Genomic DNA, 57671 nt, shown 5'->3' with positions numbered 1-57671 from the left:
CATTTTCATCACACACCTCGATTGCAGCAAAACGATAAAGCGTGCCAAAACCTATGCCTATCCCAAGTAAGAACGTGGCGAAACAAAACAAATAGAAATGTTGTTGAGACAGTGCGTAGGTGGCAAAACTAGCTCCTGTAATGCCAACCACATTACCAATGCTAAATCCTCGCTTTCTCCCTAACTTGCCTGAAATTAAAGATGCTGGAATAGTGGCTGCCATTAAACCCAAAAACTGCAGTGCAACCGGCAAGGTGATCATGCTGACACTAGGCGCTATCTGCTTACCGATCAAACCAATCACAGAGATCAGTAATATGTTACCCGTCATCAACAAGGCCTGACACAGTGAAAGCAGCCAAACATTTCTATTCATCTTCGTTCCTAAATATGAGCACAGTTGGTCAATAGACCAAAAATTCAACAAAGTCGCAACACTTTGTTACTCATAGCAACTCTACAAAGCGGCCAATAGACCAATATAAAGTGTTACCACCACATGACTTTGATTAGCGTTACTTAAGACGCTAGAGTTGAAATTATCATTACTTAAGATAATAATAATTTTCTGTTATTTATTGGCTTTGTTATTTACAAGCGCTGTTATTTATAGGCTTTAGCATTTGAAGGTGAGTATGATTAATCCACTTTGGCTCAATACGTTTAAGACTCTGGTTGAAGTTGGTCATTTCACCCAAACGGCCGAAAAGTTGTACATGACACAACCTGGAGTCAGCCAACACATCAAGAAGCTTGAACAAGCTTGTAATTGTGACCTGCTCTCTCGAGAAAATAAGAGCTTCGAGCTGACCGAACAAGGTCGAATTATGTATCGCTATGCGCTCAAGCTAGAGAAAGACCAAGAAGATCTTTTTGAGTCTCTGAGTTTTGATAATCCTTATGCTGGGCAATGTCACCTGTCTTGCTCTGGTTCACTCTCTTTACGTCTGTATCCCAAGCTTCTTGAACTTCAGCAGCAACACCAAGATCTGAGCATTAACTTAGAAGCAGCTCCAAACAAAAAGATATTGAATGACCTAAGTGAAAGCACTACCGATATCGGTATTGTTAGACATTCCCCGAACGACAGCTACTACCAAAGCCAAGTCATCGGCAAAGAAGCACTGTGTCTTATTGTTCACCACAGCCTTGCTGATTTAGAGATAACGCCGCAAGTATTGAATGACATTGGCCTGATTGCCCACCCAGATTCTGCACACTATCTATCTTTGTATTTCGACCTATGCGGAGATAAAGACTTAGCGAACATCAACGTTAATGAGATCCCAAGATCTGGCTACGTCAATCAGCTTCACCAGATCTTGCTACCCGTATCAAAAGGGTTAGGTTTTACCGTGTTACCGGCTGGTGCGGTTGAACACTTCCCAGATAGAGACAAGCTACACGTTGTGCCGCCAAAAGTAGAAGTTGAGGAAACGCTGTATTTGGTTCAAAAACGAAACCGAAAACTGCCGCACCGATACGATACGGTCGTTGAGCTAATCAAACAGAACGTTAGTGGTTAGTTCGGTATAACTAGATTTAAAGCCTTTAGCTAGCGCGTTATTTCGCTGTAAGAGCTAAAGGCTTTAATGTTGAAGTGATATTTATAAAAAACAGCTACTCAGAAGCGCCGAGCCCCTCTTTGGCTCGTTCAAAGTCATAATTATCTAACGCACTTTGAACATCTTTGAGAACAACAGAATGTGGATACTGTGCCAGTAACTCAGTCACATATTGAGTTGCATCGTTATCATACGCATCCAGCAGTGATAGCAACTGAGCATGCTGTTCTGACGTGATGCTCGGTGAATCAGAGGTATCAGCAAGACTCGCATCGGCTTCTTCAGTACTTGTCGTATTGAATCCCTCAACACCAGACACATCAAAGCTGATCTCAACTGCTTTAATCAGTTCGATTAACCCAAGTTCGCCTTGCTTAAGATCTGCTTCATCACACGCCTTGTTATGCGCTTTGCTTTCTAAATCACTGAGTAGCTCGGCTAATCGCAACCCACCAATCGAAGCTGCCATGCTTTTTAAGGTATGCAGATTGCGCTCTAACGTCTCCCAGTCGCCTTGTACTAAGTTATCAAAAGCATCCGACATAATGTCTGGCGATCCTTGGCAGAACCTATCAAGCATTTTGGCTTGCAGTTTCACATCATGATAAGTCAGTTGCTCAAACCTCGACTGAGAGAAAACAGGCGGCTCTGTTTGAGTATCGGAGTGTAATTCCGCACTCTCATCAGAATCACCGGCCAGTATCGTAACTGAAGGCGTGTCTGATGGCGCTCTACCTTCAACTAATACCTCAGGAACAATGTATCGAGTAATCAGAGACATCGCTTTATCAATAACAATTGGCTTATCCAAGAAGTCCGTGACACCCGACGCCCTCGCTCGTTGTTTCGCATCAGCAAAAACATTGGCCGACATTGCAATAATCGGTACATCTGTATTGAATTCACGAATCAAACGAGTAGCTTCAAAGCCGTCCATAACCGGCATTTGAAGATCCATGAAGATTATTTCGTAGTCGTTGTTTTTAGCTAACTCCAGCGCTTCCTTTCCGTTTTCAGCAAGATCGGCATTTAATTTAGAGCGACTGAAAAATGCTAAGGCTAGATCTTGGTTCAGCTCATTGTCTTCAACCAATAGCACTCTTTGGCCTTTGAACTCTATCTGATAATCCAACTGCAACTCTTGGGCTTTGAATTCGGCTAACGCATCCGAGCTTGAGCGTGGCAATGTCAGCACAAAGGAGAACTCACTGCCTTGCCCGTAAACACTCTCCACCGTAATTTGACTGCCCATCGCATGCACTAATTTCTGGCTAATGTTGAGCCCAAGCCCTGTACCGCCAAACCGACGTGTCGTAGTGGTATCCGCTTGGCTAAAGGCTTCAAACAGCTTGTGACGGTTCTCATCCGAGATGCCTATCCCGGTATCCATCACACCCACCTTCATGGTTAGGCTGCTATCGTTCGAGTCAACATGCTCCACCGTTAACGCTACGCTGCCTTTTTCCGTAAACTTAATCGCGTTGCCCACAAGGTTGAGTATGACTTGGAACAACCTCAAGGGATCGCCTTGCAGTGGCGTGTCTAACTCTGGGTCGATGACCATCGACAAATTGAGTTGCTTCTCAGCTGCTTTCGACTCCATCAGTTCAATCACATCTTTAAAGGTCGTTACGGGATCAAACGGGACGTTATCAATAACAAGTTGCCCTGCTTCTATCTTTGAGAAATCAAGGATGTCATTGATGATACCGAGTAACGAATGGCCAGAACGGTGCACTTTCTCAATATAATTTCGAGCGACAGGATTAGATATTTCGCCAATCGCCAGATAAGACAAGCCAATAATGGCATTCATTGGGGTTCTTATCTCATGGCTCATATTGGCTAAGAATTCCGATTTAGCTTGGCTCGCCAAATCGGCTCTCTGTTTTTCTTCTTCCAATTGTTCGTTAAGGCGCTTCATTTCTGAAATATCGAATGCCCAAAATAGTGTGGCGACTTCCCCATCAATCTCAAAAAGATAGTAACTGACCAAAGCAACAAATCGGGTTCCATCAGACTTTCTAAGAACCAACTCCCTATTTTCAACTTTACCGTTAAGGTCGAGCTCTTTATGCACGCCATCACGAACGCTCAGCGAGTCATGGATAGCAGCGACGTCGATAGAAGACAACGCCTGATCTTCCACGCCAAACAAACGTTTCGCCGTATCATTCGCGTAACGAACCTCTTCTTCAAATACCACACTGGCTGCAATTGGAGAGCTATTTAGCATGTTGTAAAGTTGGTTCTGCGCCTTTTCCAGAGCTTCGGTCGCTTCCTTAGCAATACTGATCTGCTTCGCTAATTTACGATTCCAGAAAATAATAAGAAGAAGGATCACCAGAGAAAAAACCGAAATGGTGTAAACCAATTGATAATCAACTCTTTCTATCGCTTTGGGCGCCGCCCACTTTGCTGAGATCTTCTGGTGTTCTTCAGCCGAGATACTGCCTATCGCTTTGTTCACAATAGACAACAGCAAAGGTTCAGATTTGATGACATGCAGAGTTGGCGACAGGAAGAAGTCTAACCGGCCGATGATACCAACCCCTCGATAGCCAAATGAGTCGATTAAGTAATTTAAGACATCAACGGTATCAATCATCGCATCAAACTCACCCGATTCGACGAGCTCTAAGCCATCATTCGTCGATGACACCATCGACCAGTTGATCTCAGGGTAACTATCCACGATAGCTTCTGTGTTGGCTCCCCCTTCTAAAATACCTATTTTCCAACCGGCAGCTTCTTCTAAGACAAGACTGTTCACATCTCGTCTTGAGGCAATGGCCAAACGACTAGAAAATAACGGCTTACCCGCCTTCACGCCCTCGCTAAGTGAACGATTCTCCACAGCAGCCGACACAAGGTGCACTTTTCTATGGTCAACGAGTCGTCGAGTCTCCTGCCAACTGCCGACATCAACATGTTCCAAGCGTAAACCTGTTTTCTGCTCGATCAGCTTTAGGTAATCATCGATCATGCCGATGTATTCCCCTTTGCTCGATACGGCTTCATAAGGCAAAGAGTTAGGATCAATACCGATTTTCAATACTGGATGAGATTTTATCCACTGACGTTCGTTTTGACTAAGATTAAGGAGTTCACCAGCTAAACTGTTTGATTGATAAATATCTGAAATATAGCGTTTTGCACCATCTCCGAATGAATTGAACTGCTCAATGGCTGGGAAATAAACATAGCTCCCTTCCACGGAATCCACATCGAAATAGAACGTCATAAACCCAGCATTGGTGCTGCCCGTCTTCGTTTTATAACCAGCGCCTTTCGTCACGGATGACAATTTAGAGGTGTTTTTCTTGTCCAATGATGACGTTGATACATCTCCTAGGAACCAAGATTCAAGCGGTCGCTTATTATTATCAGCCAGTGCCGAAATCACCATGAAGGTATTATCTGCATCAAATATGTCAAAAATCTTAGGCAATTCGTCAAAGCGATCATTAACAATAAAGTACGCTGAGATTTGAGCAATAATATCGGCCTTCTTCAGAACCGGAGTCAGGTCGTTCTTAATTTGTCTTCTAAGAATTGGCTCAAATTCCCCGTCTTCCCTTTTCAGGTTTGCCAATGCGGCATTGAAGCGGTCTCTTAATTCCGCCCCCCTGAAATCCACGTAGATGGGATAACTGACTTTATAATCTTCATGGAGCTGAATCTCGCGCATTTCAATAAACCGGGTATTGGTTACAAACCAGGTTAATACGCGCCTTTCTACCATCAGGAGATCAACATTCTGAGCTCTCAGCTGAGAGAACGCCGACTCTAAGCTGTCGAGATCTTCTATCCGATCAATGCTCAATGGGCTTTCCAAGACTTCTACGGAATTTTTAATCGGCGATGTTTCATCGAACAGCAAAGCACCCAATGACAAATTTTTTGCCGACTTCAAATCCAGCTTACGCCTCTTTAATGACACTGGTACAAAATCAACATCCATCACCTTGTCACTGACAAAGTGCAATGAAGAGTCATTAAGTTGAACGCCAGAGACAAATGATATTGAGTTGTTGTTATCGATAGCTTGACGAGCTGCAGTACGAGGCAAAGTGACAACGTCACCTAACCGATACCCCATATCGTTCAAAGCTCTTTGCATAATGTCATGCTCTAAGCCGACAGAAGTACTGTCTGGATACATGTAAGGCGGGTTGCCGAATCCAAATACACCTTTAATGGGAGAGCGATAAGGCGAGTCATCTAACCATTTAGATAAAATGCGGTTCTTTTTACTGATATCAAATGTTGCAATCTGTTGATTCAATAAGTTAAGCAGCTCATTGTCGTTTGAACGAATAACCATGGCTGCTTTGATGTTCTTCCAGCGATCAAGTACATGGTTGACCGCTAAATTCTCTACTCCGCTTTTATGAGCAAGATCCATGGTGGTTACAGGTTCAGCCAGCAAACCATCAACCGAGCCGTCTTCTAATGCGCGAATAGCATCAATGGCCGTATCGAACTCAACCGCCTCAATAGAGCTAAGCTGCACACCAGATCCCTTTAGGTCGATGCTTTCTCGCACCATGGCAATTCGCCTTTTGGCCTCTTGCTCTATTTTCTTATTGAGATGATCTTCGGTAGGAAGAATGACGGCAATTTGGTACGAGATATAAGGATCAGTTTGAAGGAAACGTCCTCCTTCGCTGGGATCAAACTGTTGAAACGGAAACACATCGCCTTTCCCGTCTAACAAAGCTTGCTTTGCTTCAGCATGAGAATCTACGCTGATGAAGTTGGTTTTTACGTTGAAACGCTCTTCAAGATCGTAAGCCCAATCTCGAATAATCCCGTCGACTTTTCCGTCATCACCAATAAATGAGTAAGGATAATGACTGGATAGTGCAACAAACGTGATTTCACGATCAGGATCTTGCCATAGGTTTGGTTGTTGATCCGGAGCAGCCTCAGCGTTAACGCTAGCAGCACGAACAACGAATACAACAAACAAAATTATGGCGATGACATAACGCTTACCCCACTTACCCCACATCTGCCAGAGGTCACTCATCTTTGAACTTCTCTTTAATCTCTAGAATCTCTGGCAATTTAATGAAAAACAGATCAACGATAGTCGGGTCAAAATGCTTACCTTTCTGCTCAGTGATTAAAGCCAAAGCATCTTCGACACTCCAAGCTTTTTTATAAGGGCGTTCTGCCGTTAGAGCATCAAACACATCAGCCACAGCAGCAATTCTGCCAACCAGTGGGATATCTTCCCCTGCCACTTGACTCGGGTAACCGGAACCGTCCCATTTCTCATGGTGATACTGCGCTACTTGGATCGCCATTCTCATCAGTTTTGAATCACTTTGCTGGCCTAAAATCTCCACACCATACTCGACGTGCTTCTGCATGATCGCCCACTCTTCCGCATCGAGTTTTCCGGGCTTAAGTAACACGTTATCTGGGATACCTATCTTACCAATATCGTGCATTGGCGCCGCGTCACGGAGCGTTTCGGCATCTTCGTCAGTCATGCCCAACGCCTTGCCCAACACCTCACAGTAGTGGCTCATGCGCTTAACGTGCATACCCGTTTCGTTGTCTTTAAATTCCGCTGCTCGACCTAAGATATTGAGTGTCTCAAGTTTACCTAGATTGATCTCGACGGTTTTGTCTTTCACTTGATGGAACAGTGCTCGTTGTTGGTCATACAAAGCGATGTGGGTTTTGACACGCTGGAGCGCGATTTCAGGCGTAATCGGTTTCGTTAGGTAATCGACAGCACCTAAAGATAGTCCCTTCACTTCGGCTTCTGGACCAATTGTGGCGGTCACGAAAATGATAGGAATGTGAGCCGTATTCGGCTGAGCTTTAAGTTGGCGGCACACCTCGTAACCATCGATGTCAGGCATCATGATATCAAGGAGGATAAGGTCTGGCTGCGGCACCATCTTCGCGATCTTGATACCAATTGTGCCGTTAATCGCTACTTTCACTTGATAGGTATCTTTGAGTATTGCCGTTAACACATCCAAGTTACTTGGGGTGTCATCCACGACTAACACTATAGGTTTCCGACTCATTGATACCTCGTATACAAATCAAACAGTTATAACCATAGTGTAGATGGGTTTTCGCACGTCTCAATATCAAAATGACAAATGTTTGTTAAAAATTAAGGATAGATCTTCGAGTGACATCAAAATAACACCTTGAACGGGTAAGATGTCAAAAACTCGACGGGAATTAGCTTATAAAACAATGGACTACATACGCATCTATTATCACATCATCTAAACTGTCCCCGAGAAATTGATTATTACGGCCTACTGGTAGTCGCTCTTTCACGAGCAAAACTTGAAATGAATAATCAATGGTTGAACATGATGACAGCTCGCCGAACTGGAGCGCATTAACAGATGCAAAAATGATCAACACAACCAACCAATGGTCTGGTTCACTTCAAATTTAGTCTGTTTCACATCGTAAAGAACAACGGAATCAGCCCCAATTCTGTGAAGTTTTCTTATCAGAATAAACCCATTCAGATAAACCTTTTCTATTTATATCGATTTAAAAATCACTTTAATAAAAGTGAAATATTCAATTCATAACCTCCCCTTCGACAACTTAATAAGTCTAGTCATATTTTACTGAGCTTGAATAATCACAATGTTTTACTTGAACACTAAAACCCCTTATTCAAACACCGACATTATTCGAATGAATAATAGATTAACTGGAGATATACCGTGAAATTGATTAAATCTACACTATTGTCGTCTTTATTGGTTGCGGCAACTTTTAACGTTTCTGCGAACACGACGATCAATGGTGCAGGTGCCACCTTTCCTCATCCAATCTACGCAAAGTGGGCTGAGCAATACCAACAAGCAACTGGTATTCAAATCAACTACCAAGCGATTGGTTCGGGCGGCGGCATTCGTCAAATCACAGCTAAAACCGTTGATTTCGGTGCAACAGATGCACCACTAACAATTGATGAACTCAACAAGGAAGAGATGATTCAATTCCCAATGGTGATGGGCGCAATCGTACCGGTTGTAAACATCCCTGGCATTGAAGCAGGTGAAATGAAACTAACAGGTGAAGTCCTTGCGGATATTTACCTAGGCAAAATTGACAATTGGAATAATGAGCAAATCGTTGCGTTAAACAGCGACCTTACTATTCCTTCTCAACCGATTTACGTTGTCCACCGTTCAGATGGTTCTGGCACAACTTTCAACTTTACTGAGTACCTTGCTCAAGTAAACGATGATTGGAAAAACCAAGTTGGTGTTGGTAAAGACATCACTTGGCCACGTCAGGCAACAACCATCGGCGGCAATGGTAATGCTGGTGTAGCTAACTTCGTGAGCCGCACTCGTGGCGCGATCGGCTACGTAGAGTACGCATTCGCGAAGCAAAATGACCTAACTCATACGCAAATGGACAGTGCAGAAGGTAAATTCTTGCAGCCAACGATGGAGACGTTCCAATCGGCAGCAGCAAATGGTGACTGGGCAAGCGCTCCTGGCTACCACCTTCTACTGAACAACCAACCAGGTGCTGACTCTTGGCCAATGACGGCGGCAACTTTTATCTTGATGCATAAAGATCAAAAAGACGCAGCCAAGGCTCAAGAGATCATTAACTTCTTCAATTGGAGTTATGAGAATGGCGCTGATGCCGCTGAAGAGTTGGATTACATTCCAATGCCTAAAGCGGTCACTAAGATGGTAAATGACACTTGGTCACAAGAGCTAACTACCGATGGCAAAGCCATTCTTAATTAATCGATGAATTCGTTCATTGAAACTAATATCAACTTTTAATTGAGACCCAATACCGCTAGTTGTGATTTTTATTGAATATATCTTCTTTGGAATAGCTTCTTTTGAATAGCTACTAGCGGTATTTATCTTACCTATGAATAAAACAATGACTATTAAAAGATTAGATGGTGATTCAATTTTTGAAAAATTGAGTTTCACTTCTTCTATTCTTATTTTTATTGCACTAACTGGCATTATCATTTCTTTAATTGATGGCGGTTGGAAAGCATTTTCTGAATTTGGCCCTGGCTTTGTTTTCAACAATGTCTGGGATCCGATTAATAGTAACTTCGGTGCAGCCTCTGCTATTTACGGCACACTGGTTACTTCCTTCATCGCGATATGTATAGCGGTTCCAGTTGCCTTAGGCACTGCAATCTTTTTAGCAGAATTAGCACCCAAGTGGATCAGCAGCCCTGTGAGCAAGGCTATTGAACTACTCGCTGCAATTCCGAGCATCATTTACGGCATGTGGGGCTTGTTTGTCTTCGCACCTTGGTTCTCTGAAGGCTTCCAGATGTGGGCTCTAACGAACTTATCTGGCATCCCGATTCTTGGTACTTGGTTTAGCGGCCCGCCAATCGGTATCGGCCTACTGAGTGCAGGCATCATCTTGTCATTCATGATCTTACCTATCATGACGGCGCTAACCCGTGATGCACTTCGCTCAATACCAGATGTTCTACGTGAAGCCGCATACGGTGTCGGTGCTACGCCATTCGAAGTCATCACTAAAGTGTTACTTCCTAAAGTAAAAAGCGCAGTAGCAAGCGCAGGTATCTTAGGTTTAGGACGCGCATTGGGTGAAACCATGGCGGTGGCATTTGTTATTGGTGGTGCAAACCGCATTGAAACCTCACTGTTTATGCCTGCAAGTTCTATTTCATCTACGATTGCTCAGCAATTTAATGAAGCGACAAATGAAGTTCACATCTCTTCGCTAATCGCGCTAGGCCTTGTGTTATTTGCAATCACTTTCATTGTTATGGGCGCTGCCCGTTTCCTTTTGAAAAGAGGTAGAGCATGAATCTAAGAAAGTTTAAAAATGGCCTATTCTATGCGTTCTGCATTGCTGCAACCGCAACGGGTCTTATCGTACTCTCGAGCATTCTTTACACCCTAATCGGAGAAGGCATCAAGGGGCTGAAATGGAGCTTGTTTACTGAACTTACTCCTGCGCCGGGCAGCGAAGGCGGCTTGAAAAATGCGATTTATGGCAGCTTGATTCTAACTGGTATGGGCATCGCGATTGCAGCTCCGCTTGGTGTGTTGGCTGGCACTTGGCTATCTGAAGCACCTAAAGAGAACAAAACAGCTGAAACACTACGCTTTCTTAACGGTATGTTAGTGAGCGCACCTTCTATTTTGGTTGGCTTGTTCATCTACGCGGTGATTGTGGTTCCAATGGGTTCTTACTCAGCATGGGCTGGAGCAATCGCGTTAGCTATTTTGGCTTTGCCTGTGATCATCTCTTCAACAGAAGAAATGTTAAGACTGGTGCCACCAACGCTAAAAGAGGCAGGCAGTGGTTTGGGCGCTCCAAAATGGCGTGTGATTACCAAGCTCAGCTACCGCGCTGCAGGCCCAGGCATTGTAACGGCTATCTTGTTGTCGGTTGCTCGAATCTCAGGTGAGACGGCTCCCCTGCTATTCACAGCATTAAACAGCAGCTTCATGACCACAGACATGGGTGCGCCAATGGCGAACCTACCAGTGACCATTTATCAATTTGCGATGAGTCCTTATTCATCGTGGCAAGAATTAGCGTGGGCAGGAGCCCTACTGATTACTTCATTCATTCTATTTATCAACATCCTAGCGACAAGCTTGCCTAAATACCTGAAAGCGAGAAAAGCATAATGACTGCAATGACTAACTCATTAGTAAACGACAACTCTTTCTCAAAAGGTCTTGATACCCTGTCTACTGAGGCAACCAATGACCAAGCAATGACTTGTCGCATGCAAATTGAAGACCTGAGCTTCTTCTACAATAAGAATCTGACAGCGTCGTTAAAGAACATCACCATGCCGATTTACAACAACAAGGTGACGGCACTGATCGGCCCTTCGGGTTGTGGTAAATCAACGCTATTGAGAACCATGAATCGCATCTACGATTTGTACCGCACTCAATATGCAGAAGGCGATATCCTGCTTGATGACGAAAGTATTCTGGGTTCGATTGACCTCAATGAACTTCGCTCAAAAGTCGGAATGGTTTTCCAAAAGCCTACCCCGTTCCCAATGTCTATCTACGAGAACATGGCCTTTGGTCTGAAACTTAAAGGTGGCTTTAGCAAGGATGAAATCGATACTCAAATCGAGAAAGCACTTAAGCGTGCGCACCTATGGGAAGAAGTGAAAGACAAGATGAACGCGGATGCAATGGGCTTGTCGGGTGGACAACAGCAGCGCTTGTGTATCGCACGTACTATCGCTTTGCAACCTGAGGTGATCCTAATGGATGAACCGACGTCTGCACTCGACCCGATTGCGACTGCTGCGATTGAGGAGCTGATTACCGAGCTTCGTGAGAAGTACACCATCGTTATCGTGACTCACAACATGCAGCAAGCGATGCGTATTTCTGACCACACCGGCTTTATGTATCTTGGCGAGTTAATCGAGTTTGGTGAAACCGAGCAGATATTCAAAGCGCCAAAGCATGACCGTACTCAGCGTTATATTTCTGGTGATTTCGGTTAACTGAGTCTTCAGTAACTAAAGCACTAGCAAAAGAACCAATAGCGAAAAACAAAAAGAGCTCCTCATATGGGAGCTCTTTTCATTCAACGGTTAGAAAACAAAACAACCGAGTTATTCAGTAATCTAACGACCAGAGTAATACATACAGATTCGCACACCATCGAACTCGCGAATCTCAAATGGGATCTCGTAGATAGATTCCATTACTGATTTTTCAACCACTTCCGAAACCTTACCCGACTTAACCACCTTGCCTTTCTTCATCGCGACAATGTTATCTGAGTAGCAAGAGGCGAAGTTGATGTCGTGAATCACGATAACCACCGCTTTATTGAACTCATGCGCCAAACGACGAAGCGTCTGCATGATTTCAACAGAGTGTTTAATATCAAGGTTATTCAGAGGCTCATCTAAGAACACATAATCCGTATCTTGTGCCACAACCATCGCGATAAACGCCATTTGACGCTGACCGCCACTCAATTCATCAAGGTATTTATTTTGGATGTCGGTAATGCCAAGGTGCTCCAATGCTGTGTCGACGATCTTATGATCTTCGTCTTTCAAGCGACCTTGAGAGTGTGGGAAGCGACCAAAACAGACCAACTCACGAATTGTAAATCGCATATTGATGTTATTTGATTGTCTTAACACGGCAAGGTGCTTCGCTAGCTCTTTAGTATCCCACTCAGCCAGTAACTTATCACCAATGACCACTTCACCTGCGTCACTGTCGGTTAAGCGGCTCGCCATTGAAAGCAGTGTACTTTTACCCGCACCATTTGGGCCAATGATAGAAGTCACTTCACCTTTCGGGAACATAGCACTGGCATCATCAACCACGAGTGACTTGCCATACTTCTTACTTAAACCTGTTAATTTAATCACTACTTACTACCTTTACTGAATTCTGGTGCGTAACAACAAGAACATAAAATACAAACCGCCGACCAAGTTAATGATCACACTCACTGTGGTTTCAAACGCCATCACTTTTTCGATAAACCATTGGCCAGAAACCAATAGCACGATCGCTAACAAGCTACTTGCGATGATAAGCACACGATGCTGATAAGATCGGAATATCTGACGAGCTAAGCTCACTGTAATCAAGCCAAAGAACAGCACAGGGCCAACCAGAGCTGTCGACACCGCGACCATCACTGACACAATCACCAAGGTAATCTGAGTCAGTCGTTTGGTGTTCACGCCCAAGCTTGTTGCGTTATCTACGCCAAGCCAAAGTACGTCAAGCTTAGGCGCCAACAACCACAGGCCAAGTAAGCTCAAACCCAATGGAATAAGGCTGAGGTAAACCAGTTCGCCTTTCACGTTATTAAAGCTTGCGAACATCACATTTTGCAGCACCGCGAATTCATTGGGATCAATCAACATCGCAAGGAAATTCGCTAAACTCGAGAATACGCTGCCACACACGATGCCTATCAACAGCAGTGTGAATACGTTGTTTCGCTTGCTCTTAAAGTAGAAATGGAACAGAGCAAACGAGAACAAGATCATCACAGTCACAGACATCGAAAAGTTTGCGATTGAGTCAATCACCCAGAAGCTCGCACTGCCAAACACAAACAGAAGCACCGTTTGAACCAGCATATACAAGCTGTCAAAGCCCAAGATGGATGGGGTTAGAATTCGGTTATTGGTGATGGTTTGGAAAACCAGTGACGACGCAGAGATCGCCACCGCCGCTAACACAATCGACAGCAGTTTTGGTAGTCGCAGAGACAAGAAGAACTCATAGTTATCCCAAGTAAGCCCCTGCCCGATGAATAACGCTGTCATACCCAAAGACGCGATAGCCAGAATCGCAATTTTTACTGAATCACGCATTCGACTTGTCTCTCATGATTAGGTAGATAAAAATCAAGCCACCAAAGATGCTGATTACCATAGAGATTGGAATCTCATAAGGGAAGATGACGATTCGAGCTAGCAGGTCACAAGCCAACACCAAGATTACGCCCCAGTAGGCCGTCCAAGGCAGAATCTTCTTCATGTTATCGCCCATCATCAGCGACACGATATTCGGCACGATAAGGCCAAGGAATGGTATAACACCAACGATCATCACCACAGAAGAGGCGCAGATAGCGACCAATGCAACACCAATGAAGACGATCTTCTGATAATTCAAACCGATGTTTTTCGCGAAGCTCTCACCGATGCTCGCCGCACTGAACTGGCTCGCAAAGTAGTAAGCCAGCACACAAGCAGGCACCGCGAGATAAAGGATTTCATAGCTGCCCTGCAACACGCTCGCAAAGTTCGCCATCGTCCATGCAGACATAGTTTGTACTAAGTCGTGTTTGTAGGCGATAAATGTGGTCAACGCTGAGACCACGTTGCCGTACATGATGCCAATCAAAGGCACCAATACCGCGTTCTTAAACTTGAGGTGTTGTAGGAAGCGAACCAATAGCATGGTGCCAAACACCGCAAATGCGAAGATAAAGCCTAAGTAGCTCCATTGCGCAGCATTGCCTAGCACGAGAATACCGACTATGTAACCCAACATCGCACAGTCAATGGTGCCCATCGTCGAAGGCGCGGCAAACTTGTTCTGTACGATTTGCTGCATGATCAAGCCAGAAACACTCAATCCCGCTCCGGCAAGCACGATCGCAAGTAGTCGAGGAATCCGACTAACAATATAAATAGAGTTGGCGTGTTGGTTGCCATTGAAGAAGTCACTAAAACTGATTTCAGCGACTCCAATCATCAATGACGCAACGCATAACACAACAAGAAATACAGCAGCTGCAATGGGTTTCAACATAGAAATAATACTAAAGGTAGGTCTCGGGTAGCCCGTACAAAAAAGTGAAAAAGGGCTTATAAGAACACTCTTATAAGCCCGAAAATCTGATGGTTAGTAACTATTGAATTGTACGTTCAATGTCACCAAGCATTCTGTGAATCGCTGTCACACCGCCACCAGCCAGATACCAAGCACTTGAATCAAGGTAAACGATGTTGCCGTGCTGCGCTGCAGGTGTTGCCGCAACCAGTGGGTTATCAAATAGTTGTTGAGCGCGACCTTCTGATTTGCCAATCGCTTTTTCGCGGTCAAGTACGTAAAGCACTTCCGGTTTTGCGTCAGCAATGTATTCAAAAGAGATTAGGTTGCCATGTGTTCCTTTAATCGGAGCCACGGTTGCACTCTTTGATTCCACGAAACCAAAGTCATCAAAGATGATTGAGAAACGGCTGCCTTTGTTGAACATCGCAATGTTGTTGCCGTTGTTCATTAGCATCATTGCTGAAGTTTCGTCAGACGCTACTTTGTCGTTTACCGCAGTAATAGAAGCTTGAGTCTCTTTAATGATCGCTTCAACTTCAGCTTGCTTACCAAAGATATCGCCTAGCGCGCGCCAGTTTTGCTGAGCATCAGCCCAGTACTTGTCGCCTTCAATAGAGAACATGATAGTAGGAGCGATTTGTGCCAATTTGTCGTAAACCTTAAGCATGCGGTTTTCCGCGATGATGATATCAGGTTTCAACATGTAGATAGCTTCAAAATCAGGTTCGCTTAAAGAGCCTGTATTTGCCGTCGTATCTTTGTACGAAGCTAGGTAATCAGGCAGTAAGCTATGAGGCGCGCCAACTGGCTGCACACCAATTTTATCAAGCACGTCTAAGCTACCGTGGCCAAGAACCACCACTCGCTGTGGTACTTCAGTAAACTGCGCTGTGCCTTTCACATGCTCAATGGTGACGGTTTCCGCATGCGCGGTCATCATGAATGATGATGCTAGAACGATGGCAAGCCCGCTTAATAACTGGCGAACTGAATTGATTGTTTTCTTCATGTTTCTTCCTTTGCCATTGAGACAAACCACCACTCATGACAATGAAAGTCACATTACTCATAGACGAGCATGGGGCGTACACAACTGCTAAATAACGATAATTTAAAGTCTGTCATTGGATTGACAACAAACTTGTAACGCAAGTGAGAACTATTATCAATTATATTTGCACTAAATTGGCGACACAACAACTTTATTATTCAGAAACGTAAAAGTGAGTATTCATATTTTGTTAGGCTGCTAACAATGGCAGGTATGAATGCACAAAAACGGCGATATAACGAGGATATGGAGTGGATAAGTCAAGAAGATAATAGACCAATGGCCCACGATATTCTTTGCGTGAACCATAAAAACGGCTGGTGAAATTTTAGATATTAATTAGCTAAATCAATTAGATATAAAAAGTAGCAACACTTACTTTAGCATGCTCGAGTGCACTTCTTTTCCGCGACGAGTCAGGGAGTAAATACGGCTTTCTCCTTTTTTCACCAGTCCACTATTTACCAACTGCCTTAGGTGGAAATTGAACTTGGTATGGTCTTCAATCCCCACCACGCGGCATAAATCCATGAATTTTAACTTCTGATGAATACTCAAGTGATTCAACACCGCGCGACGAATTGGGTTAGCTAACGCACTAAACACCTGGTCGTTACTGCGCTCTTCTACAGGAGTCTGCGGAGATCGTTCTGCATAAACCCTTCTAAGCGTTACCGACAGTGCCGCCAAATTAAAGGGTTTGGTTAAGAACTCGTCCGCCCCTTTTTTCATTGCATCAACGGCAACATCCACAGTCGCGAACGCGGTGGTGATCACAATCCCGATTTTAGGTTGCAATCGGCGCAAGTTAGATAAAGCTTCAACACCTGTCATGCCACCCATCACCACATCAAACAAGGCAAGATCAAACGTCTCCTCCCCTGCTGCATCCAACGCGTCTTCTGCATTATCAAACGCAACAACGTCAAACTCTTCGAGTGCCAGCGCTTCGACCAACACTTCTCTTAATTGCTCATCATCTTCTGCAAGCAATAGCTTTAATTTCATTGGGTTGCCTTAGGTAGTTGTAGTCGCACCATGAGTCCGTTCTCAATATTATGCAACGTAAGTTCACCATGATGTTGTGTCATGATTTGTCGGCAGATAGCCAGCCCCATTCCAGTCCCTTTTCCTACCGGCTTAGTGGTAAAGAAAGGTTGCATCACTTTATCAATCACATCTTCTGGAATGGCAGGACCACGATTAGTGAGCTCTATGATCACGTTAGAACCCAGTGGATACGCAGAGATAGAAATACTTTTAGTATGCTCGCTCGCATCAACGGCATTAACCAGTATATTGACGAGCACTTCTTCTAGATGAATCGCGTCGCCATGCACTTGCAGCTTCTTACTAACATCCAATTCGATATCAAAGCCTGACAGTCGGTATTCCACCAGCGAAAGCGACGATTGACATAAACCTCGCACACCAACCGCTTTGAATGACACCTTTCGATGATGGGCATAATTCAACACTTCTTGACTGATATGGGCGGCGCGCTCGATACCACTGCGGATCCTCACCAATTGCCTAGCCACATTCTCATCATCAGGCAGCCTTTTCTCGAGTAAATCACAACTCATCATTGCGCTGCTCAGCGGTGTTTTCACTTCATGAGCAACAGCTGAAGTCAGCTCGCCTAATTCCTTAAGCTTTTCATCTTGAAACGATCGGTGCACCATGGCTTCAATTTGCAGTTCTCTTTCTCTATCGAATACTCGCAGCGCTTTCCACAAGAAATGAAGCGTTGCCAAAGCACACATTGTTCTTAAAAAGATAACCCAGATGCCGTATTCAGAGCTCAAAATGCCCGAAGTAATACCATAGAAGATCAACGCAGCGCCGGTATAAACAAAAGGAGACGCAGCTTGGTGCTCAACATCATAAAACTGTTTGCCGTAAATGATCATGGTGACACCAGCCAACAGACCGGAGCCTAAGCCGAACAACACTCGGATGTGGCTATTACTGATGTTGATATAGTCGGTAAATGCTTGTTCATCAAAGCGATTAACTAAGCTCAAAGTAAACGCGACCAGCAACAGTCCAATGAAGATCTTGCCCCACTTCACCCAACGCCAGTCAAACAGATCCAGCATTTTCCACCCAAAAGCGCCTAAGGCGAGGTAAGAAAAGAGTAACTTGAAAACCTTGAAGAGTTCGATCGACTGAGAACGTTGAAATTGGTCTTGATAGAGAATCAAATAAAGCTCAGACCATTCATGAACACCATGAACAAAGCCAAAGATGGCAAGGATCGGGAGAAGTTTGGAGATACTGATCTGGCTGTTTTTATAGTTTCTAAAGACAACAGAAAAACCGATGGCGAAGAAAGCCAAACCGTAGATCAGATAAAGGGTAAATACGACTAATATATTCATAAGCATTAAGTGTAAACAAAGCCCCCAAGCCCTGCAATCACAACACTTGACCCAAAAGTTACGATTTGTAATTTACAATGTAAAGATGATATATAACAGCCACTTAAGATTGATTGATTTTGCCATTTAATTTAAATAACTAATTATACTGAAGACGGACAAATGAAAAACCAAACCTCAGTCTGATATCATGGTAAATCCGCCGACCTTCGCTCATTTAACCTTCAGTAAGCGATGACAAATCACCCAAAAATATTTTTGAATTTAATTGAAAATAGGGTTGTAATTTTAAAAACTAGGCGTATAGTTCGCCACCTGGCTCTAATCTATAGAGCTGTTAATGCTAAAGTAAGTCCAAGTTCCACATAGACAGTTCTCGATTCCCTCGTTACACCATCTCTGCGTCAGCTTTCACCCAGATAGTCATTCAATAGCTTTTAAATTCGATCCTACTACCGATCTCTCGTCATTCGCTCTTTTATCAGCGAAGTCAGAATAGATCGATCACTTAAATACAAATGTAATAAACACAAGGCACAGTTATGTCACGCAGAACAACACGACAAACCCATTGGTACCAACTATCACGCGAAAAAACAGTCAATAAACTAAAAGGTAATAAATGCTCAAGATTAAAATAGACTTACACAAAGAAGAGATTTCATGGGTCACCGAGATTCGACAGCTCAATAGCGATATACTCCACCGCCACATATTGCCCAAGCTACAACATCACAGTTATCTCATCGACTTTGAATTTAATGAACGAGAAAGCATCGGAACTATCGTTTCAGGCAACGGAAACACCCTAGGACATTTCACACTCCTATAGCATTTCCCAAAGGCTACAAAAGAAACACCATCTAGTCCCAAAGATGTAAAAATGTCACCCTCAATTCGCTCTAGCAGAACAAAATAGAGTAGAAGTAAAACAGATCAGAAACCTAGCCCTTTTTGCATTTCACACGCGGCTAACGCTAGCTAGGTTATCGTACTTCTATCGAAACCAACTTATATCGAACTCTGAATCACCACTGAGTCATTATCAGTGCATTCATGGACTAATAAGTTAACGGCATCGACCTTAACTTCTGATCAAGAGTATATAAGTGTTCTGCAGCTTGCATGTGTTGAGGGTAATCACTGAATTTCTCACGATTCTCCTCATTCATCTTACATGTCTCATCCACCAGCATTAGCTTCCAATACAGCTTCGTTGTATGCAGCATCGCCAGTAACGGTTTGAACACCTCTTTCTCATAAGCTTGAATCAACTCTTCAATCAACTCGTCACGTTCGTCTTCACTTGCGATTGAACCCTCGGTTGCCGACAACACTTTTTGATACTTCAGGTTTTGTTGCAGCTTATCCATAACCGTTTGGTTTTCTTCCGCTAACTCAACAAGCTTCGACTTAATGATGTTTACCCAATTCGCTTGGCTCAGTACTGTGTCATCAACGCTGGTAAAGTCTTCTCGTATTTGTCGTTCAACGTCTTTTTGAGCTTTCTTTAAAACCGCACGCACCTTTTGGAAAGGCAGCTGATACTCCTTACTTAGCTCGATAATCAGTTTATGAAAACCACCGTTTGGAAGGTGTAAGTTTTCCTTAAACGTCGCCATTGCAGCTTCTTGCTGTTCGGTAAGGTGAGCCATTCTGTTTCCTATTCTTTATCACTTATGGTGCTGAGCCCGCGATCATACCACTATTACCCTCGTTTTTTCGGTAACTTGATCAGTTACACCTCGCTATGCCGTTAAATTCTCCCAGCCCTTTCTCTTTTGGCTAGTTATTAATCTATATGGCATGAAATGGTAAATCTCCACCGGCGAAAATTCGTACATTACGCGCTCAGGGTATATCGCCAGACAGGAGTCGTTACTTACATATGAAAGACAACCGCGAGAAATGAGAAAACAGATGACCTATTCAGAATACAAAGAATCCGATTTGCATAAGTGCGTAAGCATTGGTGCTGAAGCAATGGTATCCATTGCCAAGTTTGCCTTTAAAGCCACTACCCTTTTATTTCGATTTTTCCGCTGGCTTGTCGTATCGGCTTATACCTACGTGATGAAGTAATTCTATATTGGAGTCGTTGTTTTCATTACGACTTATCTAAATACCCCCAAGCGCGCCCTATTAGGTCGCGCTTTTTTTGTGCCCAGTTTTATACCTCACTTTATACCTAGCTTTATGCCAAAAGTCCGAGTGCATTTTATATCGTCAGTGGCGCTAAATGGTAAAACTGACCATCGAATAAAAACCATACTACACCTGTTCCAACGAAACAGACTTCTAACTTATACAGGTACTAAAATGAAAAAGATTGCACTTAAAATTGTAGGACTAACGGTTTTGGCTTCTGCGCTAACTGGTTGTATCGGCAGTAACGCCGTAACAGGGAAAGTGATGAAATTTAACGTTGAAGTTGTCGATAACCGCTACGCTCGTGCAGGTGTAAACTTCTTATTAGCGCCTGTATACGGTATTACAACCGCAGCAGACTATGTGGTATTCAACTCACTTGAATTCTGGACAGGTAAAAACCCTATCAGCGGTTCACCACACGTATTTGATACAAAAACAGACACTCACTTCAAAGTGAACGATGAGCTAGACCCAAGCCTGAAAGAAGCCCCTGTCGGCCCAATTTCAAATAATCGCACCATTGAAACGGGTGAAATGATTAAGATCGACGAAAACACGATTCAAATGGACATCGTCTATACATCTGGTGAAACAGCGACTCTAACGGGTATCAAAGACGGTCAAAACGTTACCTATTACATGGACGGTCAGCTTGTATCGCAAACGACTATCGCTGAATTAGAGAAGATTCAAGGCACTGAAGCTTAAGGTTCATCGCCCACACAACGTTCAAACTTAAACAGACTTTGAAGCTCATAAAATAGAAGAAGCCCGGCGATTGCCGGGCTTCTTCGTATGTGCTCGATTATGTGTATACGCTCTATTGGGATTGAGACTGTGCAAGTCGAATGCTCACCAAACTCGCCACCATGATGGCCAAGTAAAAGCTGCCGATAATGGATTCCATAAACACGAAAAACTGAGCAATAGGCAGTGCTGGTGAAATGTCGCCGTAACCAACCGTGGTCAAGGTGATAAAGCTAAAGTACATCGCATTGAACAAGTTTGTCAGCCAGACTTGCTCTTCTAACCCGTTAAAGGCATTCGGAAAGATTTCTAAAATCAACAAGTAGATGGTCGACCAAGCAAACCCTAACAACAAGTAGATACAGATTGAGCCGATGATGTGATTAGGCGTCACCGTTTTTGCTTTCATCACCTGCTTTAACGCAGAGTAAATATGTGAAAACAAAAACACAGCCAGCGCCGATAGCGTCACTATCGACAGGTTATAACCTTCCAAAAATGAAAACACACCAGACACGAGCGCCGTAATCAATAACAACCCATACCAAGAGCGATACAAGGCTCGCTCTTTATGAATACCAACAATTGAACTCGCCAGAGTAATGATGATGAGAAATAGGATTGTTTTTTGGCCTTGCGGATAAAACTGCTGCATCACTGCGCAACCAAAAAACAACACCAACAGTGCATAGAATAAGAAGTAGAAGTTGTCGTCTTTAGAGACTGGCTTCATCTATTTTTCCTCTACCTCTGCGGTTTTTTTCTCAGTTTCTTGTTGGTTTTTCTCTTCAAGTCCAAGCCACGCCATCATCAACTCATAGCTTAAACTCAGTATCACAGCACCAACAAACAGACCGACGATGCCTGACATCGCCATTCCGCCCAACGCACCAAGCAAAATAACCAACATTGGAATGTGAGAACCACGGCTCAGCAGCACTGGCTTCAAGATAGCATCACTGCCGCTCACCAAAATACACCACACTAAGAACAAGCTCGCCGCCAGTGTCGATTCAACGCTGAACATGTAGATGATCGCAGGTAATAGAGCAAGAATCGGTGGAAGTTGAATTATCGCAATGAGCAGCACAGCTAGCGCCCAAAATGCAGCCGCAGGAACGCCTGCAATCACTAAACCAATTGCCGACATCATGGATTGAATCACAGCAACACCAATCACACCTTGCACAACGCTTCGCACGGTCGATTTAGAAAGCTCTACCAATTCTTCACCTTTACCGCCCGTCAAACGCGCCACTAAGTGAGTCACGCCGGTTTTGCATTTATCGGCATTACTCATGAATGCCCCAGCAATGATGGTGGAGATAATGAACTGAATAAAGCCGCCACCTAGCGAGCCAAGAACAGAAGCCGCTTTCGTCGCAAACTGTTTAAGTTCGTCCGCATACTTTATGAAAGTGCCTTCAATATTGTTGGAGGCGGCAACCAAGGTTGAATAAACCTTCTCACCTATGAATGGAATATCTTGTAAGGACTCTTTCGGTTTAGGCAATGACAATGTGCCATCTTGAAGCCCTGTCATCAGGTCAGTCGCGCTGGTGTAGATACCAGAAGAAAGCGCCGCCAAAGGAATAAATAGAAGAATCACACCAATAAAGCTCAGCAATGCACTGGCTTTACCTTTCGACATCCCGGTTTTATTTGAAATTGCGACCGCCACTGGATACAACGCAGTCGCAATGATCGCACCCCATATCACCAAAAGAATGAATGGGCGCAAAATCGAAAAACACCAATACACGAGCATGGCAATCGCTGCGATCTTGATGGCAGCGTCTATCGCCTGTTTTGAAAAATCATCGGTTAACTTCATGAGACGTCCTTGTTAGACAAAATTAAGGCTGATTTTGTAGGAACTTCCAATTCCGTGTTTCTAGGAATAGAGAAGCCAAAATCATATATATGCCAATTAACACTAATTGGAATATGCGTATAAGGGTGTTGCTATCGATATCACCGGAGCTCATCAATGTGCTACCAACCAGTACGAGCAACGTACTAAATGCAGTGGCGAAAATAGGTGCTTTTTCGGGAACCGTGTAGATCTTGGTAGCCATAAGAATGGCAATAAGTCCTATAAACAAAGAATAGAAGACAATATTGGGTACTATAGAAAGAATTGAAAAAGCAGCAATCGCCAGCAATCCCCCGATACCATTACTTATCACCAGAAAAGCGCTCAACTTTATCGACTTCTCTGACGTAATCATCAACGATAACAACGCAATGAACATCATTGTCAGTAAAGCTTCAGATATTTGAAAAATAAAGAAAAAACAAACCACTGGATAGGAGATGATCATCGCCCTAAAGGCCGCATACCAACGCTGTTTCTTTTCGAGTGGCGCAGCAGCGAAGCCTGAGAACGCCGATTTAGGCTCAGGGAAAAACACATGTACTAACGCAAAAAGCATTACTGAAACCACACCAGAGGTCGCTAAGCCAGAGGCCAACATTACTGAAACGCCAGGGTTATCAATCGCCATGAATGGCAACATCAAGACCGCAATCAACAGTATGGTAGCGAACAGGTTCCATTTTGGGTCGACAAACAAGTAGTAACCCCAAAGCATCATTAGCCCCACTAAAATCAGCAATGGGATTGGATAATGGGTAATTCCTCGCGACAGCAATAAACCTAACCCCATTGTCACCACAACGGCCAAGAGCAATTCGTAGACCGTTTCCTTATGGAGATTTGGTTTATCAATTAAAAACTTAGCTGTGAACACTGGTGCCACAAACGCAAGTGGCCAGTTTATCCACGCCGCCAAGAAAACAGCCAACGTGACCCCGACCGTAAATCGCAGGATCCGTTGCTGTGTTTGTTGGTCAGGAATCGGCTTATCGGACATAAGACAATACGCTAATCAAACGAATCCATACCTTGCCTATCGCGTTGAACACAAAGTTATCGCCGCTATAAACAATCACATCCGCTTGGCCACCCACTCGGAGCATGCCTGTCACTTCTTCATTATCAAATTCGATGGTGATAGGAAGCATCTGTGTTTGGCGCAACCAACCCGTTTGTTGGCTAGCTTGTGCAAGCTTACCTGCTTGATCATTTTGCCCCCAATCAACACCCCAATCGATACTGCTTACGTGCCCTTTTACCACTTTGCCCGGTGCGAAATCTAACGCCACTTCAACTTCATCACCAACGGTAACGTTACCTAGGCTGTTCTCACGATAATAAGCTTCAATCCAAATATCTTCGGTTGAAACAAAGGTCATGATTGCTTGCCCTGCTGATGCATAGAAACCTTCAGACAAACTAAAGTTAGAAACACCACCTTGTGTCGGTGCGGTAATCACGGTGCGTTCTAGATTCAATTGAGCTTGTTCAAGTGCCAACAACGCCGCTTTCACTTGGCTATTTTCTTGGCCTTCTTTACCCATTTGTTTCTTAGCACGGTCAAGGTCAGCTTCTGCATTCACAACCGCCGCTCGAGAGGTCGCTAATGCTGCTCGTGCTTTATCTGCATCTGATTTAGAAACGACACCTTTATCGGCCATCTCTAAAACACGCTTAGCTTGCAGTTTGGTGTTTTGTCTTTCAACAATCGCTGAAGTGAGTTTCGCTTGGGCTGAAGCAATGCTCGCGGTTTGAGCGCCGACATTTTGGCCAGCGATCTCTAAATTTTGCTCGGCTTGTTGGACGGCTATTTGGTAATCAGACTCATCTAAAATGGCTAACTTGTCGCCCTGATTAACGAGTTGGTTAGGTTGAACCAGAATATCGAGTACTTTACCCGACACCTCTGGCTTGATTGGAACGATATAACCTTTTACACGAGCATTATCAGTAATAGGGATGATGCGGTCTGAAATGATACTGAAGATCAACATGAACGCCACGAACAACAATAAGTAGTTGGTGACCTTTCTTACTTTGTCTTTTCCATTTTCTTGCTGGCCAACTTCTTCCTTGGCTTCTTGCGTATTCCCGTTGACTTCTGACATGGGACTCCCTTCTAGATAACTAACATCAACAAAATTAATACTTTAAAAATAAACCCGGCGATGGAAAACTCAAGTAAATAGGGTTAGATTTAGTAAACAAAACGTTGCAAATGATATGCACGTCTAATAATGCAACTATATACAAGGATTGTATGCTCATGACCTCCAGTCACTACCAAGTCCCAGTAATTCAAACGAACTACGCCAAGATTCTGGTTCAGGTGTTTTCTGACTATGGTCTCGATTTACACCTGTTGCTCAAAGATTCAGGTTTACCGCCCGACCTCATTGAATCAGAAAGCGATTTTGTGCCATCGGAATCAATTAAACGTCTGATTTATCTGACATCTGCCCAACTTGGTGTTTCTCGGTTCACCGATATTCTCGGACTCGCATTTCGACGTCGAATCATCCCAAATGTCTTGCATCAATTTACCGAATTCGAAACCATTGGTGATGCACTAAAACAGATCAATTCAATCTTTGCCTATGATTCACCAGGCAGTAGAGTCGAGTTTATTCAAGAACACGGTCAGAGTTGGTTTTGCCGTACGTCCCCTGAAGATAATTCCCCTATGTTTCAATGGGGTGAAGCTTTCGCTGTTATTTATATCATTGAATTAATAACCATTTTATCTCAGTCGCCATGGTTACCGACTAAAGTTCGCTTGCAAGGTAATGACATCGATGTCGTCAAAACACTGGTATCAAGTAACTGCCAACTGTTTGTTGATCATTCGTCGACTGCTGTGCTTATTCCTGAAGAGATCTTACAACTCCCAATCCGTCTTACGTCTAAAGAACTCAGTGCAAAACCGACGCTTATTGAGTGGCATACCAGCTTTACCGATAGTATTTATGAGCTTCTAAAACCGTACATGAAAGAGCAAGACCTCTCTCTTGAAGAGGCGGCAGAGCTGCTCAACTTTTCAGTGCGAACGTTCCAACGCAAACTCAAGAATGAAAATACTACTTATCGAAAGATCAAAGAGAACCTGATGTTTTCGGTGGCTTGCGAACTGATGGAAGAAGGCCATACACTGACCTACATTTCTAGCCAGCTCGGTTACACCAACATCTCGCATTTTTCTCGTGCGTTTAAGCGTGTGTCTGGCCTTACTCCGAAGATTTACCAACGCTCAATCTCGGCTTAGATACCACTCTCACCGATTAGCTAAGTGCGACCATTAACCAAGGGCAATAGGTGTCGCGCAGCCTGAACTAGAGCTACACACTCTATTTCGCCCGTTACCTTTCGCGCGGTAAAGTGCCTTATCTGCACTGCGATAGGTCGCTTCGGCTTGCGCCTGTATTTCAGACACACCACTGCTCACGGTCAGATTTAATGTAGTCCCTTTGGTAATCACTTCTTTCAATCGATACATCGCCTCAAACGCTTCTGCTAAATTGGTTTCAGGCATCAAGATAGCGAACTCTTCTCCGCCTACTCGCGCGACGATGTCAGTGTCTCGGCTGTTGTTTCTCAACAGTTCAGCGACCTCTTTCAGCGCTGAATCACCTTGGTCATGACCGTGATTATCATTAATAGCCTTGAAGTGATCTAAATCGATCAACGCCAAACAGGAATGCGTGTAACCATAACGCTCTGCCAGGTTTGAATAGTGTTTTAAGTCGTTGTCAAAGCGGCGTCGATTCCAGCACCCTGTCAGTGAATCCGTTTCCACCAGCATTCTTAATCGACGCTCCAATATCTTGCGTCGGCTAATATCCGTAAAGGTCACCACGTACTTATTATTGTGTGGCAGGATTTCGGTTAGTTTTTCCACTACAACGTTAACGGTAAACTGCTCACCAAGTCGACTTACGCCACTCAACTCACCTTTCCATCTCTGGTTTTCCTTCAGTGAGCGAGTAATGGTCGATATTAGGCTGCTGTTATTCATAAAACAGAGATCAGAAATCGGACGAGATTCGACTTGGTCAAAGGCATAACCTGAAACCCGAGAGAACTGTTGATTGACTTGTATGACCCTCAATTGACTATCAAGGACGATAAAACCTGCGACACCATCAATGATCGCTTCCGACAAGTTATTCTTGCTTTGAGCCATTTCATGTCGATAAAGGCGTGCGGTAATCAGAGTGCTAAGTAAAAACAACGTACACACCGAAAAAACCATGGCTGGCGTAGAAGCAATACTCAGTAACCACAAGCTAAATGCCATATTGAGGACAAGTGCAGACACCACGTATAGCGGCATTTTTCGGTCATAACTTAACTTGTTCATAGTTTGCTCTGGTGATGGGCGAATGACTATGATGGCTAAGTTTTGATTAAGATATTTACCATTTTACGACACATACAAATTCAAATTATATGAGTACTTTGAAGATCAACAACTTATGCTAATTATTGAGTAAGAAGAGCAAACTACCACCACTGAGTGAACTGCCATAATTGAAGTTAATGCCGATGCCAAAGTTATCAAAAAAGTAAGAGTCATAAGGGACATCGAACACCAACCCAGCGCCAAATTCATAGTAATAGTGTGTATCTAAAGGATCCGTTAAATCCCCCGCTATATCGATTCTTCTAAAGTTATAGTGGACCTGAGGGTTGTTTAACGACCAAGCATCGAGCGCGACATTTTGCCTAAACTCTAGTTCATTAATAAATCGCATCCCTTCAGGGTTACCGATATCACCATCGTTCGCTTCACCCCATCCAGTCCCATAGAAATAACGCACTCGAGAAGAGACATTCCAGCTTCCCCACTCTTGCTGCTTTAAATACTTGAGTTTGACCGACGGCTCACCAATCAATGCCCACGCTGAGGTATTTAGCGCGTAGCCGTCTAGCTGAGACTGAAATGCTTGAGAGTAGCTGTTGTTGTATTCGTATTTATTGCGGTAATAGAGCAAGTGAGTGCCTAAGCCATACGCGATAGACCAACGTTGGGTTAAATGGTTTTGAACCCCGAAAAAGCCATACAGGCCTAATACTGAGTCTTTATTCGGATTCACACGACGATCAGAGGTCACTTCCGGTGAGATTTCAATATCCTGTTCAGAAAGCGCATAAGACCCTCGCACAGACCAAATAAGGTCAAGATCAGGGTCATCGGTGTTAATCACCGAAGAATAAGGAATGGAGCCCACACTCACTTGGCTTCGAGTATCGATGGTTTTATCGGAGCCAAAACCATTGTCGTTCAAATTGATAAATGAATTAGGATCAAAATCAACAAAGCCAATAGAAACCGCATCACTGTCAGTCAACGCAATAGAAGCCGCGAAGATCTTCTCTAAACGATTTTGAATCGCTTCATTTGAGGCATAGGCCGAGGATGAAAAAAGGCCAGTTAAGATCAGAACAATAGAAGAGGAATACAGCGATTGGGGTGAAAGCATTAAGTTGACTCCATTCAAACTTATGCTTCAAGTGTAATTGGTAACTTAACTATTTCAATCAGAGAGTTAACGGTGTGGTTGATACTGCTCTCAGTTCCAACTGCAAGAGCGTTGCCAAATCGATGGATCCCCAAAGCTCTTCTACGTCTTGGATTCTAAAATGAATAATCATATGCGCCTCTGTCTAAATTGGAGTCTTATCTTGGATCATTCTTAAAACCCTTACTTACCATAATGCGCCAAGCCGACTTTAAGACCTGTTTCGCATATAAAACAATAAGCGTTTGAAAATTATAAGATTAACTCCTAAGTTTTTTATAACCCTTTACTCAGGAAGAAGTAGATGAGCAATATAGAAAAAGTATATGGATTTAATACGCCCCAACGACTCTTTGTCGGATACACGCTTGCGGTACTCGTCGATTTAACGGTTCTTAATTTTTTTGATGAATACTGGGACTTCGTCAATATCGAATCATTCACCATCTCATTTGCAGCTGCGATTCTGCTTCAACTCCTACTCAAACTGTCTATCGGTTTAGAGCATAAGCTGGCTGATTACTTCAAATCTAAACCGGGGACTGCGCCTAAGATTTATCGCGGTTTATCCAGTTACGTGATTCTGGTGGGCTCTAAGTTTGTGATGTTGGAAGCCATCAATATCTTGTTTGGAGACAAGGTAGATTTCACAGGCCCTTGGAATGGTGTTGTGGCGTTCTTCGCTGTGGTATTCACTATTTTGGTCGCAGAGATTGTTGTTTCAAAAATCTACTTCGCACTCGATGACACGCCCAAAGCCGAAAAAGCATAGTCGCTTTTGATACAGACCTAAAACAAAAAAGTGAGCCTATCAAGGCTCACTTTTTACGTTTCAGAGATTAACAAGCAGAGAAGTTAGATAAAGACTCTCGCTCGAATACCAAACACCCAAGCGCTGCTTTCATTGGAGAATGCAGGATCCTTTATGTACTGGATGTCAGGCGTTACTTGGAAATGGTCACCAAACTGCATGTTGTAGTAGATCTCAGCAGTCCATTGCTCTGTGCTACCGCTTATTGCTTTCGCATCAGCTGCAAAAGAGTCACCATTCACTTCTGCCCAGTTTAGCGCTACACCAAGGTTGTTGGTCGGTTTTCCTAATCCAAAGTAACCCATACCAACAGAAATCGACTTATCGTAAAGGGCAACATCCCCTTCAGAGAAGCCACCACGTACAAACGGCATCACTTGATCAGTCATGAACTGACTCCATGAAAAGTTAACGCCCGAGCCACCTTCCGCAGCAAGGCTATTACTGTGGCGCGTATCGTCACCAAAATCCCAGAAAGTCACATGGAAGTTATCGGTGTAGATCTGCTCTTGCGAAGCCGTCCAACCTAATTCCAGTGTGGTAAAGTAAGAGGCATCGCTGCCAAAAGCGGTATCAAAGCCATCAAAAATATCATCTGACTGACCATTTGCATCCGCGATACCACCGACGACATAAAAATTCTCGCCCAACATATGACCAGCCGAAAGCGCAAGTACACCATCATCAGGTAAGCCCATCGCACCAGAGCCTGTCGAGAATGCCAAATTAGTAAAACCAGACCATGGGCTTGCTAAGGCGTAAACATCTGCATAGTTCGTTACATCCTGCCAACCGACAACAATAGTGCCTTTGCCATCGTTGATTTTTTGCTTCCAATTTAAGTCCGTAACACGAAACCCTTGGTCACTGTATGCAGGGCCAATTGAACCGACATAGCCAAGTGGGCCGAATGAATAGTCTTTTGGCGCAGTATCACCATAAGCATGCCTATGTTCCACCTTCCAAACCAGGCTACCTGAGTTCTGTGTGTCCTTTCCGAATAGATGCCATGAACCGTATAATCGTGCCACACCCGACGATGCATCAACGCTATCGCCGCCAACTCCATCCCCTGAGGTCAGCCCCAAAGCAAAGTAATCTGCACCAAATGTAAAACCATCTTCAGCTAATGACTCCCTCCAAGATTTCTTTTGTGCTTTCTGCTCTGCAATTGTATTTTCAACAGAATCTGGGCCTTCGAAGTTAGCGCCGTAAACAACGCCGCTCATTGGGCTAGCCGCCATCACAATAGCCATACTTATTTTAGAGAATCTTGAGTTCATCATGTCACCAGTGCTTTTTAAGTTAGTTTTATTTTAGTTATTACTCACATTGAAAATTGTCATTTGATGACAACCATTAATTTTCTTTTTCATAATAGTCTTCGATCATCGAAGCTTTCATTTCATAACCCATAGTGAGGTTACTTTTGCCATCGACTAGGAAGACCTCTTCAGTCACTTTGTTCGAGCTAAAGTCACCTTCTACCCACACTGGGTACTGAACGTTCTGTACCTGAAAGCCTTCAGGGAAAGACACGCGCACAATCTGGTTTGCAGGTGGTGGCGGCATGTGGATACACGCACCCGCCACTGGCACTAACAAAAACTCTGTTGCAGTCATGCCCTCGGAGAACTCCAATGGAACGATGAAACCGGGAACTCGTACTTTCTTGCCATCAAACTCTGTCGTGATGGCTTCGGCGTTTGCTTTCATGGTTTGCATGTATTCGTCACGCAGCGCGATCATTTCGTCGGCTTCTACACCCTGCTCTTTTAGCGTTTGTTTGAATAATAAAACCTGTTGTTGAACTTGCTCTTCCTCTGATGCACTCATTGCTATCACACCTTGTAATAGACGCATTTGTTGATCGGTGAGATCCGGCATTTCTACTTTCATTTCGTGAGACTCTGAGTTCAGATCTTGCCACTCAAGATTCATCGCTGTTTCAGCAAAAGTAGGTAAAGCAACGGCCGCAAGTGATGCCACCGACAGGATAAGAGAAAGCATTTTTTGCATAAGGAACACCTTGAAGAGAGGTGACCTACCCAAATAGGTCACCCATTAAAGCTTAATTTTTAACTAAGTTGTCGAACTGAGTTACAGCGTATTTTTGTAGACTTTGCCATCTTTCATGATGACTTTAATGGTGTCGATTTCAGGACTGCGCGGCTCTGCATCAAACCATTTTTCGTTTGCCCCAATCACTGACAAGTCTTCAAGTGGGTTGCCTTCAACAATAATAATATCGGCGTATGCACCCGCTTCAATCACGCCTAACTTACCCTCTGGGTATGGGTCCATCACGCCAGATAACTTAACGATCTCACCGTTTACCGATGTCATGCCTTTCAAAGTGAAGAAGTTGCCTAATTCCTTACCCGCTAGGAAGATCGTGTGGTCGGTTTGTTTGATACAAGAAACCACGTCACCGACACAGTCTGTGTGGAAACCCCATTTCGGTTGGTACTTGTTTACATTCGAGATGTAGTCTTTGAATGCTTTGGTTGCCGACTCCGCTTTACGCTTAGAGGCTGGATTCGAGTTGATCGCTTCGATCTGCGTCAGGTAAGGTGAAAACGCGGTCATGTTAGTTGTGATGTAAGCATCTTTGTCTTCCATCTTGTCGGCGATATCGCCATCGAACATGAAACCGTGCTCGATCGTTTTAACACCCGCATCCAAGTTACGCATGATCGCTTTTTTGCTGTAAGCGTGAGACATCACGTAAGAGCCATACGCATCTGCAATTTCAACGGCGGCTTCAATTTCTTCCGCAGACATCGCATTCAGCTGCCAAGGGTCAAATGATGATGCAACACCACCCGATGACATGATCTTAATTTGCGTATTACCTTGCTTGAAGTTTTGGCGAGCAGCCGCTTTGATTTCGGTAATACCGTCGGCATTAAAGCTCACGCTATTTCGAGCCATACTGGTCGATGAACCAAAGAAGTGTTGGTTAGCCGTTGTTAGGTTACTGAAATCGGCGTGTGAACCAGTCGGGCCAATAAACGCACCTGATGTGTAAAGTCGTGGCCCCGGCAACATGCCTGAATCGATAGTCTTACGTAAACCAGTATTCAAGCCACCAGCATCACGCCACGTAGTGAAACCCGATTGAAACGCAGCGTTCGCGTTCACTGTCGCTCGCGCGGCTAACTCTTCGATCGTTCGGTTGTTCTCGTGATCGCTTAGGTTACCGCCGTTCAGCAGTAAGTGTCCGTGGCCTTCGATTAATCCCGGCATTAGCGTTTTGCCTTCGCCGTCGATCACTACAGCATCACCAGCCTCTATCGGGCTCGCAGAGATTTGTTTGATAAGATTGTCTTCGACTAATACATGATGGTCTTCGTACAATTTGTTTTCAGTACCATTGAACACATCGACGTTAGTAAATAGCGTTGATGCTGCATTTGCAGAAAGAGCAAATGAACACGAAAGAGCAACAACAGAGAGCTTTAAGCCTGCATTTTTCATTTTTACACCTTGATTCCGTTTGTTAGTGGCGTCCACTTCCCATAACGATTCCGTAACTACTAATGAGTGTCATGAGGTTTCAAAGGTGTTTTTATTGGTTGCGACACTCGCTAAAAAAAATAAAAACAACTCATCCACATTCAATAACTTAGTAGTGATATTGCCAGTATTCAAGGTTGATAAATGGCCATTTGGTGACAATAAATAATTCTGCGTTCAGGCTCCGGTTTTTACTTACTGTTTTTAGCTGTGCTCTTTTCGGTACTGTCTTGGCGTCATGTTCATCTGTCGTTTGAACGCTCGGGTAAAGTGGGAAGAATCGGAATACCCCATCTTCGCGCCCACTTGCGTGATCGATAGATCGGACTGCTCTAGCAATTCCAAGACCTGCTCAAGAACCATCTCTTCAATCAAAGTTTTGTAGACCACGCCTTCACTTTCCAACCGACGCTGGATCGTCCTGACATGAATATTCAGAATCTCAGATGCCAAGCTAATTGGCAGTTTCCCCATTGTGAGGTAGGGTTTTATAACAAGCTTAAAAGCGCTCAGAAATGAGCTAGGTAAAGGCCTAGTGAGATCTGTTACTTGAGCAATTTTGGGTAAAACAATCGGCGCAAGCATGATTTCTTCTGGAATTTCAAAGGCAGTAACGGGTCTCTGTGTATAAAACTGAGCAGTGCCCATTTGTGGAAGAGATTGAAAACATTCGAGATCGCCACTTTGAATGCCAACCTCAGACGGCTTCCAACGCCCTTGCGTTAATACTGAAAGCAGCTCGTTGATGAAAATAACAGAGAACAATTCAGCAAACTTAAACCAAGGCGCGTTAGTAAACGGCTTCTCACGAACAAACCACCACTTGCCTCCAGATTGCTTGGTATAGACATTCGCACCATTGGATATGAGCTTCAACTGCTCACCAAATTGGGCTAGCGTATTTTTCAATGAATCCTGCTGGCTTAGCTTAGCCACAAACCTTGGTACATAGGTTTGTTTGCAAAAGCTCCACATAAACAACGAAAACTCTTCTCTCGACGCCGACTCCCCCATAATCTTGACCACATTTTTTATGGTGGTCTCTGGGAGATAATCGTAATGGTCATTGCTGGTGAGAATGTCATTGGGGATTTTGGCACTGCGTAACAAGGTGTAGATTTCACCATCGATATGTGTGAACAGTTCCGCAAACAGCTCGACTTCCTTCTTATCTACCACTGTCATTATCTGAGAGGTATCTGGCATCCTTTCCTCTTAATCTGTTATTTCAAGAACTCAAATTATCACCTTATTTAAGATAGCAGAACAAACGATGGGCTACCTAGGCCTACTAACCGAATATCTCCGTCAAAATAACGAATAAACAAACGGTTAGTGGCCAAAATAGTGTTTACTGACTTGGTAGATTACTGAACGGCTAGCTCCCCTCTGCGTACCCAGAATGCTCGAACATGGTCATAAATCAGATTAAACACAAACGCGTAAATGGTAATAAAAATGGTCACGCCGATGTCCATCAAAAATGCCTGCCATAACCCAACGTTAAGTAAGTATGCCATCACAGGGATCGTCGCGATCAACAAGCCAGCCTCAAATAGCACGACGTGAAAAACACGTAACTTAAGCGAACGCTTTGATTTTTCACCCGTGAAATAACGATCAAAAATACGGTTAAAACAGTAGTTCCAAATCATTGCGATAGTCGCAACAACTATCATGGTTCCTGATAGTGCATTCACATCGTGATCAGTAAATATCGCTAAACCTATAATTGACAGTGTGACGGCCAATACTTCAAACAATACCGAGTGGAAAACTCTCTCTAACGTACTCATACATTCCTATAGCTATTTATTACATGGTGGGTTAGCCGAAATTATGTCACCGAAAACAATAAGAGAAAGTTAACAGCCATCACGATTAGTGATAGCTTAAGTGTATGTACCACATTTTGAATTGACCGAGAAATAACATGTACAGTTTTGAGCAACTAAAAGTCTTCGTCACTGTGTGTGAAAGTGGCTCTTTCTCTGCCGCCGCACGTAAACTGAAACGCGCTCAATCCGGCGTCAGCCAGTCGATCGCCAATCTCGAAATTGCCATTGACCAAGAGCTGTTTAATCGAGAGAAAAACATCCCCGTTTTAACCAGCAAAGGTAAAGCGTTATTGCCTGTGGCTAAGTCGATTCTCGACCAACAAAAGTACTTCGACCAAAAAGTTGAATCGCTCACACAAGAAGATGAGCACGAACTGATCATTGCGGTTGATGAAAGCATCATAGATAAGAACTTCATTAAGATAATCAGCTCACTCGCCGATCAATTTCCGATCACACACTTCGATATCATTACCACCTCAACCTTCGATGTTGAAGACCTAGTAAGACGTGGCAAAGCGCAGATTGGCATCATTTACGCGGATGGCGAACTGAAGGTCGATATGGATTTCTTCTTGCTGGGCCAAGCGCGTTTCCTAACCGTTAGCTCTGCCACTCATGAACTCAGCCAAATGTCGGTCGTACAAGACTCAGACCTCAAGCGCTATCGCCAATGTGTGCATCGCAGCTCAAAGCAACGCGAACTGTGGTTCACCTACGGTATTAGCTCGATGCTTTGGTATGCCAACAACCACAAGACCATTGTTGATCTCGTTGAACAGAACGTGGGTTGGGCAAATGTGCCCGAGATGATGGTGATGGAAGGCATTCAAAAAGGCGATCTTGTGGCGTTACCTGTCTCACACGAGCATGGGGGTTGGATTACTCCAGTGGGATGTTTGGTGTCACGCAGCCACATCAACGGCCCAGTACTCACCAGCCTTATTGAGAAGCTTAAGGGACACTCACTGCAATACAATCAATGGCAAGCCAACTAAGCTCCCCTGTTCTTCACTCATCGTCAATTCAGAGATTCAATATCGGCATGGAACCCACCACCGCTACCTCATTTCTGCTTATCTTGCCGATAAATATCTTTGTCGTGTGGATAAAACACCCTAGTTGATGTCCCAAAGTGACATAACTACTATGCGATCCCAACGGGTTTGTCTTTTCAAACGAATATAAACAGGCCCAAATCGCTCTTTAACACAACTGACCCAACTTCAAATCTCCCAGATAAGCGCTCAGCCTTGCAGTCGCTTATATCGGTTTCAAATAGATCACTTTTTGAATATTAATTCGCACCCAGTTTATGAGCGCTCTTTGAGTGCTTTTTTATATCTAAATGAACCTTTTGGAAAATTTGTCGTGAACGTTTTAAGAAATATTTGCCCTGAGAAAATGGGTAAAGAGCGTAACAAACGAGAGTATGATTTACGCGTACTTAATTGTGTCAGTGAAAGCGAATATGAATCGCGTATGGCGGTTTGGAATAGCCTAGCGTTAACAGCTACTCCATCTGCTTCGGAAACAAAGGGCTTCATCGATGAGTCTTTCAACAAGCTTCAACAAGACCTGAAAGAAGCTAGCCGTGAGTTATCGATTAACTACACGGACTTCATCGCAATGGCGCATGAAGAGATCAACTACATTAAGGTGTTTGTTGCTGATAAAACTGCACAATACGGTTGGTACGCGGCGATCGTTCTTATGGTCATCGGCACGGTTGCTCTTTGCATTCAATAGACCAAACGATGTGTTAGATAGAGCACCTTAAATACTCTATCGGTAAACACATCTAGCACGACTCCGTGCTTGTGCTTTCACTAGAAAACAGATGACCAACGTCATTTGTTTTCTAGTATCTACTCCCTTTCACTCTCCCATTAGAGATAGCAGATCCTGCGTCGCTTGTTTTGGGCTTTCTGCGTGACATATCGCTGATACCAAGGCCAATCCATGAATACCTGTCTTAACCAACTGCGGAATGTTCGACTCGTTGATTCCACCGATACCCACAATCGGCAACTTCGTTGTTTCCAAAGCCATTTGAATGCCTTCATAACCCCAATGTTTCTTTAGATTCGTCTTGGTTGGTGTGGCAAAAAGCGCACTGAGGCCAATGTAATCAATCGGTAAACTATCGGCTTGTTGTAGCTGTTGTTCAGTTTCAATTGATAACCCAAGAATCTTATCTGGACCTATCAACTGGCGTGCTAACTCGGCAGGCATATCCGATTGCCCCAAATGCAAACCATCAGCATCAACGGCCAATGCCACATCAACTCGATCATTAATGATCAAAGGTACACCCGTTCCAGCTAAAACCGATTTAACGGCTTCTGCACGCTCAATGAACGCTCTTACGTCCCCATGTTTTTCTCTTACTTGGACCATAGTAACGCCACCCGCAACCGCTTGTTCAACCACGAACTTAAGCGTTTCTAAATCTTGTTGGTCATCCGTTACTAAATAGAGCTTATAAGGGTTCATTTCGTACCTTTGGAGTCGATGTCTAAAATTGGCGTTGCACCATTTTACCGACAAATCGCATCATGTGCATGGAAGTTAATACTAAATTAGCTCAATGACATACGCGCCATCAAATACGCAACTCGTTGAAAGCATGCCGAAAAACCTGAATTTTTTAACTAAAGCGTTACTTATTACACAAAGAATTCACTTCAAGCATGCCCAGAACGCTGTTTTATGAAATACTCCACAGTGAAGGAATCAGGTAAATATAGGGATAGTTATGCGCCACCTTTCTATAGCGCTCAAGATCAAGCTGGGTTATGCCATCTGCTTGCTCTTTTTCGTCATTTCAGGCTTTGTGAGTTACAAAGGGATTCAAACCTTGTCGAACGGCTTTAGCCAATACAGTGAACTCAGCCAAAAAGCGACATTATCAAGCAACATTCAAGTGCACTTTCTTCAGATGCGTTTAGCTTCTGAACGTTACTTAGAGTCATTGGATGAACAGTACGAAACGAATTATCAATCAAGCAAACTTGCGATTGATGATCTGCTCAACAACTTAATCCAATCCACTACCAAAACCGATAGCCTAGCTAGCCTGCAATTAGTGCAAGACAGCGTGGCGGCGTTTGATGTGGCTTATGGGTCAATGAAACAGAGTGAGCTCCTCATTGACCAACTGGTCAACGTTGAGATGGTCAAACGAGAAACTAACGCACTGAAAGCGGCTCAGAGCTTGTTGTATGAGTCATATAATAACAACGATCCAAACGCGAGCTTATACGCGGGCATGTTGATGGAGAACTTTCTCGCAGCTAAGATCACCGTACTCAGTTACTCAAACAACAACGACCTCAAAACCTATGAAGCGGGTAAAGATATCTTTGAATACGCGCTACCAGGTATTGAAAGCGATATTGAGTCTCTCAAATCATCGCCTTATCAAAGTGAGCTGATTGAGGACTTCTCGAACCAACGCGAAGCGTATGCAAAAGGCTTTGAGCAAGTTCATCAACAGATGATTGAGAACACCCAAAGAACCGCTACCCTCGCCTCTATTGGTGACAGCTTAGCGATTGCGGTCGCGGATGCTCAAAGTATTCTCGAGCAACAGAAACAAGCGCTCACGCCAGTACTGCAAGCCAGTGAAAAGCGTTCGATTCAAATCATCATCTTGCTGACGGGTGTGGCTTTAGTTATTGGTATGACGAGCGCCGTGTTGGTGACTCGCTCTATTACCAAAGGCATCGCGCAGGTTAAACAGATCACCAACGAGCTTTCTCAAGGTAACTTGAATGTGGAAGTGAACATTGAGAGCAAAAATGAGATTGGCGAACTGCTGACTAATATGGAGATCACCATTGAATCTCTGCGCGATATTGTTGGCCAAGTGAACCGTTCTAGTGTGCGTATTGGTGAGATGTCGGAGTCACTCAATCAGGTGACAAACAACAGCTCGACCAACGCAACACAATTGAACAGCGAAATGATCAATATCTCTTCTGCCGTTGATCAATTGGCTTCCAGCACATCAGAAATTGCTGCAAGTGCTAACCACGCGTCTCAAGTTGCTAACCAAGCAACCGAGAATGTGGCGATGGGACTCAAAGAAGTAGACAAAACACTGCATGAAATTGGCAGCGCCGATGAAAGCATGCAGGTCAGCAGCCAGAAAGTGACTGACCTACACAAAGAGTCGATGAACATTGGTGCCATTCTTGAAGTAATTAAAGGCGTTTCTGAGCAAACTAACCTATTGGCATTGAACGCTGCCATTGAAGCCGCACGTGCGGGTGAGCAAGGCCGTGGATTTGCTGTCGTAGCCGATGAAGTGAGAACACTAGCTAAGCGTACTCAAGATTCTGCGAGCCAGATTGACGAACTCATCACCTCGCTACAACGTGGCGCTAAAGACGCTTTAGAATCGATCAAAGAGAGCCACAGCACGGTTTCTGATGCTTCGACTCAGGCGCAACAAGCTTCTCAGAACTTGCATGTGATTAACCAACACATCCAAGATTTGAATCAGGCCAACAGCCAAATCGCGATATCCGTCGATGAGCAAGACTGCTTAACCAAGTCACTGGGTGAAAATGCGCAAGGTGCCAATACCATCGCACAAAGTAACCAAGAGTCAGTCAGCAGTATTTCTGGCGCAGCGAGTCACTTAACTGAGGTTGCTCATCATCTAGAGAGCCAAGTAAATCGATTTAGAACCTAACGAAACCAGCCTTCAACACGGCTGACACGGTTCCGAACCAATAATAAAAAGCCCCCAACACATAAGTGTCGGGGGCTTTCTTTTAGTTAAGAGCTTTAAGTTAAGAGCTATTAACTCAGAACGATCAGTTTTGAGCTTAGAACTAGATTAAACCTACTGAATCTTCAAGCGTTGAATCAGTGTCTCTTCATCGAGTTGATACAGTTCATCAAGCAAGTTCATTTGTAAGCTGCCTGGGCCACGTGAGTTCTCAGCGGCGATTTCGCCAACCACACCTAATACCGCCGCAGCAGCCAAACCACTGTCATCACCAACAGCAGCAAACGCCCCCGTCAATGCAGTTAAGGTACAACCCATGCCTGTCACATACGGCATCATTGGATGACCATTGTTTAACGTCACAACACTGTCTTTCGTGACAACGTAATCTGTCTCACCAGATATCACCACATTTGCACCGTATTCAGCCACTAAGCACTGTGCAGCACCTAACGCAGCATCACTGCTATCAAGCGCATCCACACCTTTGCTCTGCGCTTGCTCGCCCGCTAATGCAATAATCTCAGACGCGTTACCACGAATGATTAACTTTTCGGCTAAGCGTGCAATTTCACGAGAAGTTTCGGTACGCAGCCTACTTGCGCCACAACCCACAGGGTCAAGAACCACAACCTTGTTGTTCGCGTTGGCTTGCTCAACAGCAAAACACATTCTTGGTGTCCAAACACTGTCGAGCGTGCCAATGTTAATCACAAGCGCGCCAGAGAAAGACATCATCTCAGCCAGTTCTTGTTGCGAGTGCGCCATGATAGGCGAAGCGCCAATCGCCAATAACGCATTGGCTGTGTTGTTCATCACGACGTAGTTGGTGATGTTCACAACCAGTGGCTTTTGCTCTCGTACTGCGCGCAGCGATTGAATAATTTGTTCAGTTAGCATGGGGGAATCCTTATTCGTGAAAGTCGCTCTAAACCGCTGTTGAGTCATTAAGTGCATTCAGACCTTGCTGCCAAAAAGCCACTTCCATACGTGTTGCGGTTTTGAAGATATGAACGATGTTCTGACCGCGTTCGCTGTTGATATCAATTTCAGCAAGCAGCTGGTTGAAGTATTCCGCGCCCGTTGCTACGCCAGACTGGAACTCTTCACTGCCATACAGTTGCAGCCAGCTTGCGTACGGGTTGCCTTCTAATACAGTATCGCTGCTTTCTAAAAGTGCTTTACCAATCACAGCGTAACCAATGGAACACGGAGCCAGTGCCGCATAAAGATCGACAAGGTCACCCGTCATACCCGCATCCAGAACGTAGCGCGTGTAAGCGACTGTACCGAAATCCTCGGGCTCGTTTTCCAAATCAGATTCAGTTAAACCCCACTGACCACAATAAGTCACGTGGTGAGAGATTTCAGAATCTAATAAAGCATGAACACTTGGCAGTGCACGACGCATATCAGCCAAGGTTTTAGCCTTGTAAATTGCCAATGCATAAGCGCGAGCATACTGCTTCAAAAACAGAAAATCTTGCTTCAGGTAATGCAAAAAACACGGCTGAGCGAGCGTGCCGTTTGCTAGCGTTTTAACAAAATCATGTTCAGTGTAGTCTTGCCAATCTTGTTGACAGGCTTGGATTAAGTCTTGGTATTTCATGAGATTCCTTAGTCAAAAGTCGGTACGTAGTCAGCGGCTTTTGGTAGTGATTTGATGATGCCTTTGTCGAACATGAACTGTGCATAATCGTCGTAACGCTTTAGGTCAACAGCAGAAGGGCGAAGTGCAAAACGAGTCAGCGTGTCGTTCCATGCGCGTTGGTTAAGCTCGTTGTTCAACGTATCTGGTGAATACGCAACAAACTCGCTCCATGACTCTTGTGGGTGGTTCACGATGTAAGTTGTTGCTTGTTCCAATGCTTTATTGAACGCTTTGATCTCTTCATCGTCGTGCTGCTTTGCGTTCGCAACAAAAATAAGCTCATCGTAAGCTGGCACACCGTGCTCTTCTGGGAAGAACGCTTTTGCTTTAAAGCCTTCAAGGGCTAACTGGTTGGTTTCGAAGTTACGTAGGCCACCCCAAATTGCATCTACCTTGCCTGATGCCAATGAAGATGAAAGTGCCCAACCAACATTGATGGTTTGCACATCCGTAAACTCAACATTTTCTTGCGCTAACATGGTGCCGATAGTCGCTTCTTCGTTTCCAGCGATCGCAATACCGATCTTCTTGCCTTTCAGATCCGCTAGCGAATCGTTCTTGCCGTTATCCAATACCATTAGTGTGTTCAGTGGCGTCGCGATAAGGGTTGATGCACGAACTAAAGGAAGGCCCGCTGCCACATCCATGGTTAAACTTGGTTGGTAAGTTACCGCTAAATCGACCTTACCTGCCGCGACCAGTTTTGCTGGTGTGCTTGGGTCTGCGGGTTCTTGAATTTCAATGTCTAGACCTTGGTCAGCAAAGTAGCCACGCTCTTGAGCGATCACAATCGGGCCATGGTTCGGGTTCACAAACCAATCCAGCATCAGTGTCAGTTTCTTTTGTTCAGAGTCCGCTAGAGCATGACCTGAAACCAATGAAGCAAGCAGTGCCACTGCACCTATCAATTTTGTATTTTTCACGGTTAACCTTTCCTTTTGAATATTATTCTTATGTTGAGCGAAGCCATCATTGGTTTTCCCAAGGGATAGCTTTTTTGAGTAATTTATCTGTAACGAAGTAGAGCGAGATAGACAGCACCGCCAAGATGAACAAGGCAGCAAACATCTCATCAATGATCATGCGTGCGTTGGCCTGTAGCATTAGGTAACCCAGCCCCTCACTCGAACCAACCCACTCCCCGACGACCGCACCAATTGGCGCAATCACCACAGCTACACGAATGCCAGACGCTAAGATTGGCAGTGCGGCAGGCAGTTGGATATGGCGGAGCAATTGCCATTTCGATGCACCCATCGTCTTGGCAAGATCGAGATAGCCTGTTGGTGTGTTACGTAGGCCGTCGTAGCAACATGTGGTCACAGGGAAGAAGATGATGATCGCCGCCATCACCACTTTTGACGCGATGCCATAACCTAGCCACAGCATCAGTACTGGCGCGATAGCAAACACGGGGATCGCTTGGCTGGCAATTAAGATAGGCAATAGCCAACGCTTTAGCGGATCAAACATCAACATCTGCAGAGCGAAAAATAGCCCCATCGATAAACCAAGCAGCAAGCCAAGTAAGATCTCTTGCGCAGTCACCCATGTGTGTTTGAGTAACACATCGTAACGTTCAATCAGCTTTAAAAAGACTTCTGCTGGCGCAGGCAGAATGAAGCTCGGCATCTCGAAGACAACCACAACTAACTGCCATAAACCGAGAATCACAGCACTGCTGATAAGCAAACGAACAACAGGATTCATCTGACGATCGCGTGTAGTGGTAGTCTGTGCGTTAGTTGAACGAGCTACAGCTTCGCTTCGCGTTAGATCATTCATAGTCACGCTCCAACTGATCTAAGATCGCTTGTTGTAACTCAGCACATTCACCATCTAACACTCGTGGTGTCGCGGTGTTAGGCACAGATAAAGACTGAGCATTCGCAGGTGTGCCTTGCAACACATACAAATTGTCCGCCAAGCGCACTGCTTCTTGTGGATCATGGGTGATCAACACAACGGTTTTACCTTTTAGCAGTTCACACGCTAAGCTCTGTAGTTTGTGTCTCGTTACCGCATCCAGCGCAGAGAACGGCTCATCCATCAGCACCACAGGCTTGTCTTGCATTAAAGTGCGAGCCAAAGCAACACGCTGACGCATACCACCAGACAATTGATCCGGCATCGCATTCGCATAATCAGCCAAACCAACCGCAGCTAACAACTCGAGTGCTTGATTAGTTTGCACTGCTTTATCAGAAGCTGGATTTTGAAAACGATGACTCAGGCAAACATTGTCGATGACCGATAGCCACGGCAGTAACAAATCTTGCTGCGCCATGTAAGCGATGCGATCCGTTAAAGGTAATTCATCAGACGTTGCCAATGTGCCCTGCCACTCCACCTTATCGTCCAGCAAACCTGCCAGATAACGCAATACGGTGGTTTTCCCGCAACCACTTCGACCCAGCAATACCGTCCACTTACCCGCGTTTAGGCTAAGCGACAACCCAGACAAGGTCGCGTGCTCACTGTCGTTATAACGTAAGGAGGCATTGCTGAGCTGAACACCAACCGTATTAACGGACATTACCGTGTCCAGCGAAGAAGTGATTTACAGGGCCATGACCTTGACCGACTTGTAACTCATCAGCGTGAGCAATCGCGCGAGAAATGTATTGTTTGCCTAGGTCGACAGCCTCTGACAGCGTGTTGCCTTGCGCTAAGAAAGAAGCAATAGCAGAAGAAAGCGTACAACCCGTACCGTGCGTGTTTTTAGTCGGGAAACGCTTAGCGCTAATCAAGGCAGAGGTAGTCGGCAGAATCAGTAGATCGTTACTGTTCTCATCCTTCTCTAGGTGGCCACCTTTCAAGAGAACGGCTTTAGCACCTAGTGCGCGCAGGTCTTCAATCATGCCCTGTATTTCAGCTTCGCTTTCAGGTACTGGCTTGCCTGTTAATGCTGCGCCTTCAGGTAAATTAGGAGTAATGATATCTGCCAGCGGAATCAACTCTTGTTTTAGCGTCGTGATAGCTGAGTTTTCTAGAAGAAGGTCACCACTTGTCGCGACCATCACAGGGTCAATCACTAAGTGCTTAGGTTGGTACTGCTTAATTTTGTCAGCAACGACTTTGATGATTTGCGAATCGGCCAACATGCCGACTTTCACAGCCACGATATTGAGATCAGTGAAAACCGCATCTAACTGGCTAGCAACATGGTCGAGTGGAATAGGAAAAATGGCGGAAACGCCTTGCGTGTTCTGAGAAGTGATCGCGGTAATTACCGAACAAGCGAAACTACCTGTCGCAGACATGGCTTTAATATCAGCTTGAATACCGGCACCGCCGCCACTGTCTGAGCCAGCGATCGTCAATACAATCGGAGTGTTCGTTCGAATCGAATCATCAGCAGAGTGCTGTGAAGCTGAGGCTTTTGGCGTTAAATCTTTTGAAATAGAACTGTGTGTCATTGTCGCTCCTACTATCTTACAAGACGTAGGAGAACGAACACCGATCGAAGGAGAAGTCGCATTGGATTCATGAACAGTCTTCATGAGTGCAGACGTAGATCGAGTGCTTATAGTTCCCTACGCCAGTGTTAACTGAATCAGGTTCAACGGGTCTCGACTAACGATCTCAGCAAACACCAAATAAGGTATATGCCCCCCGACTATTGATAGCGATAGTAACAGCACTCTCACAACTGAGATACTGATTTTATTCAATTATAAGAATTACGCATGAATAAATTTCAATTAGGCACTACAAAACAAACACTTATAACGTTCCTTTAGCTGGCTTCGACTGTATAAACAAGCACAGCACAATCAGAGACATACCTAGCCAGCCTGTAAAAGGAATCAGCTCACCGACAACGCAGACGGCAAGCACCGCTGCAACTACTGGTTCAAACAGAGTCAGCAGATTGGCACTGCTCGCGGTGACATGGCGTAAACCAAAACTGAAGGCGACATAGCCCAAGCATTGTGGGATTAAGGTCAGATAACTGATGACTAATACGTTGGTCTGCGTGGAAAACAGGTTATCACCCGTAAACCAGAGTGTTGGCAGCAACAGTATCGCGCCGAGGCCAAAAATACTGCCCATCGCCGCTTGCGACTTAATCCCTTTATCTATCAGTGCTTTTGTCGCCCAAGAATAAATGGCGTAACACAACCCCGCGAGCAGACCTAAAGCAATACCCAATAGCTTGAGATCATCACCGGATTCGCTCACCGATGAAGATTCTGAAAACACCAACATCCCAATACCCACCACACCAATTGCAAAGCTAGTGAGCCAACGTCGGTTGATATTATTCTTTTTGCTAATCAGACACTCTAACAATGCAGAAAAGAAAGGTGCTGTAGCAATCGAAACCACGGTACCAATCGCCACGCCAGATAATTTCATTGAAGAATAGAAAGCTAAAGGATAGACCGCCAAAGCCAAAGCGCTCACTGCCAACAGCCTCTTGTTCTGCCAAAGTTTGTCGAAAGCGAATAGGATTTTTCGATACGCTAAGCCCGCTTGCATTAGGCCGCCAACGCCCATAGAGAAAGCGCCAATCGCCAATGGACTTAGATCGGGAGCAAAACTTGCGGCAGTGCCTGTCGTGCCCCATAAAATAGAAGCAAACAAGATGGCTAAAGTGCCCGTTTGGAATTCGTTAATGCGATTGATGGCAAGATTCATTTCTATTACCCAATTTTCAGTTCTGAAATAGATAATAGTGAAAATTGATAAAAGTTAGTTTGCTGAAAGGACGCTATTGTTGTTTCTAAAGACTGTCTTTCATTGAGCCTAGAAACGCCCTTGGAGACATTCCAAAGTGCTGAGAGAAGCGACGACTGAAAGCAGATACATCACTATAGCCCACATTTTCGGCTATCAACTGAACCGGTAAATCGGTGTGGGTTAGCAAAGCTTGGGCTTTCTCCATGCGATATCGAGTGATGTATTTAAGCGCACTGATACCCAAGCACTCTTTGAAGCGTTTTTTGAATTGGGTAGGACTCAAACAGGCCGTTTCAGCAAGTTGTGAAATGGATAACGGCTGGGTGTAGTTATCCGCAATCAACCTCTGTACCGCACGGATTCGAGGGTCGATGCTCTTGCTCACTTGTTGTTGATCTAACAGCAGTGAAAACACATCCAAGATTGATGACTCAATACCACTATCGACCTGATACTCCAGCTGCTTCTCAACAAACAACAAGAAGCTCATCAAAGGTGGTGTTATCGTGAAAACCGAGAGCTCATGTTCTAACAAGTGCTGCGGCAACTCCGCCATATCCGCGACAATAAACCGCGCGGCTTCATCCGCCTTAAACGCATGCGCTGTGGTTACCGGAATCACCACACATTCTCCCACGGCCACCTTACCGACATACCCCACCATCTCGATATTGATACTGCCTTGGATCGGCAATACCAATTGATGATGGTCATCATGAGCATGAGTATTAAATTGCTTGGTGTAAGATCGAATGCTTAAGCTAGATTTCATAATCAACGCCGGAGTACATTTCGCTAGGTTAAAGTAAGAGATACAAAGTTACATTATCACTTCCCTAGAGTCACACTCAATGCGCATCAAATTCATGCTAGCTAGGCGACATGATCAAAAACGTCATTCACATAAACGTTAGAATGACACTTGTCTGTCTTGACCAACCGTTACTTGCACGCCATTTTGAGCTTCGTATATTGCGAACCCAGCGGCTAGTGGCGCTGCATTATCTTCATCACTGTCATGCTGTGCGGTACAGGTATAACCCAATGAGTAAGTACCTGGATCAATAAAGCCCAGTGAGAATTCAAAATTAGTTTGGTCTTCACCAAGCACAACGGAAGCTGAAGTGACTGGTTTTACTTCCTCACTACCACCAATCGGTGTCATGTCATCTTTGTCGATGTTGCCTTCATACAAGTAGACCGCCTGAACAAATGTATTATCGGTTGTAAGCCTACAAGCATCAAAGGTTTGCTTCGCAACAGTACCTTCAATATTTCCGGTCTCAACCGTATTGATAAGGCTTACAGACGTTCTTTGAATAGTGTAATCAGGATATGTTGAACTGTTCTTTAGGCCGCGTCGAAGATCGAACTCGACAACAAAATCGTTACTCTGTTGGTTCACATTAAATGAATCATTAAAGTAAAGCACGCCAGCGTTATCTTCTTTACCCACACCTTGCGGGCACGCCCCATTACCTTTCACCGTTAACTCACGGGGCGTATCATCGTTTTCTATCACGTAAGATGGATCTGTTGGGTGATCGCCATCATTGGCAAACACACACAACTTATAGCTGCCTACCGGAATGACCTCATTTTCAATCAAAGGAAGCGCATCGCTGCCTTGGTAATCCAGCAAATTCACACTTAATGGAATCGGATCCTCACCATCTGGCAATGGATCGCCATTTTCATCAACGTAATCGCCGTTTTCGTCCGTTTTATACACATCATAAATCAGTGGCGAACCTCCCCCTTGAGGAAGTAAAGCGACCTTACTGAATGTCACAGTTACGTCTTTAACATCATCAATGGGCGCATCACTCACGCTCAAAGTAATGGGTGTCGTGCTGCTTGATGAACCTGAATCACCGCCACAACCAACAAGCCCAGCCAGCACAAGGCTCGCTAAAGCGGTTTCCTTTAAATACTTCATAACTCATTTCCTATAAATCACTGCTCAATAAAGGGCTTAATTTGTTGCCCTCTTATTCTTTTCCTTAATGTGACTCATAGACAAACCGCGCTTATGGCCCAAATCGGCTAGCCCTATTATTTAGGGCTGTCTTCATCCAAAAACTCTGTTCATCAAGGTGCACATCTCAGGTCGCACATAGGTTAATTAAGTCTAGTAAGCAAATTGTCAGTAGTCGCACATATTTGGCAAGGTTGCTGTCAATTGTGTTGGAATGGTCGGTATGTATAGGGTCGGAGAGGATGATTGGATGCAATCAAATCAAAGTCAAAAATCGCCCCCAAGATCAAAAAAGGCCGTTAAGACAGCCTATTGCTGAACTTAAACGACCTTTTTATTGAATGTGGATAAAGCTAATTCGATATTAGTTCATTCAAATTCACTTATTTTTGAAGTTGCTCTTTGGCCGCTTCAACCTTAGAAAAATCTAGGCCAAGCTCTTCAACTGCTTCTTTGATTAGTGCAGGGTTTTGCATTACCTGACCCATCAGCATTTGAAGTTTGTCTTGAGGTAAACCAAGTTGGCTGATCGTCGCCATTGCTGCAAGAGGGTTCTCTGTCAGCGTTTTAAATAGCTCACTGATCTGCTCGTCGCTAATATTGTTCTCTTTCAACATCGCTAAAATCGGGTTCATTTTTTTGCCTTTGAAACACTAAATTAAATAGGAGCACAGCATATCATCTAGCTGTGCTCGATTGTACTAACAAGTGACGCTTTGGTTTAACGCGAACCGAACTTTTCCCAAACGCAAATAATGCTTAGTCTTAACGAGATTCCAGTGGGTAAGAACGGTAGCTCCACATGCCATAAGTTCTGAGAGCATCACGGTAGATACCTAATAGCTCACCACTGCTCGCATTCTTAAGATCTTCTAGCGGCTTGTCTGGGTAAGAGACCGTATCGAAAGTAATGCCCTGAGGGCCCGTCTGCCAGCTGGCAATTTCAAACAGAGTTTGACCACGACGAACATGGCTCGCCGAACTGATAATGGTCGCGTGCTTAATATCATGACGAGCAAGCGCGTAGCTACTGAACAAGGCATTACCTACCGTGCTGGTCGCGTAATTCTCTTCAATGATGCGATCTTTGCTTACCCCTTTTTCGATAAGCCAATCTGCCATCAACTTACCTTCTGTCTTGTGGTTCTTAGGCACGCCACCCGTTAACACGAGCATTGCATCAGGGTTCGCTTTCGACATTGCTAATGTGGTTTCAAGGCGTTCAATCAAGATTTGATGCATAGAACCATCAGGGTTAAGCGCGTAGCCCAAAGTCACAATGGCGCCATGTTCATCCAATAAACCTTTCTCCGCCGACTCTTTCAGTGGTGTTTCTAACACGCGGTCAACCGTAGAAAAAATACGTTTGATGTCTTCTGCTTTACCTTTGTTCAGGCTTTCCAGTTTCTCCATATGCTTGTTGGATTCATTTTCATTACCTTCAAATCTTTGCCAAACCGCGAGGTAAGCGTGAAGGTCAACATCGTCTGGCGCAACCGTCAATGCTTGCTCAAATAGCTCAATAGCGCGCTCTGCATTCTTGTTGTAGATCTGAGCATTGGCAGCCGAAATCAACAGGTCAGTACGGTAAGGTTCTAGCTGGTACGCCTCTAACAATCGGTTAGTCACAATTTCCATGTTGCTTGGCATTTTAGCCGTGAAGCCCGCGTGTGAAATTCTTGCCGGAGACTTAAACGCCTGCAACGCATCAAGAAGTAGTTGGTCGACAACTTGTCGCTTAGTCACCAACTGCGCGTAGTCCGCAGAAGCCTGTACAGCGCCATCGTTATCAGCAAAAGAATAAGGTGTTGCGCCAAAAGCGAGCATGCCACCAAGAGCGAGGGCGATAATGTTCTTTTTCATGGAAAGATCCTGTGTCGTTAAGTGTTCACATCAGATTTGCTCACCAATGTAAGCCCCCAAGATTAAAAAACCGTGAACCAAACCTTACTCTCCAAGGTTGATATTCATTTGTTGCATAAGGTGTGGCTGCAGATCACGATTTTATGCGCCAGAGTAAGCTCAAATATCCAGATAGCTTCGAGTTATGAGGCGTTCCCTTGATTACTTTGGAATATTTAACTTCGAATCCCACCTGCCTATTCTATCTAAATCCGTAAGTTTCGAAGCTCAATATCAAACCTAAATATGCATTTTATGTTCATTATTTCAGCAACTTAAAACGCTATATCCCTTTCAGTCCACGCTCATTCACGTTTACACAGCCAAGTTCAAAAGGCACAGGGTGTGGTATCAAATCAGTCGATTCACAGAAAATTCAAAAATCAATCATTGAACGATCGTTCAAGTGGTGCTTTAATAAATGACCAATACAAGGAGTTACCCCATGCTTAAGTTCTATTTTCACCAAACACCCAACCCAATGAAGATCGCTCTGTTTTTGGAAGAGACAGGCCTAGATTTTGAACTTGTTCCTGTCGATACCTTAAAGGGTGAGCAGCATTCACCGGAATATCGTTTGATCAATCCAAATGGCAAAACGCCTGCGATTGAAGATGAAGGACAACGTGTATTCGACTCTAACGCTATCCTGCTCTACCTATCTGAGAAAACAGGCAAGCTAGCTGGTCAGCCAGAAGACAGAGCTGAACTGTTATCTTGGATGATGTTTATCGCGAGTGGACTTGGTCCATACTCTGGGCAATCGGTACACTTCCGTCATGCTGCACCTGCAGGCTTAGATTACGCGGTAAATCGTTATCTACGCGAAGCACAGCGTCACTACGAAGTGTTAGAGAAACATATGGAAGGTCGTGAGTTTTTCGTCGGAAATGAGTACACCATCGTCGATGTCGCGGCATGGGGTTGGATTGACAAAGCACCGGTTGTGCTTGGTGAAGAAGGCTTAGAACCTTACCCGAATTTAAAGCGCTGGTTCGATACAATCAACGCCCGCCCTGCTGCACTGCGTGCTCGCGAAATAGGCAAAGGCATTGAGTTTAAAACCGAACGTGATGAAGAGGCGCTTAGAGCGTTATTCCCGTCTAACTTCGCTGAATAGCAATAATAGTAGCAATAACAGTAACAAGAACTCTATTACCGACACTCACCAGTTAAGCGTTCAGAACATGAATACGAAGCTCAGTTCCGTGCTGAGCCGTATTGTCAAAACAGAGCTTGATTGGTGAGTTAAGATCGTTCTTCAATCAAGTTTGCCTGTTATAAAGCGATTCTTATCTATTTCCTTTAAAGCCTTTAGAAGCACCGACTCTCGATTTCAAGCGTGTAGAAACAGACGTTGCGCGAATACGACCAACTACTGTCCAGAAAATTATGAATTGAGTAATGAGTAAGGTCAGCATCTTAAAAGAACCTCATTTCTAACGGCTTTGACTGCTTGGTTTTTCGCCTTTTATGGATATAAATAAACACTAACTTTATAACTATGATTGTCATGACTAACTCGATGATGAACAAAGGAGCGCTTATTCTACAAATTGAATGACATTAGACATCACAGAAGGCTTACATATCAGTTATAAAAATATAAACAAAAAATAAAGTACTACTTATCAATAACTTGTTACTAAAATCCATATCGACAAGGTTTATTGAAATCAAAAATGGCTTCTATTCATTTCTCGTATTATAAAACGATAATCGTTTGATGATGCGCACATTCAAGCAACTATGCACAATAACGGCTCAACACAATTGAGGTCGTTATGCCGAACTTTCTAGTCCACATTTTTAATACACTAAAGCAATATGATTTGCTGCTTGCCCTTGTATTTATTCTTGCCTATTGGCTTCTCAAGCGCTTTATTTCGACGACCGTTATCAACCTTGCACAAGTAAAGTCTGTCGCGACGACACGCACAATGTTCATCATTCGCTGCTTCAACATTTTCTCGTTCATACTGTTGTTTGCGACCTATATCATCGTCAGTGGGATTGGCTATGGCAACTTCACCATTTTCATCTCGTCCTTGGTGACGGTTTTTGGTGTCGCCTTCATCGCCCAATGGTCAATTCTGAGTAATATCACCGCGAGCTTTTTGATCTTCTTCGTATTTCCTTACCGAATTGGCGATTCAATAATTGTTGCAGATGGGGATGATATCGAAGGAAAGATCCTTGAGATTAAGATGTTTCATACTCTAATCAAGCACCCAAGCGGCAACTTAATTACTTACCCAAATTCTCTGCTGTTGCAGAAAAGCGTAACTAAAGTCTTAAAGAAGAACTCTCCACTTACAGAAAGGCCTCGGTAACCGAGGCCTTATCATGTAATAGAGAAGCGAAACGCATTAGTTAGGTTTCAGTTGCTGTTTCTAGTGCAACTGCTATTTCCAGTGCGACTGCTAATTCTACTGCTACCGCTTTTATCTGCTTTTAACTTTCACTATTTACCGTCAACGTCGAGTTTGACGCCCTGAAGTTGTTCAATCAGTTTGTCTAAATTACTGTCAAAGAACAACGGACCGGCTAGCGTCAATGCAATCGGTGAAGAGGTATTTTGTGTCGCTTGTAAGTACAACTCTTTGGCGCCCGTGATATGGCCACGCGCCTCTTCTGCTTTAGCCATTAACAGATAAGTCAGAGGGGTATGTTGATTGTAAGGAATCGACAACAAGATCTTTAACGCCTTATCAGGCTCACTTTGAGACAGCGCTAATATTGCGTTCGCTTCACAAACACGAGGATTGTTTCCTCGCTTAAGAATGGCAGATAAAGATGAGGAATATTGCTCATTCAACGCCTTGATTCTAGGTTGAATATTTTCCTCATCTTTAGAGAAAACCGCCAGCACTTCACTTATGTAACTCACTGAAATAGCATAAGCGTTATCTGGAGCCAGCGCTCTGGCCTCTCGAAAATGCTTAAGCGCCATATCAAAATCCACGGTGCTGTAAGAAACCCCGGTCGCAGACATCAACGCCTTGACCGATTCTTTATCCTGAGGAAAAACAGAAATATTGCGCTGTAACTCTTCTTCAGGCACATCGATATACATAGCACGCAATAGATCGTCGATCATCGCAGCAAACGTCTCATGGAAGCGAGCAAAGTTGGTGGAATAACGACGATTTAAATGCATGCCTCCCGACGCTCGGTTAACATACTTCACCAATAAACGTGTTTTCTTGCCGTCACTGCTTTTTGCCGTTGAGATATTAAACTCAATCGCGGCCAACTTCTTATGCTCATCAGACTTAACCACTCTGATATTGCTATAAAAACCAATATGTTCAATCAGCTTAATTACGATTCCATAGAGCTCTGGTTGCGCCTTAACCTCTTCCGTTACATTCAATACAACATAACGAAATTCATAATGACTTAATGAGTGAGCCGAGCTTGCTTGCGAAGGGCTTTGTTTGTTCTGAGAAAACCACATATATGATGATTGTAAAACAATGACAACCGCCAAAAACGCCAGTATGTAATACAGCTTTCTAGTTCTTGGAGAATTTTCTGATGGCTTTACATAGCCCTCTTCCCTATCTTCTCTTTTGACAAACTCTTTGGCTTCAGGCGTTGATTGGCGCTCATTAACATCAAGCTGCTCTGGTTTTTGGAGAGTTGTTTTTTGGAAATCAGGTTTTTGGAGCTCTACTTTCTCAACTTTCACTTCACCATCAAATCGGTAGCCACGCTTTGGAACGGTAACAATATAGCTGCTTGCCCTTTTACTGTGTGTTTTCAGAACTTTTCGTAGTTCAAATACCGCTTGGGTGACAACTTGGTCGGTTAATACACTGCCATTCCAAACCTCTTCAATTAACTCATCACGCGTATGAGTCAAACCCGGGTTCAAACATAAGAACTCAAGCAACTTAGTGAGGCGGTTATCAATCGTAATACACGAATCAGCAAACTGAATCTGCCCTTCGTTAGGCATAAACTGCCACTCATCGACGATAAAACTGATGTTTTTCTCAAGCATTCACGCTCACTCACTCTTTATGGCTCTTCTTATCGTCTAAACATAGCTTCAATCCAATGATTTTGCTGATAATTTCGACCTGTTGTGTGTGATTTTTCACAATTTTCGTTTCAGCCGACATCATTCAGAAGCATTTCCATAAAATTCACGGCGGTTATTGTCAAAACTCAGAGCAAGCAAAAATTAATACGAGCGCCCCTAAAATTCTCTCAACAAAAATAGAGCCTAACTAACTGTAATAATTAACTTTATATTTTCTTGATATTGAAGTTATGAAACTTTATGAACTGGTGAGCTTTACGTTATGTCAGCGAATCACAAAATCTGCATGATAGCTCCACACCGCAAGTGAGGGGCGACATGCAAACGAGAGAAAGGCATAACGTTCCCTGTAGTCACTTGCAATAAGGACATAAGAATTGATGTAGACACATCACCCGCTGAAGGATTAGGGAACATTAGTTAACCTTTATATTAAGAGCTTTAAACCATGAAACTGAACAAATTTATTCTTCCTATCGCTGCTATCTTCTTCGTAACTCAAGCAAGCGCTGACCCATACATTGGTGCTAGCTACCTATATTCTGAGTACCAAGCTGAAAGCGACAATACAGATTTCAGTGATGAGAATAGCGGCTACAGCCTTTACTTAGGCTACCAGATTAATGACCTACTATCGGTTGAAGCTGGATACGCGGATTTTGTTGATACACACAAAGACTTCGAACACATTTATTCAGATGCATGGTTAGCAAGTACAAAACTAACACTACCTATTACGATTTTTGACGTATACGGTCGTCTAGGTATCGGTCACTTCCAAAGTAACCTAGGTGATACAGACGACATTTACTACGGTGTGGGTACAGGTGTAACTCTAGGTCCTGTTCGTGTTGCACTGGAATACACAATGTACGAAGCAAAAATCGTAGACAACAGCTACGCACTAAGCGCTGAATTCCGTTTCTAATAGGGTAAGTATTAAGGCTCCCTAGCCTTCCCTACGCAATGAACACCATCAAGCCTCTGACATACCATCAGGGGCTTTTTTGTTACCTGCAGTTTAATGTACTGAAGTGTTCTATTGATCGATAATGCAGTAGAAATGACCAGAAAACGCTGCCCGAAGGGGTTGAGCTGGGCGCCCCGCAAGAAGCGTTTTACTCATTGTTGAGGTAGATTTGCTTAGGATGACTAGGCTGCCTCCCCCTCGCCGCGATTAAAACGCTTTTATCTCGAAAAAATTTAACCGCGAAAGGTCAACACGCCCTAGTAACCGCGCTTACTTTTACTTGAGAGCATAAGTTCACAGCCCAATAGCGCAACCTTGAGACCAAGTATCAATGTCACTACAGGCTCACCTCGTAACTCAAAGCCAGTAACCAACATGATCAAAGCAGCCAAAGTGAGAATATTATCCAACAATGTGAAAAGCAGAGAATCGAATTTATGATAACGGTAGGCGGTAACAATTCCCAACCATTCGTCGGCAAGAAAATATAGTATTACTGAGAAGGCTAGATACGTTAGTGTCAACTCAACATATTCAGTAATAAAAACAGCGGTAATAAGTAAATTAATAATCAAAATCGCGTAGCGTTTGAAGCCAAGTGAGTGCGTCAGTTTTTGAAGTGAACCACTCGCCATGACAATACCAAAAATCAAAAAAATAGACATTGTAGCTAGACACATTGACAAGGTCGAAACGAACCAATCTTTGTCAACAATCGGATAACACATCGTCACAAAACCAATGATTGCTGTCATCGAACCCAAAGGGATTTGAACACGAAAGTTAGTCGTCAAATCTACTGTACGCAAGTTCTTGACAGTGGCTGTTCTAAAGTGTGAGTGAGTCGCTACTTGACTATTCATATTCAATCCTTAAACACAACCAAATGTGCTGTATTGTTTATTTACAGTCAGTTTACTGAGGTTTACTCGGGTTGGGTGCTCGTAGAATTACCAGCTACGAATTAGGAAAATACTAAAAAACAGCTGATCATTTGCTAGGGTAGACTCACCAGTTGCTCTACAACGGCTTGATAGGTTTGGTTATCTTTTAATTGAGTTTGTCCTTCGTAAATGATGGCATCGACAGTATTCGCATCAATCGTTAAATCAGTAGGAACTTGGTTAAACCGTTGACGTGCAATTGGGTCTTTTGTGTAGTCGAAACCAACTTGAATAAAATGTGGGATCACTTCCACATTGCCATTAGATGCTTCACTTGCCCACTGTTCCATAGAATCAATAAATAGTGCTTTGGTTGCATCATTATATCGATGTAACTGAATATCAGTGATTGAATTTAGAGTCTGGGCGACAGTAGGAAAGTCAACACTTTGACCAATACCCAACTCTGGTTCCGTCGATGCATCTACAGAAATGACCATGATGTGGTGCTTACTCTGTCCTGAATATTCCATCTTCATATGAAAATCACCTATCTCTAACAGATCATATATCGCTAATAGTCCCAAATTATCAGTGATCCCACCATCCACTAAATGTATATAACGATTCTTATCTTTATCGTTGTATTCTCGGATATTTTGCACGGCTTTCTTAGAACGAAAAGAGAGTTCATTTAAAGAAATCTGCCCCATTGAAGTATAATCATTAGTTTCACAACCCTGGTGATTCTCTAGAACTACAGGCTCGAATAAGACAGGAACAGCAGAAGAGGCCGTTACGGCTTTGGAAATAGGGAACTGACTCACGTCAGAGCAAAGCACATTGAAATACTCTTGAATAAATGAAAAGCGAACACCCGTCGTGATATCTGACGCGTTGATTATGATATATGGGGCGGTTTTAGTATCAATATCAGAAAATGTTTTTTGGCCGAAGATCTCTTCTTCGTAATAATCATTTGCGAGATCTGTTCTTCCCAATGCAGAAAACCATCTTGAAGGGCTGAGCAATTTTGAGAGCAGATCGTCTTTAACATCACGCTTAAGAAAGCTCTCTTCATATTCGCTAAAAATTTTATCTTGGTACAAACCATAGTATGCCGCAGTGAAGCTACCACCAGATACAGAACTGATGACATCCACTTCACTGAGCAGAGAGCGAGGCTCTCCATTGACCATTATTTGAGTGTCATTAAGCTGTTTTAAAACCCCATAAGACAAGGCGGCAGCTCTAGTGCCACCGCCTGAGAATGCCAAGATCACAGAGATTTGGCTGTCTTCATGATAAGAAGAGGAAAACGCATATCCCCCCTCTTGTTTCACTTCATCTATAGCATTGGGGTTACTTGGATGATTAACCGCAGCACAACCTGACAACGAGCCAATCAACATTATCAAACGTACAGTGCGATTAATCATCACAATTCTCTCCATGTAAGAGCGTTTCTCCTCTTACTTTAGATCTTTCGGGTAATAGATTTCACGGCTAACTACATCATCTTCATGAAATAAGGAATGATCAGTGCGTTGGCTAAATCAATAAAGAACGCACACACAAGTGGAACAATTATGAAGGCTTGTGCTGAGTGACCATATTTCTGACTTACCGCCGACATATTTGCCATTGCTGTAGGAGTAGATCCCAGTGAGATACCACCAAATCCAGCACAGACAACGGCTGCATCATATGTTTTACCCATTGATGGGAATACAACAAAGATGTTGATAACAACGGCAAGCAAAAGCTGCATACCAAGAATAGCAAAGATAGGGCCAGCCAAATCAATCAAAGTCCATAACTGCATACTCATCAGTGACATAGCAAGGAAAGTACCCAATGCAATGTCTGCAATCAAACTGATAGCCGCAGAACGAGTTGGCCATTTAGTTCCTGAGATTCGAGGATATGAATCAGGGATTACATTAGTGATCACAATACCCGCGAACAAACATGATACAAAAAGAGGTAACTGCAAACCTGTCTGAC

Annotated in this window: 53 protein-coding genes and 1 riboswitch (2 of these 54 only partly in view); of the genes, 16 read left to right on the top strand and 37 right to left on the bottom strand. The window is 44.0% G+C overall.

Annotated features, from left to right (window positions below; all coding sequences use genetic code 11):
• Positions 1-376: the beginning of an MFS transporter gene (locus HRQ85_RS04570; protein ID WP_172378835.1), read on the bottom strand. It extends 800 nt beyond the left edge of the window; only the first 376 of its 1176 coding nucleotides appear in the window; the start codon lies at positions 374-376; its stop codon lies off the left edge, out of view.
• 259 nt (positions 377-635) lie between these two features.
• Here HRQ85_RS04570 and HRQ85_RS04565 point away from each other — a divergent pair, with 259 nt between their 5' ends.
• Positions 636-1526, top strand: coding sequence for a LysR family transcriptional regulator (locus tag HRQ85_RS04565; RefSeq protein WP_172378834.1), 891 nt, complete (start codon positions 636-638; stop codon positions 1524-1526).
• Positions 1527-1620: 94 nt separating this feature from the next.
• Here the strand turns inward: HRQ85_RS04565 and HRQ85_RS04560 are convergent, their stop codons facing one another.
• Positions 1621-6600 carry an ATP-binding protein gene (locus HRQ85_RS04560; RefSeq protein ID WP_172378833.1) on the bottom strand — a complete coding sequence of 1660 codons (4980 nt, stop codon included), beginning with the start codon at positions 6598-6600 and terminating at the stop codon, positions 1621-1623.
• Positions 6593-7618: an HD-GYP domain-containing protein gene (locus HRQ85_RS04555; protein ID WP_029235213.1), complete on the bottom strand. Its 1026-nt coding sequence runs from the start codon at positions 7616-7618 to the stop codon at positions 6593-6595. Before HRQ85_RS04555 ends, HRQ85_RS04560 begins: the two co-directional genes overlap by 8 nt.
• Before the next feature lie 669 nt (positions 7619-8287).
• Here HRQ85_RS04555 and pstS point away from each other — a divergent pair.
• The 4 genes from pstS (at position 8288) to pstB (ending at position 12081) form a co-directional block, all read left to right on the top strand.
• On the top strand, positions 8288-9334 hold the full coding sequence (gene pstS, locus HRQ85_RS04550) for a phosphate ABC transporter substrate-binding protein PstS (RefSeq protein ID WP_172378832.1): 1047 nt from the start codon (positions 8288-8290) through the stop codon (positions 9332-9334).
• Between the two features lie 145 nt (positions 9335-9479).
• Complete coding sequence (gene pstC / locus HRQ85_RS04545; protein ID WP_197090247.1) at positions 9480-10400, top strand: phosphate ABC transporter permease subunit PstC; 921 nt, start codon at positions 9480-9482, stop codon at positions 10398-10400.
• Entirely contained in the window at positions 10397-11233 is an 837-nt protein-coding gene (pstA, locus tag HRQ85_RS04540; RefSeq protein WP_048606157.1) for a phosphate ABC transporter permease PstA, read from the top strand. Before pstC ends, pstA begins: the two co-directional genes overlap by 4 nt.
• Before the next feature lie 8 nt (positions 11234-11241).
• A complete protein-coding gene (pstB, locus tag HRQ85_RS04535) occupies positions 11242-12081 on the top strand; it encodes a phosphate ABC transporter ATP-binding protein PstB (protein ID WP_444823265.1) in 840 nt (279 codons plus the stop codon).
• Positions 12082-12204: 123 nt separating this feature from the next.
• Here pstB and HRQ85_RS04530 read toward each other — a convergent pair whose 3' ends face one another.
• The 6 genes from HRQ85_RS04530 to HRQ85_RS04505 all read right to left on the bottom strand — a co-directional run bounded on the left by HRQ85_RS04530 (position 12205) and on the right by HRQ85_RS04505 (position 18337).
• Positions 12205-12969, bottom strand: coding sequence for an iron ABC transporter ATP-binding protein (locus tag HRQ85_RS04530; RefSeq protein WP_017061894.1), 765 nt, complete (start codon positions 12967-12969; stop codon positions 12205-12207).
• A 12-nt stretch (positions 12970-12981) separates the two neighbouring features.
• Positions 12982-13932 (bottom strand): iron chelate uptake ABC transporter family permease subunit, encoded by a 951-nt coding sequence (locus tag HRQ85_RS04525; RefSeq protein WP_050619685.1) that lies wholly within the window; start codon positions 13930-13932, stop codon positions 12982-12984.
• On the bottom strand, positions 13925-14878 hold the full coding sequence (locus HRQ85_RS04520) for an ABC transporter permease (RefSeq protein WP_048606150.1): 954 nt from the start codon (positions 14876-14878) through the stop codon (positions 13925-13927). Before HRQ85_RS04520 ends, HRQ85_RS04525 begins: the two co-directional genes overlap by 8 nt.
• Before the next feature lie 100 nt (positions 14879-14978).
• Positions 14979-15911 carry a siderophore ABC transporter substrate-binding protein gene (locus HRQ85_RS04515; RefSeq protein ID WP_048610912.1) on the bottom strand — a complete coding sequence of 311 codons (933 nt, stop codon included), beginning with the start codon at positions 15909-15911 and terminating at the stop codon, positions 14979-14981.
• Between the two features lie 417 nt (positions 15912-16328).
• The gene (locus tag HRQ85_RS04510; protein ID WP_048610910.1) at positions 16329-16961 is read right to left on the bottom strand and encodes a response regulator; all 633 of its coding nucleotides are present in this window, start codon (positions 16959-16961) and stop codon (positions 16329-16331) included.
• The gene (locus HRQ85_RS04505) at positions 16958-18337 is read right to left on the bottom strand and encodes a sensor histidine kinase (protein ID WP_172378830.1); all 1380 of its coding nucleotides are present in this window, start codon (positions 18335-18337) and stop codon (positions 16958-16960) included. Before HRQ85_RS04505 ends, HRQ85_RS04510 begins: the two co-directional genes overlap by 4 nt.
• A 622-nt stretch (positions 18338-18959) precedes the next feature.
• Between HRQ85_RS04505 and HRQ85_RS04500 the strand changes: the two genes are divergently transcribed.
• Entirely contained in the window at positions 18960-19169 is a 210-nt protein-coding gene (locus HRQ85_RS04500) for a hypothetical protein (protein ID WP_004731601.1), read from the top strand.
• 229 nt (positions 19170-19398) lie between these two features.
• Here HRQ85_RS04500 and HRQ85_RS04495 read toward each other — a convergent pair whose 3' ends face one another.
• A complete protein-coding gene (locus tag HRQ85_RS04495) occupies positions 19399-19992 on the bottom strand; it encodes a hypothetical protein (protein WP_172378829.1) in 594 nt (197 codons plus the stop codon).
• Between the two features lie 265 nt (positions 19993-20257).
• Between HRQ85_RS04495 and HRQ85_RS04490 the strand changes: the two genes are divergently transcribed.
• Together HRQ85_RS04490 and HRQ85_RS04485 are read left to right on the top strand one after the other, a co-directional pair.
• On the top strand, positions 20258-20419 hold the full coding sequence (locus HRQ85_RS04490) for a hypothetical protein (protein ID WP_019820087.1): 162 nt from the start codon (positions 20258-20260) through the stop codon (positions 20417-20419).
• 237 nt (positions 20420-20656) lie between these two features.
• Positions 20657-21196, top strand: coding sequence for a DUF3332 domain-containing protein (locus HRQ85_RS04485; protein WP_017061899.1), 540 nt, complete (start codon positions 20657-20659; stop codon positions 21194-21196).
• Between the two features lie 112 nt (positions 21197-21308).
• On the opposite strand, the gene HRQ85_RS04480 is transcribed toward HRQ85_RS04485, so the two are convergent.
• The 4 genes from HRQ85_RS04480 to HRQ85_RS04465 are packed head-to-tail and all read right to left on the bottom strand — an operon-like array spanning position 21309 to position 25222.
• Positions 21309-21968: a potassium channel family protein gene (locus HRQ85_RS04480; protein WP_017086389.1), complete on the bottom strand. Its 660-nt coding sequence runs from the start codon at positions 21966-21968 to the stop codon at positions 21309-21311.
• Positions 21969-23069: an AI-2E family transporter gene (locus HRQ85_RS04475; RefSeq protein ID WP_172378828.1), complete on the bottom strand. Its 1101-nt coding sequence runs from the start codon at positions 23067-23069 to the stop codon at positions 21969-21971.
• 22 nt (positions 23070-23091) lie between these two features.
• Positions 23092-24111 carry a DUF2955 domain-containing protein gene (locus tag HRQ85_RS04470; RefSeq protein ID WP_048606138.1) on the bottom strand — a complete coding sequence of 340 codons (1020 nt, stop codon included), beginning with the start codon at positions 24109-24111 and terminating at the stop codon, positions 23092-23094.
• A complete protein-coding gene (locus HRQ85_RS04465) occupies positions 24101-25222 on the bottom strand; it encodes an HlyD family secretion protein (RefSeq protein WP_048610903.1) in 1122 nt (373 codons plus the stop codon). The genes HRQ85_RS04470 and HRQ85_RS04465 overlap by 11 nt, the downstream gene beginning before the upstream one ends.
• A gap of 158 nt (positions 25223-25380) precedes the next feature.
• Here HRQ85_RS04465 and HRQ85_RS04460 point away from each other — a divergent pair, with 158 nt between their 5' ends.
• Complete coding sequence (locus HRQ85_RS04460; protein ID WP_050619678.1) at positions 25381-26376, top strand: helix-turn-helix domain-containing protein; 996 nt, start codon at positions 25381-25383, stop codon at positions 26374-26376.
• A gap of 33 nt (positions 26377-26409) precedes the next feature.
• Here the strand turns inward: HRQ85_RS04460 and HRQ85_RS04455 are convergent, their stop codons facing one another.
• Positions 26410-27471 carry a sensor domain-containing diguanylate cyclase gene (locus HRQ85_RS04455; protein ID WP_172378827.1) on the bottom strand — a complete coding sequence of 354 codons (1062 nt, stop codon included), beginning with the start codon at positions 27469-27471 and terminating at the stop codon, positions 26410-26412.
• A gap of 118 nt (positions 27472-27589) precedes the next feature.
• Positions 27590-28594, bottom strand: coding sequence for a Solitary outer membrane autotransporter beta-barrel domain (locus HRQ85_RS04450; RefSeq protein WP_172378826.1), 1005 nt, complete (start codon positions 28592-28594; stop codon positions 27590-27592).
• A gap of 343 nt (positions 28595-28937) precedes the next feature.
• Between HRQ85_RS04450 and HRQ85_RS04445 the strand changes: the two genes are divergently transcribed.
• Positions 28938-29405: a hypothetical protein gene (locus tag HRQ85_RS04445; protein ID WP_019821783.1), complete on the top strand. Its 468-nt coding sequence runs from the start codon at positions 28938-28940 to the stop codon at positions 29403-29405.
• Positions 29406-29488: 83 nt separating this feature from the next.
• Here HRQ85_RS04445 and HRQ85_RS04440 read toward each other — a convergent pair whose 3' ends face one another.
• The 5 genes from HRQ85_RS04440 to HRQ85_RS04420 all read right to left on the bottom strand — a co-directional run bounded on the left by HRQ85_RS04440 (position 29489) and on the right by HRQ85_RS04420 (position 34759).
• The gene (locus HRQ85_RS04440) at positions 29489-30688 is read right to left on the bottom strand and encodes a carbohydrate porin (protein ID WP_050648199.1); all 1200 of its coding nucleotides are present in this window, start codon (positions 30686-30688) and stop codon (positions 29489-29491) included.
• 115 nt (positions 30689-30803) lie between these two features.
• The gene (locus tag HRQ85_RS04435; protein ID WP_172378825.1) at positions 30804-31463 is read right to left on the bottom strand and encodes a DUF3299 domain-containing protein; all 660 of its coding nucleotides are present in this window, start codon (positions 31461-31463) and stop codon (positions 30804-30806) included.
• A gap of 81 nt (positions 31464-31544) precedes the next feature.
• On the bottom strand, positions 31545-32924 hold the full coding sequence (locus HRQ85_RS04430; RefSeq protein WP_050619673.1) for a metal-dependent hydrolase family protein: 1380 nt from the start codon (positions 32922-32924) through the stop codon (positions 31545-31547).
• Between the two features lie 243 nt (positions 32925-33167).
• Positions 33168-34148 (bottom strand): helix-turn-helix domain-containing protein, encoded by a 981-nt coding sequence (locus HRQ85_RS04425; RefSeq protein WP_172379342.1) that lies wholly within the window; start codon positions 34146-34148, stop codon positions 33168-33170.
• A gap of 182 nt (positions 34149-34330) precedes the next feature.
• Positions 34331-34759 (bottom strand): PACE efflux transporter, encoded by a 429-nt coding sequence (locus tag HRQ85_RS04420; RefSeq protein WP_017066716.1) that lies wholly within the window; start codon positions 34757-34759, stop codon positions 34331-34333.
• Between the two features lie 137 nt (positions 34760-34896).
• Here HRQ85_RS04420 and HRQ85_RS04415 point away from each other — a divergent pair, with 137 nt between their 5' ends.
• Together HRQ85_RS04415 and HRQ85_RS04410 are read left to right on the top strand one after the other, a co-directional pair.
• The gene (locus HRQ85_RS04415; protein ID WP_050648153.1) at positions 34897-35799 is read left to right on the top strand and encodes a LysR family transcriptional regulator; all 903 of its coding nucleotides are present in this window, start codon (positions 34897-34899) and stop codon (positions 35797-35799) included.
• A 406-nt stretch (positions 35800-36205) separates the two neighbouring features.
• Positions 36206-36550, top strand: a complete 345-nt coding sequence (locus tag HRQ85_RS04410; RefSeq protein WP_017064409.1) for a hypothetical protein — start codon at positions 36206-36208, stop codon at positions 36548-36550.
• Positions 36551-36679: 129 nt separating this feature from the next.
• On the opposite strand, the gene thiE is transcribed toward HRQ85_RS04410, so the two are convergent.
• Entirely contained in the window at positions 36680-37297 is a 618-nt protein-coding gene (thiE, locus tag HRQ85_RS04405) for a thiamine phosphate synthase (RefSeq protein WP_172378824.1), read from the bottom strand.
• A 262-nt stretch (positions 37298-37559) separates the two neighbouring features.
• On the opposite strand from thiE, the gene HRQ85_RS04400 reads away from it, so the two are divergent.
• On the top strand, positions 37560-39503 hold the full coding sequence (locus HRQ85_RS04400) for a methyl-accepting chemotaxis protein (protein ID WP_172378823.1): 1944 nt from the start codon (positions 37560-37562) through the stop codon (positions 39501-39503).
• A gap of 153 nt (positions 39504-39656) precedes the next feature.
• Here HRQ85_RS04400 and thiM read toward each other — a convergent pair whose 3' ends face one another.
• From thiM to HRQ85_RS04345, 11 genes are all read right to left on the bottom strand, one after another.
• On the bottom strand, positions 39657-40442 hold the full coding sequence (thiM, locus tag HRQ85_RS04395; protein ID WP_172378822.1) for a hydroxyethylthiazole kinase: 786 nt from the start codon (positions 40440-40442) through the stop codon (positions 39657-39659).
• Between the two features lie 28 nt (positions 40443-40470).
• Positions 40471-41151 carry a thiaminase II gene (gene tenA, locus HRQ85_RS04390; RefSeq protein ID WP_172378821.1) on the bottom strand — a complete coding sequence of 227 codons (681 nt, stop codon included), beginning with the start codon at positions 41149-41151 and terminating at the stop codon, positions 40471-40473.
• A gap of 8 nt (positions 41152-41159) precedes the next feature.
• Positions 41160-42116: an ABC transporter substrate-binding protein gene (locus tag HRQ85_RS04385; protein ID WP_172378820.1), complete on the bottom strand. Its 957-nt coding sequence runs from the start codon at positions 42114-42116 to the stop codon at positions 41160-41162.
• 46 nt (positions 42117-42162) lie between these two features.
• On the bottom strand, positions 42163-42978 hold the full coding sequence (locus HRQ85_RS04380; RefSeq protein ID WP_172378819.1) for an ABC transporter permease: 816 nt from the start codon (positions 42976-42978) through the stop codon (positions 42163-42165).
• The gene (locus HRQ85_RS04375; RefSeq protein ID WP_172378818.1) at positions 42971-43729 is read right to left on the bottom strand and encodes an ABC transporter ATP-binding protein; all 759 of its coding nucleotides are present in this window, start codon (positions 43727-43729) and stop codon (positions 42971-42973) included. Before HRQ85_RS04375 ends, HRQ85_RS04380 begins: the two co-directional genes overlap by 8 nt.
• On the bottom strand, positions 43719-44612 hold the full coding sequence (gene thiD / locus HRQ85_RS04370) for a bifunctional hydroxymethylpyrimidine kinase/phosphomethylpyrimidine kinase (protein WP_172378817.1): 894 nt from the start codon (positions 44610-44612) through the stop codon (positions 43719-43721). The genes HRQ85_RS04375 and thiD overlap by 11 nt, the downstream gene beginning before the upstream one ends.
• A gap of 97 nt (positions 44613-44709) precedes the next feature.
• Positions 44710-44821, bottom strand: a riboswitch (TPP riboswitch).
• Between the two features lie 98 nt (positions 44822-44919).
• Entirely contained in the window at positions 44920-45837 is a 918-nt protein-coding gene (locus HRQ85_RS04365) for a DMT family transporter (RefSeq protein ID WP_172378816.1), read from the bottom strand.
• 85 nt (positions 45838-45922) lie between these two features.
• On the bottom strand, positions 45923-46651 hold the full coding sequence (locus tag HRQ85_RS04360; RefSeq protein WP_048606104.1) for a helix-turn-helix domain-containing protein: 729 nt from the start codon (positions 46649-46651) through the stop codon (positions 45923-45925).
• A gap of 138 nt (positions 46652-46789) precedes the next feature.
• Entirely contained in the window at positions 46790-47818 is a 1029-nt protein-coding gene (locus tag HRQ85_RS04355; RefSeq protein ID WP_172378815.1) for a DUF4382 domain-containing protein, read from the bottom strand.
• Between the two features lie 422 nt (positions 47819-48240).
• On the bottom strand, positions 48241-48492 hold the full coding sequence (locus HRQ85_RS04350; protein ID WP_004731647.1) for a DUF2999 family protein: 252 nt from the start codon (positions 48490-48492) through the stop codon (positions 48241-48243).
• Between the two features lie 130 nt (positions 48493-48622).
• Positions 48623-49720, bottom strand: coding sequence for a YdcF family protein (locus HRQ85_RS04345; RefSeq protein WP_172378814.1), 1098 nt, complete (start codon positions 49718-49720; stop codon positions 48623-48625).
• Between the two features lie 484 nt (positions 49721-50204).
• Here HRQ85_RS04345 and HRQ85_RS04340 point away from each other — a divergent pair, with 484 nt between their 5' ends.
• A complete protein-coding gene (locus HRQ85_RS04340; RefSeq protein ID WP_172378813.1) occupies positions 50205-50879 on the top strand; it encodes a glutathione S-transferase family protein in 675 nt (224 codons plus the stop codon).
• Between the two features lie 664 nt (positions 50880-51543).
• Positions 51544-52092 carry a mechanosensitive ion channel family protein gene (locus tag HRQ85_RS04335; protein WP_172378812.1) on the top strand — a complete coding sequence of 183 codons (549 nt, stop codon included), beginning with the start codon at positions 51544-51546 and terminating at the stop codon, positions 52090-52092.
• A gap of 131 nt (positions 52093-52223) precedes the next feature.
• Here HRQ85_RS04335 and HRQ85_RS04330 read toward each other — a convergent pair whose 3' ends face one another.
• A complete protein-coding gene (locus HRQ85_RS04330) occupies positions 52224-53768 on the bottom strand; it encodes a winged helix-turn-helix domain-containing protein (RefSeq protein WP_172378811.1) in 1545 nt (514 codons plus the stop codon).
• Between the two features lie 490 nt (positions 53769-54258).
• Between HRQ85_RS04330 and HRQ85_RS04325 the strand changes: the two genes are divergently transcribed.
• Positions 54259-54738, top strand: a complete 480-nt coding sequence (locus HRQ85_RS04325) for a porin (RefSeq protein ID WP_017094086.1) — start codon at positions 54259-54261, stop codon at positions 54736-54738.
• A 299-nt stretch (positions 54739-55037) separates the two neighbouring features.
• Here HRQ85_RS04325 and HRQ85_RS04320 read toward each other — a convergent pair whose 3' ends face one another.
• From HRQ85_RS04320 to gltS, 3 genes are all read right to left on the bottom strand, one after another.
• Positions 55038-55643, bottom strand: coding sequence for a hypothetical protein (locus tag HRQ85_RS04320; protein ID WP_048615503.1), 606 nt, complete (start codon positions 55641-55643; stop codon positions 55038-55040).
• Positions 55644-55777: 134 nt separating this feature from the next.
• Positions 55778-57103: a patatin-like phospholipase family protein gene (locus HRQ85_RS04315; protein ID WP_253918843.1), complete on the bottom strand. Its 1326-nt coding sequence runs from the start codon at positions 57101-57103 to the stop codon at positions 55778-55780.
• Positions 57104-57174: 71 nt separating this feature from the next.
• Positions 57175-57671, bottom strand: the end of a protein-coding gene (gene gltS, locus HRQ85_RS04310) for a sodium/glutamate symporter (protein WP_048615504.1). Its footprint extends 730 nt past the window's final position; only the last 497 of its 1227 coding nucleotides appear in the window; its start codon lies off the right edge, out of view; it ends in the stop codon at positions 57175-57177.

Origin of the sequence: Vibrio sp. Vb339, assembly GCF_902751245.1 — a bacterium.
GTDB classification, from domain to species: Bacteria; Pseudomonadota; Gammaproteobacteria; order Enterobacterales; family Vibrionaceae; genus Vibrio; species Vibrio coralliirubri.
The sequence above is the reverse complement of the archived record's forward strand: the minus strand, read 5'-3'. Positions and strand labels throughout refer to the sequence as shown.

What these genes read in the sequence shown, in the direction of transcription:
- HRQ85_RS04565 (WP_172378834.1), top strand. Translation starts at nt 636, where the DNA reads ATGATTAATCCACTTTGGCTCAATACGTTTAAGACTCTGGTTGAAGTT.
- HRQ85_RS04560 (WP_172378833.1), bottom strand. Translation starts at nt 6,600, where the DNA reads ATGAGTGACCTCTGGCAGATGTGGGGTAAGTGGGGTAAGCGTTATGTC.
- HRQ85_RS04555 (WP_029235213.1), bottom strand. Translation starts at nt 7,618, where the DNA reads ATGAGTCGGAAACCTATAGTGTTAGTCGTGGATGACACCCCAAGTAAC.
- pstC (WP_197090247.1), top strand. Translation starts at nt 9,480, where the DNA reads ATGACTATTAAAAGATTAGATGGTGATTCAATTTTTGAAAAATTGAGT.
- pstA (WP_048606157.1), top strand. Translation starts at nt 10,397, where the DNA reads ATGAATCTAAGAAAGTTTAAAAATGGCCTATTCTATGCGTTCTGCATT.
- pstB (WP_444823265.1), top strand. Translation starts at nt 11,242, where the DNA reads ATGACTAACTCATTAGTAAACGACAACTCTTTCTCAAAAGGTCTTGAT.
- HRQ85_RS04525 (WP_050619685.1), bottom strand. Translation starts at nt 13,932, where the DNA reads ATGCGTGATTCAGTAAAAATTGCGATTCTGGCTATCGCGTCTTTGGGT.
- HRQ85_RS04520 (WP_048606150.1), bottom strand. Translation starts at nt 14,878, where the DNA reads ATGTTGAAACCCATTGCAGCTGCTGTATTTCTTGTTGTGTTATGCGTT.
- HRQ85_RS04515 (WP_048610912.1), bottom strand. Translation starts at nt 15,911, where the DNA reads ATGAAGAAAACAATCAATTCAGTTCGCCAGTTATTAAGCGGGCTTGCC.
- HRQ85_RS04510 (WP_048610910.1), bottom strand. Translation starts at nt 16,961, where the DNA reads ATGAAATTAAAGCTATTGCTTGCAGAAGATGATGAGCAATTAAGAGAA.
- HRQ85_RS04505 (WP_172378830.1), bottom strand. Translation starts at nt 18,337, where the DNA reads ATGAATATATTAGTCGTATTTACCCTTTATCTGATCTACGGTTTGGCT.
- HRQ85_RS04500 (WP_004731601.1), top strand. Translation starts at nt 18,960, where the DNA reads ATGCTCAAGATTAAAATAGACTTACACAAAGAAGAGATTTCATGGGTC.
- HRQ85_RS04495 (WP_172378829.1), bottom strand. Translation starts at nt 19,992, where the DNA reads ATGGCTCACCTTACCGAACAGCAAGAAGCTGCAATGGCGACGTTTAAG.
- HRQ85_RS04490 (WP_019820087.1), top strand. Translation starts at nt 20,258, where the DNA reads ATGACCTATTCAGAATACAAAGAATCCGATTTGCATAAGTGCGTAAGC.
- HRQ85_RS04485 (WP_017061899.1), top strand. Translation starts at nt 20,657, where the DNA reads ATGAAAAAGATTGCACTTAAAATTGTAGGACTAACGGTTTTGGCTTCT.
- HRQ85_RS04480 (WP_017086389.1), bottom strand. Translation starts at nt 21,968, where the DNA reads ATGAAGCCAGTCTCTAAAGACGACAACTTCTACTTCTTATTCTATGCA.
- HRQ85_RS04475 (WP_172378828.1), bottom strand. Translation starts at nt 23,069, where the DNA reads ATGAAGTTAACCGATGATTTTTCAAAACAGGCGATAGACGCTGCCATC.
- HRQ85_RS04470 (WP_048606138.1), bottom strand. Translation starts at nt 24,111, where the DNA reads ATGTCCGATAAGCCGATTCCTGACCAACAAACACAGCAACGGATCCTG.
- HRQ85_RS04465 (WP_048610903.1), bottom strand. Translation starts at nt 25,222, where the DNA reads ATGTCAGAAGTCAACGGGAATACGCAAGAAGCCAAGGAAGAAGTTGGC.
- HRQ85_RS04460 (WP_050619678.1), top strand. Translation starts at nt 25,381, where the DNA reads ATGACCTCCAGTCACTACCAAGTCCCAGTAATTCAAACGAACTACGCC.
- HRQ85_RS04455 (WP_172378827.1), bottom strand. Translation starts at nt 27,471, where the DNA reads ATGAACAAGTTAAGTTATGACCGAAAAATGCCGCTATACGTGGTGTCT.
- HRQ85_RS04450 (WP_172378826.1), bottom strand. Translation starts at nt 28,594, where the DNA reads ATGCTTTCACCCCAATCGCTGTATTCCTCTTCTATTGTTCTGATCTTA.
- HRQ85_RS04445 (WP_019821783.1), top strand. Translation starts at nt 28,938, where the DNA reads ATGAGCAATATAGAAAAAGTATATGGATTTAATACGCCCCAACGACTC.
- HRQ85_RS04440 (WP_050648199.1), bottom strand. Translation starts at nt 30,688, where the DNA reads ATGGCGGCTAGCCCAATGAGCGGCGTTGTTTACGGCGCTAACTTCGAA.
- HRQ85_RS04435 (WP_172378825.1), bottom strand. Translation starts at nt 31,463, where the DNA reads ATGCAAAAAATGCTTTCTCTTATCCTGTCGGTGGCATCACTTGCGGCC.
- HRQ85_RS04430 (WP_050619673.1), bottom strand. Translation starts at nt 32,924, where the DNA reads ATGAAAAATGCAGGCTTAAAGCTCTCTGTTGTTGCTCTTTCGTGTTCA.
- HRQ85_RS04425 (WP_172379342.1), bottom strand. Translation starts at nt 34,148, where the DNA reads ATGACAGTGGTAGATAAGAAGGAAGTCGAGCTGTTTGCGGAACTGTTC.
- HRQ85_RS04420 (WP_017066716.1), bottom strand. Translation starts at nt 34,759, where the DNA reads ATGAGTACGTTAGAGAGAGTTTTCCACTCGGTATTGTTTGAAGTATTG.
- HRQ85_RS04415 (WP_050648153.1), top strand. Translation starts at nt 34,897, where the DNA reads ATGTACAGTTTTGAGCAACTAAAAGTCTTCGTCACTGTGTGTGAAAGT.
- HRQ85_RS04410 (WP_017064409.1), top strand. Translation starts at nt 36,206, where the DNA reads ATGGGTAAAGAGCGTAACAAACGAGAGTATGATTTACGCGTACTTAAT.
- thiE (WP_172378824.1), bottom strand. Translation starts at nt 37,297, where the DNA reads ATGAACCCTTATAAGCTCTATTTAGTAACGGATGACCAACAAGATTTA.
- HRQ85_RS04400 (WP_172378823.1), top strand. Translation starts at nt 37,560, where the DNA reads ATGCGCCACCTTTCTATAGCGCTCAAGATCAAGCTGGGTTATGCCATC.
- thiM (WP_172378822.1), bottom strand. Translation starts at nt 40,442, where the DNA reads ATGCTAACTGAACAAATTATTCAATCGCTGCGCGCAGTACGAGAGCAA.
- tenA (WP_172378821.1), bottom strand. Translation starts at nt 41,151, where the DNA reads ATGAAATACCAAGACTTAATCCAAGCCTGTCAACAAGATTGGCAAGAC.
- HRQ85_RS04380 (WP_172378819.1), bottom strand. Translation starts at nt 42,978, where the DNA reads ATGAATGATCTAACGCGAAGCGAAGCTGTAGCTCGTTCAACTAACGCA.
- HRQ85_RS04375 (WP_172378818.1), bottom strand. Translation starts at nt 43,729, where the DNA reads ATGTCCGTTAATACGGTTGGTGTTCAGCTCAGCAATGCCTCCTTACGT.
- thiD (WP_172378817.1), bottom strand. Translation starts at nt 44,612, where the DNA reads ATGACACACAGTTCTATTTCAAAAGATTTAACGCCAAAAGCCTCAGCT.
- HRQ85_RS04365 (WP_172378816.1), bottom strand. Translation starts at nt 45,837, where the DNA reads ATGAATCTTGCCATCAATCGCATTAACGAATTCCAAACGGGCACTTTA.
- HRQ85_RS04360 (WP_048606104.1), bottom strand. Translation starts at nt 46,651, where the DNA reads ATGAAATCTAGCTTAAGCATTCGATCTTACACCAAGCAATTTAATACT.
- HRQ85_RS04355 (WP_172378815.1), bottom strand. Translation starts at nt 47,818, where the DNA reads ATGAAGTATTTAAAGGAAACCGCTTTAGCGAGCCTTGTGCTGGCTGGG.
- HRQ85_RS04350 (WP_004731647.1), bottom strand. Translation starts at nt 48,492, where the DNA reads ATGAACCCGATTTTAGCGATGTTGAAAGAGAACAATATTAGCGACGAG.
- HRQ85_RS04345 (WP_172378814.1), bottom strand. Translation starts at nt 49,720, where the DNA reads ATGAAAAAGAACATTATCGCCCTCGCTCTTGGTGGCATGCTCGCTTTT.
- HRQ85_RS04340 (WP_172378813.1), top strand. Translation starts at nt 50,205, where the DNA reads ATGCTTAAGTTCTATTTTCACCAAACACCCAACCCAATGAAGATCGCT.
- HRQ85_RS04335 (WP_172378812.1), top strand. Translation starts at nt 51,544, where the DNA reads ATGCCGAACTTTCTAGTCCACATTTTTAATACACTAAAGCAATATGAT.
- HRQ85_RS04330 (WP_172378811.1), bottom strand. Translation starts at nt 53,768, where the DNA reads ATGCTTGAGAAAAACATCAGTTTTATCGTCGATGAGTGGCAGTTTATG.
- HRQ85_RS04325 (WP_017094086.1), top strand. Translation starts at nt 54,259, where the DNA reads ATGAAACTGAACAAATTTATTCTTCCTATCGCTGCTATCTTCTTCGTA.
- HRQ85_RS04320 (WP_048615503.1), bottom strand. Translation starts at nt 55,643, where the DNA reads ATGAATAGTCAAGTAGCGACTCACTCACACTTTAGAACAGCCACTGTC.
- HRQ85_RS04315 (WP_253918843.1), bottom strand. Translation starts at nt 57,103, where the DNA reads ATGATTAATCGCACTGTACGTTTGATAATGTTGATTGGCTCGTTGTCA.